Source organism: Moritella sp. 24, from assembly GCF_018219155.1.
Taxonomy (GTDB): Bacteria; Pseudomonadota; Gammaproteobacteria; order Enterobacterales; family Moritellaceae; genus Moritella.
Genome location: NZ_CP056123.1, coordinates 2,825,903 through 2,883,573, shown reverse-complemented (window position 1 = coordinate 2,883,573; position 57,671 = coordinate 2,825,903). Strand labels below are relative to the sequence as shown.

Below are 57,671 nucleotides of genomic sequence, written 5' to 3'. Positions count from 1 at the left end.
CTAATACTAATTCACGAATAGTACGACCTTCAGAGATACGCGCAATGAAGATTGCCATCATAGGTGCGAAACCAATGAACCAGCCCCAGAAGAACCACGTCCACCAAATATTCCAACCTGGATTATCATTAGTGACGCTCATCGCAGGCATGTCTTGCAGGTAAACAGCAAAGGCACGACCAAACTGTTCAAAAATGAACTGAGTAGGACCCAAGATTAGAATGGCCAATAATAATGCAAATGCACCGATAACGTTTAAGCGGCTCAGCCACTGTAAACCTTTATCCATGCCTGATGCTGCTGAAATTGCGCAAATAGCGACAACCACAGCAAGGATCATCAGTTGCGTGTTCATGTCATTTTTAAGGTCTGTTAGCACTTCAAGGCTATAGCCCATTTGTGATGCTAAGAAACCAATTGGACCGATAGTACCAGCGGCTACGGCAATGATCGAACAAGCGTCAATCACAGCACCAAACCAATGGTTTTCTAAACGATTACCAACGATAGGGAAAAATAACGCGCGTGGGCGTAATTTAATACCATGATGGTGATGCGCATGCATCAATACAATCGTTGCCAGTGTACCGAGTACAGACCAAGCTAAGAAACCCCAGTGTAGGAAAGTTTGACTTAGTGCTGGTACAACTGCTTCAACAGTAGAGCCTGTAATTTCAGGGTAACTTGCTGATGGCGTAATGAAATGGTAAATAGGCTCTGCTGCAGACCAGAAAACACCACCACCCGCTAATAGCGTACACATGATCATTGCTAACCAGCGGAACGTGCCTATGTCGGGTTTAGTTATCATGCCCATACGCGTTTTACCGTATCGGGTTGCCGCGATGCATAATGCAATTGCGAAGTTTGCAACCATTAACCATTGCCAGAAATAGCCAAATTGTCCGGCAGCTGCTGAGAATAATTCTTGAATTAATGTTGTGAAACGAGGGAGGTCAACGATCGCAGCTAATAAGAATAGGCTAATAAAGCCAATCGTTAATGCTGGAACCAATTTGTCGTTAAAACGACGTGTTGAGGTCTTCGATATTACGGGTACTTCTTCGCCAATTTGGCATGCATCTATTTGCATAAAATTCTCACTAAGGGTGTGAGGGGCGAAATATTACCAACATTTACGTGATTATCTAGTGCTATATTTCATTCGTAACAAGCTGTCTGGTTTGTTGTTCTGGTGTGAAATGTTTTTGCTATATTTAAAGTTTCTTCATTATCAGTGGCTTATGGTTACCGGTACCTCTCAATGAATAGTGTGATTCATATCACGCTTTTATTTTCATGAATTGACGTTTGATTACTTTGTGAACAGTTGGTTGGTTGTAAAGTAATACGGTCATTAAGGTTGATTAAGGACCGTATTTAAATTTAGTCTTTTACTTAAGAGTCAAAAAAGAACGTTCTTGGATCATTGATACTGAGATCGATATTATCAAGTTTCGAACTTAACCCTGCAATATTACTGAGATAGATACAGCTGCGTCCTAACTCTAACATCCCATCTTTTTCTAATTGTTTTATTGTCTCGTTAACTCGTTGACGCGCAATACCTGTAATACGACTGATCTGTTGTTGTGAAATCATTATTTTAGGTATTTCACCTTGAAATCTAGGCTTATTCGTTGCAATTTCAAGCAAGAGATAAATAACGCGAGATTGGATATTTGCGCTCATTATTATTTGAGCTTGCAGCCATTTCGCTTTTACATCAAAAGACATACCGTAAAGCCATTTATATACCTCTACATTGTTTTCGGATAAACGTTGTAGCTGGCTTTGTTTGAAATAGATTAAGGAAACAGTATCTATTTGGCTTAAGAAAAAGGGATCATAATCAGACTCATTTTCTTCTACACCACCAAACCAGTCACCCTTTCCCCTGATGACGTTGTTCACTGTTTTTAGATTCGGAGTCTGTAAACAAATAGCGACCGTGCCTTCGGTAATAAAACTGACGCCTCGGTGAGCGATATCTGAACCTTCAAGTTCACTGGTTTTTAAATTAGTTTTGACCTGCGCAATTGATATTAGTTGATCGATTAGCGTTTGAGAAAGCGTCGTCGTCCAGTTTATTTCTTTTGCTAATTCAGCATCAATCAAACGGTGTTTCCTTATATCATTGTTTTTCTAATAAGTGAGCATGTTTATATAAGGTATATTGGCATTTATATAAAGTATATTGGCTATTGTATAAATAATATTAGCGATTATATATAGCAAATGTCCTATATCGGACAGTGTGAGGTTAGCTCGGACTATATTATCTCAATTTAACAACGTACATGCGTATCGATTATTGATGTCGTATATCTAAAGGGAGAGTAATATAGTGCTAAATGTAAATGGTAAAGCAGAACAAAAAGGGAATGGAGTGATCATAGGTACCTTGTTGATGCTTTCTGCAACGGCTGTTTTTAGCAATAATGCAGTGGCGGGATTAGATGAGCGAATCGCTGCGTCGTTTGCCGCTAAATACCAAGTGTGTGCATTTAAATTAAAAGATACTTCAGGTTATCGTTTAAAAGCGATAGGGCTCAAAGCCAAGTCTGATCAAATCGGTCGTGATAAAGTTGGTGGCGGAGGCTATATTGAAACCTTCTTAAAAGAGAAAAAAAAAGCATGGTTATTACCACTTAAAAAATGTAAAAAATTCGCCGATAACCTTTAATTACGTTTATTATCAGCGAACATTTATATACTCACTACCCGAGATGATTAAACTGTAAAGCTAGGCAACATGTCGGCATTCACAAATTTATTGTGTGATGCTTCTAGAATGAGTTGGTTAGCTTTTGCAATATCGGGCGCGAAGTAACGGTCTTTATCATAAAAAGTGACTCGCTCACGTAACTCAGCTTTTGCTTGTTCGATGATTGCAGATGACTTTAGTGGCGCTCTGAAATCAAGCCCTTGCGCTGCAGATAACAATTCAACCGCTAAGATACCACGCGTATTTTCAGCCATGTCTTTTAAACGACGACCTGCAAAGGTAGCCATTGATACATGATCTTCTTGGTTTGCTGATGTTGGTAAACTATCAACCGATGCTGGGTGAGCAAGTGCTTTGTTCTCACTGGCTAATGCAGCGGATGTAACTTGCGCGATCATAAAACCTGAGTTAACACCACCATTGTCGACTAAGAATGGCGGTAATTTACTCAAGCTACTATCGATTAGTAGCGCCATACGACGTTCTGACAAACTGCCAATTTCGGCAATCGCAAGCGCAAGGTTATCACTGGCCATTGCAATCGGTTCGGCGTGGAAGTTACCTGCTGAGATAATGTCGCCATCGTCAGCAAATACTAACGGGTTATCTGATACTGAATTGGCTTCGACTTCAAATATTTCAGCGGCATTACGGATCTGCTGTAAACACGCGCCCATGACTTGTGGCTGACAACGTAATGAATAAGGGTCTTGAACCTTTTCACATGCGGTATGTGAATTACCTATTTCACTACTAAAACCGAGTATATGGCGGTACATAGTGGCGGAGTCCATCTGAGTTCGATGACCACGCACACGATGAACACGAGGATCAAACGGACGACGACTACCCAGTGCGGCTTCAACTGTCATTGATCCACATAGGGTTGCCGATGCGAATAAATCTTCAGAAGCAAATAACCCTTCAAGACCAAATGCTGTGGATGCTTGTGTACCGTTTAATAAGGCTAAGCCTTCTTTTGGTGCTAAGGTAATTTTCTGCATACCTGCGATAGCTAACGCTTCTTCACCCGAAATGATTTTGCCTTGATGTCGGGCTTCACCTTCACCTAATAATACCGTACTCATGTGGGCAAGCGGGGCAAGATCACCTGATGCACCTACTGAGCCTTTTTTAGGTACGCACGGGTAAACTTCGGCGTTAACTAATTGCATTAGCGCTTCAATAACCGATAAACGGATACCAGAGAAACCGCGTGCGAGACTATTGATTTTAAGCACCATCATCATGCGTACGGTTTCATCATTCATGAACTCGCCAATACCAGCGGCATGGGATAACACGATACTACGTTGCAGTGTTTCCAAATCTTCGGGGGCGATACGGGTGTTAGCCAATAGGCCGAAGCCAGTATTGATACCGTAAGCGACACGATCCTCGGCAATGACGTTATTAACGATTTGAGTGCTGGCATGAATATCGTCATAGCAGCTTGGATCAAGTGACACCTGTACGGGTGAACGACTAATTTGACGAAGTTGTGCCAGTGTCAGTAATCCTGGCTTAATTGTGAGTTGGTACATGTAGTTCTCCACGATTATTGATATCCATTATTTCAGCATTGGCAGGTCTAAATTTTGCTCTTTGGCACAGTCTTTTGCAATGTCATAACCAGCATCTGCGTGACGCATCACACCAGTTGCTGGGTCATTATGTAAAACACGACCAACACGTTCATAGGCATCATCTGTGCCGTCACATAATACGACCATGCCTGAATGTTGAGAGAAGCCCATACCAACACCGCCGCCATGGTGCAGTGATACCCAAGTCGCGCCACTTGCTGTATTAAGTAGGGCGTTTAACAGTGGCCAATCTGATACGGCATCTGAGCCATCCATCATGCCTTCCGTTTCACGGTTAGGGCTGGCAACTGAACCTGAGTCAAGATGATCACGACCAATCACAATCGGTGCTTTCAGTTCGCCATTTTTCACCATTTCATTGAAAGCTAAACCCAGACGCTGACGGTCTTTTAAACCAACCCAACAAATACGCGCTGGCAAACCTTGGAACTGAATACGTTCGCGCGCCATGTCTAGCCAGTTATGCAGTTGTGGGTTATCAGGGATCAGCTCTTTTACTTTTTGATCTGTTTTGTAGATATCTTCTGGATCGCCAGACAAGGCTGCCCAACGGAAAGGACCTATGCCTTCGCAGAATAAAGGACGTATATAAGCCGGAACAAAGCCCGGGAAATCAAACGCATTTTCTACGCCTTCTTCTAATGCCATTTGGCGAATGTTGTTACCGTAATCAACCGTGGCAGAGCCTGCTTTTTGTAGGTCTAACATAGCTTGAACTTGGATCGCCATTGACTGTTTTGCTGCTTTTACAACAGCTGCTTCATCTTCTTTACGCATTGCTGCTGCGTGTGCCATGGTCCAACCTTGTGGCAGATAGCCGTTAAGTGGATCATGGGCAGATGTTTGATCCGTAGTGCAATCGGGCACAATGCCGCGTTTCACTAATTCAGGGAATATATCGGCAGCATTACCGAGTAGACCAATCGAGGTTGGTTGTTTGTTTTCAATTGATTCAGCAAGCAGTGCTAAGGCATCATCTAGCGTTGTTGCCTTTTTATCGACATAACCTGTACGTAAGCGGTAATCGATACGTGATTCATCACATTCAACGGCAATCATAGAGAAGCCAGCCATAGTTGCGGCAAGTGGTTGTGCGCCACCCATACCACCTAAACCACCAGTGAGTACCCAGCGACCTTGTGCTTGACCATCAAAATGCTGTTTTGCCATAGCAACGAATGTTTCGTAAGTACCTTGCACAATACCTTGTGAGCCTATGTAGATCCAAGAACCTGCGGTCATTTGTCCGTACATCATCAAGCCTTCTTTATCTAGCTTGTTGAAGTGCTCCCAGTTTGCCCAATGTGGTACGAGATTGGAGTTGGCGATCAACACTCGCGGTGCATTGCTGTGGGTTTTGAATACGCCTACAGGTTTCCCTGATTGTACAAGCAGTGTTTCATCATCTTCTAAACGTTTAAGCACTTCGACTATTTTGTCATAACACTCCCAGTCACGTGCAGCGCGACCAATACCACCGTATACAACTAATGAGTGAGGATGCTCAGCAACGTCTGGGTGTAGATTGTTCATCAACATGCGTAATGGTGCTTCGGTCTGCCATGACTTAGTGTTGAGCTGTGTGCCATGAGGGGCAATGATAGTACGAGACGTATCTAAACGTTTATCAGTCATTATGATTTCCTTTTCACTTTGCTTACTTATTTGATTAAATTCGATTTCTATTTCGACTTGAACATGGCGCGGGAGATATCCCACGTTAGTCGTGCTGCAAGTCGCGCGGTTTGATTGTCTATATCAAAATTGGGATTGTATTCAGCTAAATCAGCTACTAATAACTTGCTGTGTCCTGCCGTATTTTTAGCATCAAAAATTGGTTGTAATAAAGCTTCGACACTTTCAAGGGATACGCCACGAGCAGCGGGTGCGCTAACGCCGGGAGCGGTGCTGGCAGAGAACACATCAATATCTATGGTGAGATAAAGGTAATCGACGTTTTCAATAAACTCGCTTAACTCAGCTATTCGATCAGCGAGATGATAAGAGGCCAGTTGGTGGTCTTCGCGATAATGCACGCCAAGTTGGTCGGCAAGGGTGAATAGCGCTTGGGTATTACTGGCACGGCTCACACCTAGGCAGGCATAATTAAAATCCCAGCCTAATTGTTGGCAGTGCTGCGAAATTTGATTAAATGGCGTGCCAGAGCTTGTTGGATATTGCTGATCATCAGGCGAGTAGGTGCGTAAATCAAAGTGTGCGTCGAAGTTGATAATACCGATTTTAGGTTTGTTAACGTCGGTACGTATATCACTTATATCACTACTCATGCCTACATTCTGCAAGTGCTGCGCTAACCCTTGGAATGTCCCCCAAGCTATCTCGTGTCCACCGCCGAGTACGATGACTTTATTTTGTTTGTTGAGCGCAACTTCGACATGATTGGCCAGTTCTTTTTGGCTGCTCGCTAAATCAGTATCACAACAGTAAATATTACCGCCATCAAATAAATGGGCTGGTCGTTCAAGGCAACCATGATGCCAAGCTGTATTTGCTAATGCTTTACGAATTAGGTCTGGTGCTTGTACTGCACCAACACGACCTTTATTACGCTTAACGCCTTCGTCACACGCAAAACCGAGTAGCACAACACCTGCTTGGTTTGTTAATTGCTCAGGTAATGGATTGTCTGTGTTTACTAAGGTTACTTTTTGATGAAATCGCATGCCTGCGTCACCATCTTCAGCGTCAATACGGCCTTGCCAAATATCAGGATTCGTCGCGACGTGCGTTTTTGTTTCATCTTCATGGAATTTAGTCATGACAAAGCACCCCGTTAACGATGCGAGCGTGTAATCTTGGTGTACCTACTTCATAAGCCAACTGTGCAGGGTGTTCGATATTCCAGATTGATAGATCTGCATCATAGCCAACACGTATTTGACCGCGAGAACCTTGTAATCCCAACGCCTTTGCTGCGTTACAGGTGACACCACGCAAGGCTTCTTCTGGGGTTAATCTAAATAGGGTACAGCCCATATTCATCATCATAGTTAAGGATGCGATAGGGGAGGTGCCGGGGTTGAAATCGGTTGCTAATGCCATTGGCACGTTATGCTGACGCAATAATTCAATGGGCGGACATTGAGTTTCTCTTAAAAAGTAAAATGCGCCGGGTAATAGCGTCGCGACAGTGCCATGTTCGGCAAGTGCTTTTACACCTTGTTCATCAAGGTATTCAATATGATCAACCGAGGTCGCGCCCATTTTGGCTGCCAGTTCACTACCGCCAAGATTACTTAATTGCTCGGTATGACCTTTAATGTTTAAACCGTAAGATAACGCAGTTTCGAACACGGCTTGTGTTTGCGCTAAATTAAAGCCTATGCCTTCACAAAATACATCAACCGCATCCACAAGCTTAGCGGTAACCGCAGCAGGAATGATTTCGTCACACACATAACGGATATAGCTATCAGCATTACCTTTATATTCTGGTGGAACAGCATGGGCGGCAAGTAGTGTTGTTGATACCTTGATGTTTGCATGCTGCTCTAATTGCTTTGCAGCGCGCAGCATTTTCAATTCATCTTCAAGTGTTAAGCCATAACCTGATTTGATTTCAACTGTGGTTACGCCATCTGCGGTGAGTGACGATAAACGTTTAAGTGCGAGTTCAACCAACTCTGATTCTGTTGCGATGCGTGTTGCGTTTACCGTTGATAGAATACCACCGCCTTGTTTGGCAATCGTTTCGTATGGTACACCTGTTAAGCGTTGCTCAAACTCTTTGGCACGATTACCTGCAAATACCAGATGGGTATGAGAGTCAATAAGACCCGGGGTAATAAGGCGATGTTGGCAATCAATGGTTTGTGTATCGCTTGCTGGTGGACACTGCTGCATAGAACCAATTTGAACGATCTTACCGTGCTCAATTGCAATATAACAATTCGGCTGTGCTTGGTAATCTGAATCACTTTGATCCATAGATACAATCGTTACATTTGTTAGCAGTAAACTCATCAGAATCTCACGTTTTTAGATTGAAATAGAAAGGTGATATAAACACCAAATTAAATGTATATACAAATAAATAGACAATTAAGACGTAGGAGGCAAGTTTTAAATTATTTTATTGTGACTAAGTGCTGGTTTTATGAGTAAAGTGTAGGCATTTTTTTGATAATGGTCGACTTTATAAAATCGACACATCATTTGGGGTAATTGTCTGAATGGAAGAGTTAAACTTCAGCTTTTAAGCTTAATTTGTATTTATCTGCTGGGTGGTAAAGTAGAGCAACACTGATGAGATCTTGTTTGCTCCATGTGCGACGGTTAAGCAGTAAACAAGGCTGTAATGCTGATAAATTCAGGTGTGCTTGAATATCTTCTGCTGCAATGACAGCCTCTACGGTATGTTCAATTGAACTCAATGGACAGTTTTTAGTGAGGTATTCATTGGGTGTCGCTAAGGTAAAATCTTGCTTTATGTAGTCAGGTGAAAACTGTGGGTTAACCCAACGCTGTTCAAGTTGTAGTGCTATATCGTCTTCAAAGTGAATGATTTCACTGAAGAAGACAGGCGTTTCAAGCTTAACGCCTAATCGCATCGCAATTTCGTCATCAGCTCGAATGGTTAACTGACTTAATATTTTGTTGCTGTAGGTTTTACCGCGCTGGCTTATTTCATCGGCAATATTACGAATGTGATTAAGTGATGATTCCGCTTTTTTGTGGCAGACGAACGTGCCTAAGCGTGGTGTCCGTTCTAATAAACCTTTATTCACTAGGTCACGAATTGCTTTGTTCACTGTCATGCGGCTGACATCAAACTGTTTGGTTAATTCGAGTTCTGTGGGGATCTTACTGCCAGGCATCCAAACGTGCGTATTGATTTTGTCTTCAATGAATTGCTGAATTTGAATATAGCGTGGCGAACTGTTCATAACGTTTAACCTTAATAACTTCGAACTTTAATTGACTATACAAATGATCTATTAGTTAGTAATTAAATGCAAGTTATTATGTGTTGTTGGGGAAGGGGGAGGATTTGCATTTTAGATAAGCTCTAAGCCATTACTGGACAGAAACGGCTTAGGGCTAATGCTTTAAAGGATATAGTTCGCATTACAGAAAGTATGGCTAGATTGAGATTAACGCTGCGTTAAGTAGTGAGCAATAACCTAAACTATTACGCCTTAAACGCCTTATTATAAGGCGGATTTTACGGTTAATTCTTTCTCTAACCACATAGAACTAATGTACTTACCATTTTTCTTGGCGTACTCATTGAACACACCAATTTCTCTGAAGCCAAAATGCTTATGCAGTACAATTGATGCTTCGTTTGGTAGGGCAACACCAGACAATACTCGATGAACACCGTGAGTAAAAATACATGAAAACAACTGAGAGTACAGTTTAGAACCTAAACCTTTCCCTTGAGCTTCTGAGGTTAAATAAACCGTTACTTCAACAGTATCACCAAATGCGGAAATATCTCTGTATGGTTGAGAACATGCAAACCCAAGCAGTTTTCTATTTGCAACGGCGACATAGAGTTGATGTTTGGGATTTCCAGAAAACTGAGAAAACCAATTTTGGCGATTTTCCAACGTAAATGGAGATTCTTCAAAGCGAGCATTGGTATGCTCGATATAGTAGTTAAAGATATCCGTAATACCTTCTACATCTGTTAATTTTCCTAGCCTAATTTCCACGTAATGTCCTTTTTCGTTCGAGCCTTATAACGCCGTACTAATCGGCACTGACGATTAACTTTGCTAAGCTCACGTAACTTCAAACCAAAACCACTGAACGTTACGCGTCCGCTTGAGTAAGTTGTTAAGATAACGGTAGCTTATACTCAACAGCATCTTTGACTTCACCATTAAGCTTCGAATAATTTGCAATGTCCTTAATCTTGCTGAAACCATTACGTTCAAGTACTTTTTGTGAACCTAAGTTGGTGCATAGAACCACTGCTGTCAAATAATTCAACTTAGTCTCCGAGATCAAATATGCGACCAACTTATCGACCGCTTTTGACGCAATACCTTTGGAGGTAAATAGCTCTCCTATGCGATAACCTAGCTCACCAGAAAATGTGTCAGTTTCAACTCGATGAACGTTTATCCGGCCACAAATTTCATTAGAATCACTACGGATAAGCATTGGATACATCTCACCTTTGGTATGCAGTGATAAATACTCGGAAATCTGCTCTCTCACACCTTGCGGAGTGTAGAAGGATTCATTACGCGGCGGAACATGTTGTTCAAACCAAGAGCGATTAGTCAATTCAAAAGCTAAAAGCGAATCAACGTCTTCTAAGGAAATTGACTCAATTGATATATTCATTTTAGTTACCTTAAGATCTGTATAGTAGGACGTCTCGAATCACCAAATCAGTTAACCATTGAAAATAATCATTATATCAGCATTTTTTATTGTCTGTTTCTAACAAATCGAGACTGCTTTCACCAACATACCAATAATACGGTATAAAACCAGCCTGTCTAACCATTTCTTTGTGCATAAATATGATCAACTAAGTGGGTAAATTTTGCATGATAAAATGTATGGTAAACCGATATGAATATATTGTGGCTGAGCAGTCACTCTAAGCCACTTTGGGGCAAGAACTTGTCAGAATAGCGGTTAATTGGAACCCTACAAAATAGGGTTCCTTTCGACTAACAATCAGTGCCTTCTGAAAGTAACAATACGTTTCTAATTCAACTCCAAGGTAGCGATAGTACGAATAGTTAATCGCTTTCTGATCCCGCCTTTGGCTTGGAAAAAGAACATCACCGCTGGTCAGTGCAGCAATAAAAATCCATTTCATTAGGCTTTGTTGAGTTCTTGCCGTTATCTCTACTACATTCTTCCCTAATAGTGATAAAATCTCCGCACCAAAATAACCGAGAAACCCTATGTTTATCCATCATGTTAACGGCATCGACTGGCTGGTGATTACAGCTTTTGAAGAACTGAAAACTATATTTATCGAAGAAGCTGGTGCGATCCCCTTTTGCTTATCTACCGCCAGCGAATTAAACCTGATTGATCAAACCAAGCGCACTTATGGATATTTGCCTACACTCAGCGGCGTAATCACCGATACCGGCACTTTTCAAAGTCAGGATAACGAAGAAGATTTGAACCCACAGCTTGCCTGCGTAGTTGAGGGGCGTGGTCGGGTATTTATCTATCACGGCGGCTTTGTGGCTTTTGTAGATGACGAGCAAACCTTTATTACCCGAATTGACTGAACATTACTTCTAGCATTACAATCATTTAGCTAGCCTATATGTGGCTAGCTAAATCCTCTCATTCACTACACCCTAAGTTAGAAACTAAACGACTTTTATCAAAGCAAAATGAAAAGCCTGACCGTATTCGCTGTATTACCTCTATTTTTCACGCATTGATGTTAGTTCATTTTTGATACTGCGTGCTGCTCTACCATGAACGTAATCACTTCATCACTTAAGCAAGATTTACTGACGTATTGGCGCTGTTTTCCCATATGAAGGATAAACCCTAAATCGGTTTGTTGAAGTTGGTCGATTTCAGTCCATGCGATATTGTGGGTTTTTTTACGGTTTTTATAACTCACACCGTTAGCGTCCCCCTGAAATACTACTTTGCTGCCTGAGTTTAAGCTGAACTTTTGTCGCCATAACCACCAGCTTCTTTTAAAATAAATACTGAACATCTCAATGATACTCAAAACAATAAAGAACCAACCAACGTAACCGCTGGGTAATAGCTCAAACTTCACTAAAACCACACCAAAAATAAGAAAAAGTATTCCTTTAAAATAGGCCTTTGGAAATTTAGCAGGGCGGTTAGTTTGATCATAACACTCAGCAAAAAAGGGCTTGTCGAGGGTGTATTCTGTGATGAAATCAAAATCTTTAGACATATGTGACTACTTTGAAGTTTTCTGTGAATGAATATCTCATGCTGCGATCTCGCAACTCGAGTATTGTATCGCTTTTCCGTGCTTTTCTTTAGCTGTTTTGATCCTCTTTTGTAAATGGCAAGGTCGACTCTCGCCATAGCCAATTATATCGAATACGACAGGACCACACGTGAGAGAGTGACTACTCTAAGCCATTTAGGGGGATAAATACAAATACACCACGGTAAAGGCGAAGGTATAAGTTGCTAATGCCACCTCATAGGTTTAACGACCGACACCTGACCTCTTATATCCGGAAAATAAAACGTGACTCATAGCAAATTAAGTCTAGCAACTATCTAATTTTCATTGATTTTTTATGAAGAATTGATGTTTGTAATCTAAACTTCTAGCTAAGTTACTCTTTGGGCAAGCATTTATGCAGTATTTAATTGTATTTTTGAGTCTCTCACTACTCGTTGGCTGCCCTAATAGCAGTGATAGTAATGTTGAGCGAAATAGTTATCCTGGCACTGGAGGAGGGGAGTTTTCGTCTGATTATACGATACGGTTTAATTTAAACCCTGCAGGACTAAGCTTAAATGAGAATTTTACTCGCCAAGAGCAATCATTAGACTTTACAAAAATTGGAACACAGGGCTCTGCGATTACCTCTGATGCCACGGAGTGGTCTTGCATCTTAGATAATCACACCGAACTGATGTGGGAAGTTAAGTCTGCGGTAGGTAAGGGCAGCATTAACGATGCAGATTATAATTACTCTTGGTTTAGGTCGAGTGATGAAAGCTTTGAGGGGCATGGCGTTTCTGAGAATGGGGGAATTTGTATTGATAGCAATCATTGTGATACTGAGAAATTCACGCTTGTTATGAATCAATTAAACTGGTGTGGTTACAATGATTGGCGCTTACCAACACGCGTAGAACTACAAAGTATTGTTAACTACTCGCAGGATGTGCCTGCAACTGAAACTGCATTTTTTCCCTATACTCAAAATGACTATTATTGGACTGCGGATATTGATATTGACGACTTGGACTCAGCTTGGGTAGTTAATTTCTTATATGGCAATATTCAAGGTAACTTGACTAGCATACCAAGGGCTGTTCGATTAGTGCGTAATAATCGCGTGGAATAAAAATAGTCGTAATCATAAAAAGGATGTAATGATGGATACCCGCCTAATTTCTCATACACTTTACCTTGTTAGTACAATATTATTATTAACTACATCGATATCAGTTAAAGGATTAGAGCAACGCTGTAATGATAATGCCGAAAATTCGACACCTACTGGACGTTACATCCGAAATAGTGATGGCACTGTATTTGATAAAGCAACACGGTTAGAGTGGCAAGTTTGTGTTCGTGGACTCGCCGGTTCGCGTTGTAATATCGGGAACTTGCAGTATTTCACTTGGTGGGAGGCATTAGCTGAAGTCGAGGTATTTAATAAGGAAAGTAGTAATCATACCGATTGGCGATTACCTGATATAAAAGAACTTTATAGTATTATTGAAACGGCTTGTGAAGAACCTAGCTTAAATAAATCAGTTTTCATAAACCATCCGTTATTACCTGCTGTGTCTAAGTCTTGGTCTAGTACACCGAGTAGTAGTAATGCAGGGAAAGCGTGGCAAATTGAATTTCAAAATGGATTATTATATACCCTATTAAATAACGAGAAGTTAACGGTTCGTTTAGTCAGAACATGTGATGAAACATGTCAGCAAGCTTATTGATTGGTACTTATTGCTGAGTAAATTGTTCTCCTAACTAGTTTGGCCTTCAACTACCGCAGTTGCAGGCCAATATTAAGTTTAACTATCCATTTTCTAAAATACCGTTGAGGTAATGGATCTGTTGTATTTTAATATCTTATAAATGCGCTTTGATAAAGCGGTGGTTGCTCTAGTCATCGACTGTCTTATTATGTTTCAAGGTAAACAATTAATAAATCAGTGTCGACGGTGTCTGCAATTTTTCGTATTGAAGATAATAAACGGCTCCAGAAGTCATGATGGTGTCCACAAACTAATAGATCGGCACCTAATTGATGGATCGCTGTTGTTAATTCTACTTCCAGATCACCGATTAAAACCAGCGTGTTTTCAACGGGGTAATCAAGCTGTTCGGCAAATGCGCTGAGCTCTGTTTGTAATTGCTCCTTCTCTTTTTCGTTATTGTCCGTGTCTTCAAGTTCTGGCGATGCTAACCATGGGATGTCCCCCGGACCTGAAACTTTCAAATGATGAGCACTAACATAAATAAGTGAAAGCTTAGCATTAGCCTCTTTTGCTAATGAGATAGCTTTATTTATCACTATTTCACTGGGGTTAGTTAAATCGACAGCAACTAATATATGGTTATAACTCATTGAGTTTCCCCTCTACAAAATCTCTTGTTAATAGTAGCAGAGTTATCGTGGTTCAGTATATTTAGCCTTATTGTTGGTCTTTTTATCTCGCGGTAAAATGTCCAAACAAGAGCGATTAACCATAAAAGGTAATTGAGGGATAGATAGGTAGACACATAAAATCGAGGTATCGATAAAGCCTGCCACTTTATGATACCCCGATGCTTATTTTGTATTATTTACACTGCGATGATTAGCTCAGTGCTACAGCTATATCTTCTTCAACTGTACTTGAGCAGGCTAATACAAACCCTTGCTCAATTTCTGCTGCGGTGAGTGTTTCAGTACTGGTTGATGTCACCTTGCCTTTAGTGACTTTACATTTACACGAACCGCAAACACCGGCGCGACATGCACCAATAATAGGCACGCCATTATTCTCCAGTAGTTCTAATAGTGATGAACCTTGGGCGACTTTTTTCTCGACAGAAAAATCGGGTACGAACAACATCACACTGGCTGTTGATGCACCTGATGTTATCTTATCTTGTTGTTTGTTATCTGCTGCTGGTGTAAAGCTTTCTTGGAAGAAGTTCGCCATATCAAAATTACTTTCTTGCGCTATATTTTCTACTGCTTTCATAAAACCAACAGGGCCACACAGGAAGATAGTACGTTCTTTTAAATCGGGATACAGTTGTTGAATAACGTCTGAGCTCACCATGCCGGTTTGATGTGGTAGGGCGCTAGGGTTTGTCTTCTTATCTGAACTGTTATTGATACTGAAATCGGTAAAACCATCGCTATTTTCTAACAGTAATTGCACTTTGAAGTTACTGTGCTGAGCGACTAATGTTTGCATTTCGGCATGGAAGATGACGTTGTCTTTGTCTCTTGCGCAATGTAAAAATTCAATGTTGGCTTCGCTATCTTGCGCTAATAATGTCTTTGCTATCGACATAACAGGGGTGATACCACAACCTGCGCTAATGAGCAGTAGTTTAGACTTGTGCTGGCAGTCGCTGCTGTTGAATTGGCCTGCAATGTTTAATGCAGACAAGTGATCACCGATACTTAAATTATCAGCTAACCAATTCGATACTAAACCGTCAGGTACACGCTTAATGGTTAAGCGTAATTGCTTTTGTTGTGGTTCCGAGCTAATTGAATACGCGCGGTAGTGAGTTTTGTCTTCAATTTTAACCGCTAAAGTGACGAATTGACCGGGCTTAAAATCAAAGAGTGTTTGATCTGCTGCGGCAAAGGTAAAACTCATGGAATCGTGGGTTTCATTTTCTCGTTTTACCAGTACTAATGAGGTTGTAGTTGGCGACCAGATTGTTGGTTTTACGCTTGGTTTTACAGTTGTTTCACCCAGTGAGAAACTCAGTTTCGGAGTTGATAGCTTAGGAGTTGATAGCTTAGGAGTTGATAGCTTTGATGATGGTTTTGCTGCGATTTTTGAATTGTTGTTATCAGAACCACCAAGCGCAAAACTAAGTTTAGGTGGTGTTAGTTTAGATGCAGCTGGTTTCGCTGTATTTTTTGAATTGTTGTTATCGGAACCACCCAGCGTAAAGCTAAGTTTAGGTGGTGTTAATTTAGGTGCTTGTAGTTTACTGCTTACAGGCGCAGGTTGTTCTTTGCTCGCCGCTGATTGACCCAAGCCTGTGCTGTTTAATTTTAGGGGCTTAAGTGTTGGAGGCGTAAGCGTAGATGAAGGCGTTTTTGAAGAAGACATGAGTTGCACCTATGGCTGTAATAATTAAATGTTTGAATAGGGTGATGGGGTTATGGTGTGTAGAGCGCTTTTAATCAATGCGGTATATCGGAATATGACCGCATTGATCAACGAGTGTTATTTACTCGCTAACTGACTTATCTGCCAATGTTATTGACCTGAAAGCATCGTCGCTAAATCAGTTTCTACGTCACCAACACTGCGCATATCAAAGTTATCTTGTAACGCTTTGATCAAGTTGTCAGTTAAGAATGCAGGGGCAGTAGGACCGGTATAAATACCTTTGATGCCTAAAGCGAATAGCGTTAATAACACCACAATTGCTTTTTGCTCGAACCAAGATAGAACGATGCTTAGCGGCAGTTCATTCACGCCACAGTCAAACTCTTCTGCTAGTGCTAACACTAATTGAATTGCAGAGTAAGTATCGTTACATTGACCCACATCTAATAGACGCGGAATGCCATTGATGTCGCCAAATTCTTTCTTGTTGAAACGGTATTTACCACAAGCGAGTGTGAGTACAACTGAATCCTCTGGCGTGTTTACTGCAATGTCAGTGAAGTAACTACGTTCTTCTTTATCGCCATCACAACCACCGATAAGGAAGAAGTGCTTGATGTTGCCAGCTTTCACTTCATTGATCACAGCAGGTGCAGCTTCCATCAATGCGTTACGACCGAAACCAACGGTGATCAGGTGCTCAATTTCTGTGTGGGCAATACCAGGTTGTGCTAATGCACATTCGATTACTTGTGAGAAATCATCACCTTCAATATGCACAACACCCGGCCAACCAACAATGCTACGAGTGAATAGACGATCTGCGTATTGGCCTACGTTTGGATTGATGAGACAGTTAGATGTCATCACAATAGCGCCAGGGAAGTTAGCAAATTCTTTCTGCTGATTCTGCCAAGCACTACCGAAGTTACCTACTAAGTGAGGGTATTTCTTTAGTTCTGGGTAACCGTGCGCAGGTAACATTTCACCATTGGTGTAAACGTTGATGCCTTTACCTTCGGTCTGTTGCAGGATTTTTTCTAAATCATGTAAGTCATGACCCGAAACAAGAATACATTTACCCGCTACAGGTTTTACGTTTACTTGTGTTGGTTGTGGGTGGCCAAATGTATCTGTTTCACCTTTGTCTAGTATCGCCATGATGCGGTAGTTGAGTAAACCAATTTGCATTGATGTTTCAAGTAGGGCATTGGCATCTGTTGGTTCTGTGCCTAAGAATGCCATGATTTGATGGTATTCAGCGCAGATAGATTCTTCACTTTGACCAAGTACATGGGCATGTTCCATGTATGCAGCTGCGCCTTTAAGGCCGTAAAGGCATAATAAACGCAGACCAATAATGTCTTCGTGTAATTCTTCATGGCCACGGTTTACAGCGGCTTCTGGTGCGAAGTTCATGATTTCTTCAGCGGTAGCTGGTAACACAAATTGTGCTGCTGGTGATAATTCAGGTAATGCTTCGCCCGTTGCTGATGCTGCTGCCATTACTTGTGTGCGTAATTGGATCTTATAGCGTTCGGCAATTTCAGTGTATTCAGTAATACGCTCTGGCACAAAGTTGACGTTAGTTAAAGTAGAGAAGAATGCGCGTGGTGCCCAAGCGTCGATTTCAGTATCGATGATGTCGTATTTACGCGCAAGCTCTGCCCAGAAAGAAACGCCTTGGAGATTAAATACAAGTATGTCTTGCAGGTCTGACACATCAGCCGTTTTGCCACACATACCTTGAGAATAAGAACAGCCTTTAGCCGTTGGTGTTTGAACCGTTTGCTCACATTGAATACAGAACATTTAAAACTCCATTATAATTATATGATTGATATCGAATTAACGATGATCTCATAAACTATATTGCAGCTAATGTGCCAACTTTTATCTTGTTGATATTTAAGGGTATTGTGTTTTGTTGAACTTGATTTTGATGTGGTTATTACAACACGCTTGATGTGATTAGTACATCAAGCGTGTTCGGTAGGGCTAGACTAACTCAGCTGCGCGTAATGCTTTGGGTTCAATGCCGAGTTTTTTGCCCATCTTGTATAAATTACCGCGATCCATCTGTAAAAACTCGGCTGCTTGTGCCCACACAAAGTTTGATTGCTGTAGGGCATGAGTAATGAGCTTAGTTTGATAGGTTTCAACGGCATCGCGTAGCTCAAATGATGCTGTGGGAAGCGTATTTGATTCTGTTTCTGCATTGTATGAATAGGTATGGCTGACTTCATCAGATAAGTGTTGTTGTTGGATCAGACTTTCCTGTGCTTGAATTGCCCGCAAACCTGCACGCATTAAAGTATGTTCTAACTCTCGGACGTTACCCGGCCAGCTGTAGTGGTTGAGTGCTGTCAAAGCTTTTGGGTGTAATTGTAATTTAGCCACATTGAACTGGGTGCGAACGCGGTCGAGTATGTGACCGGATAATACTGCGATATCACCTTGTCGCTGACGCAGTGGCGGTACGTTAATTGGGAACACATTTAAGCGATGAAACAAGTCACTTCGAAAACGACCCGCTGCGACTTCTTCGGTTAACTCTCGGTTAGTTGCTGCGATAATGCGGACATTAATCATTAAGTTCTTATCAGCACCGACACGTTGCACTTCACCTTGTTGAATCACTCGTAGCAGTTTTGCTTGCATTAACAGCGGTAATTCACCAATTTCATCTAAGAATATGGTACCGCCATCAGCCAGTTCAAATTTACCCGCGCGACTGTTATTTGCCCCGGTAAAAGCGCCTTTTACATGACCAAATAGTTCACTTTCAGCCAGAGATTCGGGCAGTGCTGCGCAGTTTACGTAAATCATCGGTTGTGTGGCGCGTGATGAATTGGAGTGCACGGCATGGGCGACGAGTTCTTTGCCTGTACCTGTTTCACCGCTGATGAGTACGGCATAATCGGAGTAAGCAACCATGCTTATATTGTCACGTAAGCTTTGTATTTCTGGGCTGACACCGACTAATTCTCCGCCTTTATTACGTGCTTCTTGGATCAATACCTGATTCATGTTTTGTTGCTGGCGATGACTTTTACGTAAGGCTTCAACCTGATTTACATTGCGAATTGTTGCAGCGGCTAAGGCTGCAAAGGTCGCCACGGTAATATCATCAATACGGTTAAATGCCCCGACTTGCATGGCATCAAGGGTGATAAGGCCAACCAAATGATCTTCAACATACAAGCTACAGCCCATGCAATCATGTACATCGATAGATCGGTTTGGGTCGTTTTTTAATAAACCATCAAACGGATCTGGCAGGGTAGAACTGGCAGGAAATCGCACGGGTTCACGACTGGCTAGAATCGCACTTAGGCGAGGGTGTTGTAGGGGATCAAACTTCTGCCCTAATACTTCATCGGACAAACCATTTACGGCCGCAGCAGACAATAAACCGGCGTCATCAAGAATAAACAAAGCACTCGCATCGCAGGGTAATACTGATTGTAGAGACTGCATTAAGCGTTGGTAGTGGTGACCCGAAGGCAAGTTTAAATTGAGATCGAGTGCAATTTGTAACATAGCTTGGTCGAGAGTCGTTTGCATGATGAAGCCCTAATATCGAGAGTGATGTGATTTTTACATCGTGGTGTCATGGCTGTAAATACAGGAATGCTGAAACGTGGATATAACGAAAGTTTTATTGATCTTGATTAATTTTATAAAGGATTATTTTATTCGTTATGATTTTTAAAATGGGTTTTAGTTTGATGCATTTAACGAAGTAATGTAATGATGAATGTACTGACTCAATGATTGAGTTAGCACTGAGGTAATTATAAACAACTTGGTATAACGTGGAGTGTTATTGCGATGAGTAGGTCAGGGAATAGGTTTAAGAGTCGCTCAGGAAACAAAAGTATTGCTGTGCTTTCTTTTCAAATATTGGTTGATTTGGGAGAGTTAGCACTTGATAAAAAGTATATCAATTTATGGTTTTCATGGTTGTGGTGGTTAGGCACAACAAGCCTATTATTTGTCATCTATGACAAAACTAGTCACTTTATACCACTCGTTATCGGCATTGTATCTGCAACGAGTTTATTTTTTATTGCATTGGCAATGATGCAAAAAGTGTTTAACTATTTAGTCGGTAAATACCGTGATAATGGATTAGCGATATCAATTTCATTCATTTTTCTGGTGATAAATTTGGTGCTCTCTATTGGTTTTATTTTATCAATGACAAAAGCCTTTGGTGTATCAATCTTAGGTTAAACAAAGTGTTTTTTAAGTTATTCATAAGCCATGTATAATACGGCTTTGTTTAATGAACGATTTTGTTTAATGATAGAAATAGGCGTAGGGTGTGATGATAAATAGAGGTTTTGGCTGTTCTAAATTTACCTTTGCTGTGTATTTAGCAAATACGCCAAACATGTTGGAGTATCAAGGTATACAGAGTGTTAACTCCCTCGTGACAGGAGAAATTAATGCGATAGGTCAAGCGTGCGGGAATGGTTGGCGTAAAGTCTTTAACGTCTATGCGAAATTGTTGTATGCGTTAAATCCAGCTGATTTTTCATTTGCACAGCGAGCCCCAACGTGGCAGAAATATCGTGATGAATACTTGCTACAAGCAGGCAGTGAAACTGCGTTGTTATTTAGTCCACCTTTATGTGATAAACAAGCTACAACGATACATATTATATGCGGGCGTACTTACGCAAAGACCTTGCTTTCATCTGGTCAGTTACAGGCTAATTTAGTGTGGTTAGACGATGAATTTGCGGTTGATGTAACAAACCGTTTAATTGTCTGTCCTTATTTTGATTATCGACAGTTATCCAATATTAAAATTGAGCGTTTGTCTGTGATGCTCAGCGAGTTAGTTAATCGCGTTAACACACGATGAAATGACGAATAAACCTACCTTAGTATTCTCAAGTAGGTTTATTCGTTGTGCTTCGCTTATATTATATCGCTTTAGATACGCTAATACGTTGGTCGCGATAATCTCCAGTAATAATCACTTCTTTTACATCTGCAACAGACGTAGCGCTACTTGGACGCCATAGCAGGTCAATATCACTAAACTGCTGAGTAACTTCATCCTTCTCACCAATATCGCGTAATAATTCGGCCAGTGTGATACCTGTTAATGAACGACCTGAGGCCACAGACCAGCGTGTTAGCAAGTCTTTTGATAACATCTGTTTTGCTACTTTAATGGCTGAACCAGTTAAATTATCGAATTGAATATAATCAATAGCCCCCGAACGACTAATAATAATACGGTTACTCAGCATGCTCATGCCATACACATTACGGTGTGAATACGCTTGTGAGTAGATAACCTCTTTTGAGGCATTATCGATGAGATATATGTTTTTATCTGTGAGTGCGGCGCTTAGCTTACCGCTTGGATCTGAGGCGAGTTTCGTTACATTTTCACCCAGTACCAAGGTGGCATCTGCTGAGTTTGGTTGAGCAATGTCAAACCAGCTTAGCGTCTTGGTTTTATCACTGACAATCAAATATTCATCATTGTTCACGAAAGCGGCATGATCGATGTTATTTTTCATTATTCGGCTACGGCTTTGAAGAGTTTCAGCGTTGATAACAACTGCTTCAGGTGCCGATGTTTGTAATACCAATAATGATTTTTGTTCTTTACTTAATGTGAGTTTTGGCTGGGTTGAAGATAACATATAACGCTTGCCTGTTGGTGCTAATGTTGAACTTGATAATTGTTGTAATTCTTTTGTATTTCCAGCAAACACTGCGGTCACCAAGTCCTGATTGTGAGATACAATTAAGTCTTTGATATGGTTGTTTTTACAGTCGGCAGATGAATCAGGTAATGTCGGTTCGACAGGTGTTGGTGTTCCGCCTGATGCGCGGCTTAATGTATCAAGATGCACTTCGGATGATAGTCGAGATGACTTGCTATTTTTACCTAGTTCAGTGAGATAAATACCGTTAGTACCTGTGCTATTACAGCTGTCGGTTGCGGTATAATCACCCCATATGGTGGGCTGATAAATCAAGTAAGCATTCTGGTTGTGATTACCTTGTGCTGCGTATGTCATTGTAGATGTTGGCTGTGTACCACCGCCGTCACAATCATCGCTATAACTATAATCATCATCGTCGTCATCACAATCGTCGTGATCGCGAGCGTCATACTTCGATATGCTTGGTAATAGCGGTTTATCACTTGTGGTTGAAAATGTAGAACTCGACCCTGTCGTAGTATCCACTTGCAATAATTTATCACCGTAAACAAGCGCGAGTAGCATCCCTGTATTTTCATTTATGGTGATAGAACGAGGTGAAAATAATGTATTCACTGGATAAGTACCGGAGATGAGGTACTGGTTATTTAAGTTTACATAACGGTTGTCCAGATCCGCTTGTGACAAGCTTTGGGTAATATCAAAATTAGCAGTGCTGATCATTTTATCAACCGCTGCTGATATTTTCAGTACCTTTGAATCTCCCTGTAAAGAAAGAGCATGTTCAAATGAAGCAAGTAATAATTCGGTTGGTTCTTTTGGCCCATGCTCGTAATTTAGCTTGTTAAAATCAATACCATACTGGTCGCCAAATAACTGTTGTAAATATGCTTTGGCTTGCAGCGCACTCCCTGATATTTGTGGGTTGAACAGTACTTCATTTTGAATCAAGGTGGTAAACGGGCTGATGACTTCTGCACTCGCTGGTGCGGTGAGTAAATAATTCACATCATCGATGAGATAGGGCAAGTTATTACTGCTAGGCACTGTCGCTACGTTTGCCACTTTTTTTTCCTGTGAACCACACGCATTATTTCGGTCTGCATCCAAGCAAGTAGATAATTTACTGTAGGCATAAATATCAGCGGTTGTTTTGCTCGTTTGCTCACCGCCACAGCTAATGATGAGACTACAGCTTGCCAAAATTGTCGCTATTTTTGACAGTTTATACTTTCCATTCATAATATTAGCACTTCATTTGTTGAAATTTCATACCAGATGTTGTTCGTTTTCTGGCCACCATTAGTCTATTAAGCTCAATTATCAACACTTATCGATCAAACACAATTGATAATCACTCTCATTACCGTTAGTATATGCGAAAAATTATGTTTGACTATAGTTTTCATAAAGTTATTTAAACTAACATTAAAAGGGATAGGGAAGATGTTGTTAGGAGCAAACAAATCACTGCTCGCATTAACAGTGATTGCAGGAACTGTATTGACGGGTTGTAATGAAACGGGTGCAGATCCAAAGTCGACAACGCCTACAAAACCGGTCGTAAAACCAGACGCGCCAACTGTGCCAATCGCTAACGATGACTTAGATCAGTTTGGTTGGACTTGGAGTAATAACTTCAGCGGCAAGCAGTTTTACGAAATCAAAATACAAAATCAGCCATGGAAAACGGTGAATGGTAATCCTCACCAATTACCGATCGATGCAGTATACGCTGCGGGTGATGTTCAACTCCGTGTAAAAGCTGATTCGACACAAAATAGAGTGGCGAGTGAAGCACTTATTAGCACGTCCCCTTATACCGCAAGCGCTGTTATTGTTAGACCTAAAGCACCGACAAACCCTGCTCAAGATGATAATTTAAATACCTTTGATTGGGATATCGTTACTGGTTTTGATAACGATAGCGAGTATGAATACTCACTGACAGGCGGTGTAGATTGGACGACTGTTGCGGTCAAACCCTTAGAAGTCGGTGATGTTGATATTGATGCTGGACATGTACAAGTGCGTGTTAAAGCAAACGCAGCAACGGACACATTAGCGGGCGCTATCCTTATTAGCTCTAAAGCATTTACAGCGGGTGTGCCCGTTGTTATTGCTGCACCCACATCACCTGATATTGTAAACAAAAATATTGGTAGTACGGGTTACCCAAGTGAAGTTAAAACCAATGGTTTCAGCTGGGATTGGGTGACGAATTCGAATACGAAGGTTACTTATGATCAACCCGAACATTACGAATTTACCAATGATGGCGGAACTACTTGGCAGGCTGTAACGTATAAGCCTCAACACGTTGGCCCTAAAGCGTATGATAAAACCAACGTTGGTGTACGTGTTAAGAAAAACGCAATCGCGAATCAAGTGAATCCTGCTGGCGAAACCTTATTTGCAACCGCAGCGAGTGCTGATTTTTATGTAATACGTGTTGTATCAATGAATAAGTGGAATCAGTCACGAGATTTAACATCATCAGGTAGCTGGTCTAAAGCTGGTAGTGATGGCTGTTATATTGAATACGATACTAAAGGCGAAAACCCACAATTTTGGGCTTATGCTGGTGGTAACTCTAGCGCAGATAGCGTACCTGAATTGTCAGGGAAATCGTTCTGTGACATATCAAATTGGTCGTTACTTAGTACGGTAGACATGACGGCTAAAACGCTCATTGATTCAAGCTATATTACGAGTACTTTTAATGACTACCTCGTGAGTAATGACAAATACGATGCACACTGGGCATCTGAAACTGTCAATGATACTGAGACGTTTAAAAAAATAAGTGCGGGCAAAGAAATTACTAGTTCGTATACGAATGCGAAAGTAATTTTAAACTGGGCATTACCAGACACAGCTAAGATAGTCACTGATATGACTGCTGCAGATACGGATATTAAGGCATTAGTGTCGCTACAAAATGGTCATTGGCAAACAACCTCGACTAACTTAATTGCTGTTATCAATAAACTCGAAGCGTTAGCTGGTCAACCTTTGACGCCATTATTATCTGATGTGACAACTGCGGAAGGTGAAGCGAAAGCAATATTTGATGTATTGACGTTAGCCCTCGTTGAATATCAAGAAAAGCTCGATTTATTCACACTTTACTCAACTATGCTCGAAAGTGATAGCAGCGTTGATGATGCTTTGAAAGCAACAATTAATACCAATATAGCATCGATTAAAGTGGCGTTTATCAATTTAACCGCACTGCATACCTCATTCAATTCGGCATTAAACGTGACGCCAGCGTTAACAGCCCTTATAAAATTGACGGATGAAAATACAGCAGCAAATACCACCAAAGATGCATTATTAGCGGCAACAAATGGCGCAGATATCCATGCGAAGAGTTTAGACCTATTTGCTGCAACAGCCGCAATCAATGATTTTATTAAGGCGAACATCAAGATCACCGCTGACCTGCAAGCGGCGACTGATGAATTACCAGCTGCGAATAACTCTGGCCTAATTTCGGCACTTAATAAGTTACTTATTATGTTTAGTCATTTACCAACATCAGCGGATGCGGACGCGTTGACTGAATATGCTGTTAAAGGGTTAGAACGTGCGTCAAGTGCGGGTTATAGCGTTGCAGCTGCCGATGCTGTTATTGGTACTCACTTTGCTAAGTTAGATATCAACGGTGATTATTTACCAAGTGCGACATCGTATGCACAAGGTTGGCGTTGTGTGATGGATAACCGTGATCCTATTCGTAAACGTATTTGGACATTACTGAAAGATGGGCTGCCAAAGGGTGCTGATGATTTAGCGTTTGATGCGTCAGGTGCTGGTATTGCAAGTGTGATGGGTGTTGGTGGCTTAGTTGAGTCAACAAAATTAGCGCAATTATGCGGACGTAGTAACTGGGTCTTACCAACTCAAGATCAGCTAATTTCGCTTGAAACTGGCTTTGTTAAAAATAACGCAACAATTGATGTTGAAGTATTCCCCAATCATCTTGCTTTTAAGCCTGAATATGACATCAATGATTGGCTATCCGGTGCTTTACCTGCAACAAAATTTTGGTATTGGACTGCTGAAGAACGCAGTAGTGATGAACAGAAAACTTATCATTATCGAACCGTTAATAATTCTTCATCAGGCGGCTCTGAATCAAAACAAGGAGATGAAGATGAAGTGGTACTTGGACGTTTAGTGAGTGAAATTAAATTGTCTTATCAACTGCTTGATAGTGTAGGTGCTGTGACGAGTAATATTAATGATGCTGTATGTGCTTATCAGCCGGAAACAAAGAAAACGTGGCAGCTATTTGATTCTGCTGATTCAACGACAAGAGCGAAGGAATATGGCAACACTAGCTCGGATGCTGATTCAGTATTAGCTGAGGTGTCTCGTATTAATAGTGACGGTCTGTGTAATAAAAATAATTGGCGCGTGCCAAGCTTAGCTGAATTAGCGTTATTAGCACCTGTTGATAGCGCGGTATTCCGTAACAACAATGTGGAAAAATCGAGTTCAACGCTTTGTTATGTGACTGCCGACGGCGCACAGAATGGCCGTCAAAAGTGCTACAACATGAACACTAATAAGGTTTCTGATGTTGATAAAATCATGTATGGCTGGAGTACAGCGTATGTTTATCGTTTAACAGCATCTGATTAATCAGGTATTTACCTGCTTTTTTATAAGGCAGTTAGCGAATGTTAACTGCCTTATCACATTATAAAAACAATAGAGATAAAAAATGAAAAACAACAAACAAAAACAACGTGGTGCAGCAGCCATTGAATATGCCATTTTAGCGGCTGCGATGTCACTTATTATGCTGCAATTTTTAGGCAGTAACGGTGACCTGACTGAAGCTATTAATGGTACGTATGAGTCTGTTATTCAGAAGCTTCAAACGATTCAAGACGATAAGTAATACTTTTAATTCAGCTCATTACGGTATAGACCGTATTAATAGAAGCAATAATTATGAATGCAAAACGTTTAGTTTATCTGTCTGTTTGTATCTCGCTATTGGGATTAGTATGGTTGTTTTTTGGCTTGTCTGCACCAGCAAAAAGCACCCCTAAACAGACGACTGTTAAAACTTATGAAGTACTTGTAACGACACAACATATCACCATTGGTCGCCCCTATAGCGCCTCGTTATTCGCTTGGAAAAAAGTAGATGAAAGTGATGTAGATGATCGTATCGACTTTATTGATAAAGCGACTTTCTCTATTACTCGTTTGGAAAATACGGTCGCAGCCAGTGATTTTTCTGCGGGACAAATATTAAGTCCATCAGACTTTTTGAAACCGGAACAAGGTGGATTTTTATCCGTGATGTTACGTCCAAACTACCGTGCGGTTTCAGTGCCTGTTGATGAAGTCACTGCGAATTCGGGTTTAATTGGTCCCGGTGATCATGTTGACGTGTTATTGCTTGCATCAAAAGCGCAAGAGTTACGCTCACGCGGTAATGAAACCCAGAGTTTATACGTTAAAACCATCGCTCAAAATGTCCGAGTATTGGCATTTAACGACGCCTTACAATTGACGCGTTATATGGAAAAACAAAAGAGTAACAAAGGTGTTATTCCAGATAATAGTACCGTGACGTTAGAGGTTTCGCCAATACAAGCGAACCAAATTACGTTAGCAAATCAACTTGGTACGTTATCAATGGTACTGCGCAGTAAAAACAACGATGAAACAGGTATCGCAGCTATTCCTGCGATTAATGTCGACGATATTTTACCTGCCATCAAGCAGGTTCAACCTGATATTGGTTTAGTTGAATTTCGCGCGAAGGATAAACGAGTGATGAGCAATGCAGGAAACGAAAAATGATTAAACAATTAGTGAGTGCATTGTCGCTATTATTACTTAGCGCTGCGTTACAAGCGCAAACCTTAGATGTGGTATTAAACAAAGCCCGATTAGTGGTGTTACCAAAAACTGCGAAATCTATTTTTATTGCCAGTAGTGGTATTGCCGATTATCAAACATTAACCAACACCAAGATAATGGTATTTGGTAAGAAAACAGGCAGTACATCATTGTATGTACTCGATGCAAAAGAAAATGTTATTTACTCTGCAACAGTGAAGGTTAACCATAATGTCACCGAACTTAATGACCTGATTCATAGTGAGTTTCCTGACGCGATATTTAATGCTGAGTCGACAGCGGGTAAGTTGTTCTTAAAAGGGCAAGTACCAACACCAAGCATGGCAGAGAAAATTGTTCGTTTGTCTGAAGGTTATGTTTCTTCACTTGCCGTTTCTGAGTCGAGTGAGGGTCAGCAAGGGGATAATGAGAAAGGTGCGACTGCCGCACCTGCTCCAGCCACTAAAACGGATGATGATGAGCTAATAAACCAATTGCAAGTCACCATGCCTAATCAAGTTAACTTGCGTATTCGCATTGCTGAAGTGTCCCGTAAAGTATCAAATAAATTAGGTATTAAGTGGGGCTCACAGGGTTTTGGTACCGGTACGTTTGCATTTTTAGAAAACTACGGTGGCAAACTTGGCGGTGTTAATCCTGCGGGTTGGGCTGATCTATCGGTGATCGTTGATGCATTAGCGACTAATGGCATGATGTCGGTATTAGCTGAACCAAACCTGACCGCAATGAGTGGTGAAGAAGCATCCTTCTTAGTGGGTGGCGAGATCCCACTGCCGTTAGTTTACAGTGATACGGCCTCGGTTGAATATAAGCAATTTGGTGTGAAATTAGATTTTAAACCTGTCGTATTAAGTGCTAATCAAATTAGTCTAAAAGTATCTTCTGAGGTCAGTACTGTGTCATCGGAAACCAGTGTGCAAATTGGTGGCCAGCAAGGCAGTTCTTCATTCCCGACCTTTGTAACGCGCCGTGCATCAACGACGGTTGAATTGGCTAGTGGTCAAAGCTTTGCGTTAGGGGGCTTGTTGCAATCAAAAGATATTGAGCAGTTACAAAAGATGCCATTGCTGGGTGATATTCCGGTACTTGGTGCGCTATTTCGTTCAACAGAATTTCAGCGTGAAGAAACCGAACTCATTATTATTGCGACTGCTTATTTAGTGCAACCAACACGTTCTGACTCGTTACCGCTACCGACGGATGGTTTGATCCCGATGAGCGATGTTGAACGTTTATTAGCGTGGCCAATATCAACACAAGCAACAAATTCAACAGACAATGTAGATCGTACCGACAATCGCCAACCGCGACTGCTTGGCGATAACGGATTTTATTACTGAGGTAGTTATGCGGATATTTTCGATATTAATAATGTGTGGTTTGTTGAATGCGTGTGCCATTGATTCTGTACAGCGACAACCACAGGTTCAAGTAGAAGCCGTGACACATAAAATTGCGTTGAAACTTGATTCAACAAGACTAACAAAAAGTGATAAAGCAGCGATTAATACCTTTATTTATCAACGTGGCGAGCAGTCTGCACTGAGGGTTAAAATTGACAGTTATAGTGATAAAGGTACAAACGTCGTACCTGCATTAATCACTTTATTGAAAGAGGCTGGCGTGTATCCATCTCAGGTGGCAAGCCAAGTTAAAGAGACGTCATCAACAATCGATGTTGTTTTGATCGTTGAGTCATACCGTAGCCTTGTTCCTCATTGCCAAGCTGGTAAAGAGGGGCATATGGTGCTGAATGAATTCAACTCTAGTCCTAATTTTGGGTGTGCAAATGTCAGTGCGTTAGCGCAAATGGTCGCGACACCAAGAGATCTGATTGTTGGGCGCACCCTTGATGCAACAGAAGGGCGTAAAGCGGTTTCAAGGGTTGATGCTTATTACCAACCGAGTGCAAATAGTAATACGAAAACAGACTCTAATGCGGATAAGACTATTGCCGCTAGTTTAGGGGGACAATAATCATGAATATGTCTCAGCCAATAGCGAATGAATATAGTGTCGGTGATGTTGTGAATAATCCGATTAATACGAATAAAATTGCGATAGTCAGTGCCAAAGGTGGCGCGGGTACAACGTCTTTATTAGCGAATATTGCTTGGGGTTTATCACAACAGCAGAATACAAGCGTTGCTTGTGCAGACCTTGACTTTGTCACCGGTGATTTAGATCTGCAATTTAGCGTACAAGCGAACAATGCATTATTAGAAATGCTGCAATTTCCTGATCGTCTAGAACCTGTTATCTACCAACGTAGTGGCATCAAGGTGAATGATGACTTATATGTGTTTACTGGCTATGCGTCAGGTTTTGAGCAGCACTTCTGGCCTGATGTAACAAGTATGGCGAAAGTATCGGCATTCTGTTTACAACAAGCAACGCATTTACTTTGGGATATTCCCGCGTTTTGTTTACGCGATAAAGTGGGTTTTGACACATTAAATAGTAGCGATATTCGTGTTGTGATCGTTGAACCAACACTGGCGTCTATTCGCAGTACTAATCAATTACTGACGAAGTTAGAAACGTCATCAACAACACGCACATTAGTGGTGTTGAATCATACAACACCTGAGTCTCTATCGTTAATTACAGCGAAAGATGTGGCCGCGACATTAGATCGAAAACTGGACGCTGAAATACCATATTCACCAGGTTATATGCGCACGAGTAGTGCATTAGGCGTATTAGCGATAACGCAAAAAAGCCGTAATGCGAAAGCGCTTAAAAAATTAGTTGCACTGATTAGTGGTGATACTGAAGCATCGAAGCGACGTTTATTTCGCTGGCGTAAGGGGGCGTAATGTTTGGAACGCGTATAACAACATCGACACCAGAGACTGAATCAGCGTCAACATTGTCAGTACTAACGTCTGTTGCAGAGGTAACACCGAATCATCATATTGAAGAACAGCGTTTTCGTGTTATTCAAAAAGAAATCATGGCGATTATCGCCCCAGCGGTTGTTGTCACACTTAGCCCCGAAGAGCTTGAAGTCCGCACGTTTGAAGCAGTAGGGGATATAGCTGCACGTCAACAATTTCCGATTGGCGGTATTGAACAGCGTGCAATTAGTCAACGCCTTGTTGATGAAATGCTGGGGCTTGGGCCGTTACAAGTGTTGATGGATGATCCAGAGATCACCGACATTATGGTTAATGGACATCGTGAAGTTTTTGTTGAGTATCGCGGTAAGATAAAACGTGCAGACGTGAGTTTTCGCGATGAAGAACACGTATTGAACTTAGCGAGAAGAATCGTGAGTCGTATTGGCCGCCGTGTTGATGAAACAACACCTATGGTCGATGCTCGTTTACCAAACGGTAGCCGAGTGAATGTGCTCATTCCACCATTAGCATTAAATGGTACGTGTATTTCGATTCGTAAATTTAATGAACAGAAGCACAGTTTAGAACAGCTTGCTGCATTAGGTGCAATGTCGAGCGAGATGGCGAGTGTATTGAATATTATTGCTCGTTCACGTGTAAATGTATTGATCTCTGGTGGTACGGGTGCAGGTAAAACAACATTATTGAATGCGCTGTCATTTGGTATTTCACCCGACGAACGTATTATCACGATTGAAGATGCTGCGGAATTAAAATTACAGCAACCACATGTTGTCAGCATTGAAACTCGCCCTGCGAATGCAGAAGGGTCTACCGCCATTGGACAACGTGAATTATTACGTAATGCTCTGCGAATGCGCCCAGACCGTATTATTTTGGGTGAAGTTCGTGGCGCTGAAGCATTTGATATGATGCAGGCGATGAATACCGGTCATGATGGTTCAATGTCAACGCTTCACGCTAACTCCCCACATGATGCGCTTATTCGCTTAGAAAATATGTTACAGATGGCAGAAGTCAATTTGCCTGTATCAGCATTACGCCGTCAAATTGCCAGTACTTTAGACGTGATTGTACAAGTAGAACGTATGCGAGATGGTAAACGTCGTATTGTGAATATCACTGAGGTTGTGGGCCTTGAAGGCGATCAATATCTGACTCATGATTTATTCCATTTTGATTATCAATACATGGATGTAAATGGCGATCTTGTGGGGCAATTCTTGTCAAATAAGATACTCCCGCGCTTTACTGAAAAGGCCCGTTACTATCAACTTGAATCACAGTTAAAACAAGCATTGGGAGTGCGATGATGCTGGTGATGATTACAGGTTTGCTATTATCGATTGTGTTCTTGTTTAGCACTTTGAAAGTACTGCAATATCAGCAGCAAAGACGGGTGTTAAAGCGTCGACTCATGTTAGCGACAGTTGTTGGTACATCTACACATAAAGCTTCCACACTCTTTCATTGGACGCAAAGAACCAATCCATTAGTACAGTATGGGTTGCAGTTACAATCTCGTATCGATGCGTTATTTGATCGCCAAGCTAAGCGTTGGTTGCTTATCTCATTAGCGGTTATGACACTTGCAGGTTGGTTTACGCTGTCTTTTTTTGCCCCGTTAATAAGAATGATGATTATTGCGATTACTATTGTGCTAGTTTCTGGTGTGAGTTATTGGTTCATGAGTACACGTCAGCATAGTGAGTTTGAGGCGGCTTTCACACAAGTACTTGGCCAAATGTCACGTGCTGTATCAGCTGGTATTTCGGTACCGCAAGCCATTGCGCAGATAGCTGATTATCAACAAGGAATGTTGGGGCGTGAATTTGCCTTGATCCGCGATAAGTTAGAAATTGGAATTGGCTTAAAGCAAGCATTGAGCCAAGCCAGTGTTCGCTTACCTTACGTCAGTTTTCACTTCTTTAGTGTTGCACTGATCTTAAATGAAGAGAATGGTGGTCAGCTTCGAGAGGTACTACATAGCTTAAGTCGTACAGTGCATGACAATGCGGCGATTAAGATGAAAATTAAAAGCTTAACGGCTGAACCGCGTATGACAGCTGCAATTTTAGCGAGTTTACCTGTACTGCTTATCGGTGTGATGTTTTTCAAAAATCCGAGTGCATTTATCACCTTAACCGAAAGTCCAAGTGGTCACTTAGTCTTGGGTTATGTCGTGACTAGTATGACAATTGGTCTGGCTATTATTCATTTGTTAACGAAGGTGAGAGCCTAATGTCTTTATCTCTATGGATTGCCGTTACTTTACTGATTAGTGGTGCTGTGATGGCGCTGATATTTAATGGCCCTGCACAACGTCGAGAATTGTTATTAAAACGACTTGCCTTGGTTTCAGCAACGCAGACTGGCGAATTATCTAATTCTTCTCGATACAAGTCGAACCTTTGGTTACGTTTGACCGTTGCGCCTGATATCGCTGCATTACTGGTTAAAGCTGGTTTTCATGACCCTCGAGCAGGCGCGATATTTATGCTCTGCAAAATTACCTTAATGTTAATCAGTGCGATGGCATGGCAGTGGTATATAGATTTTGATTTGGATAAATTTGAAATTGCTAAAACGTTAGTCTTTGCTATTTCTGGTGGTTTACTTGCTGAGCACTGGCTGAAATGGCGTGCTCGTACCGTCAATTATCGTATTGCCCTCGCGTTACCTGACGCGCTAGATCTGATGGTTATTTGTGTTGAATCCGGTTTGACGTTAGAAGCGGTATTTCAACGTGTGGGTCACGAAATGGCGACGATTACCCCTGAGTTATCCCGAGAATGGCTAATCACTGAAGCGGAATTACGTTTATTAAATTCTCGTGTTACCGCATTAGATAATTTAGCGCAGCGAACGGGTTTAGTGGAAGTTGAAAATATGGTTATCGCTTTATCTCAAGCTGAAAAATACGGCAGTAAAATTGCACCTACGATACGCTTAATTGCCAGTGATAGTCGTCAATATCAATACCTTCGTTTAGAAGAAAAGGTCGGTAAGATCCCCGCGAAAATGTCATTACCTGTGGTGGTGTTAATCATGCTACCTGTTGTGGTGCTTATTGTTGCACCGACGGTTATCGCCTTGTTAGATAGTCTTGGAGGCTTGTGATAATGACTCATTTATTCACGCTATGCACATTGAAAATCTCATTATCAAATATGCTGTTGATGTGCGGTTTGTTGATGCTAGTCGGGTGCAGTTCAAATCAGCTAAACCAAGTTGAAGAAATGCGTTCAGACCGTGAACTTGCGCAACTGGCTCTCGAAAGTGGACGACCGGATAGTGCGATCACCATTTACCGTAAACAACTTGAGTTGCAACCTAATGACACGGCGCTGCTATTGGCTGTTGGCATTGCTTATAATCAAATGTCTGAGTTTGATTTAGCGCTACATTATCTTAACCAAGCACAATCTGTACTGCGTAATGAAGCGGATGACTCAGAATCATCAGATCTTATTCATGGGCAAATCTTACGTGAAAAAGGCAATGCACAACAGGGTTTAGGGCAAGTTGAGGGTGCGCTTTCAGATCTCAAACAAGCAGTAATCTTATTACCAAATGACGCTAAAGCATTAAATAGCTTAGGCATTAATTTCGCATTATTTAAGGATTACCGCCAGGCAAGAACTGCGTTTACTGGCGCGTTAGCGAATGCACCAGAAAATTTGGAATATCGGAATAACTTAGCCTTGGCTTGGATCTTAGATGGTCAACCACAGCAAGGGATTGATGTACTTTATTCACATTATTTACGTGGTAGTTCAACATCTAAAAGTCGTCAGAATCTGGCATTAGCGTTTGCGATGAAAGGGGATGTTGAAGCGGCAGAAGTCATTGCAAAACAAGATCTAACCAAAGCGGAGTTAGAAAATAATCTCGCCTATTATCAACAGTTACAACAAGTACAAGAGTTACAACAAGTACAAGAGTTACAACAAGTACAAGAGCTACAAGCCGTTCAGAAACAACACCTGCAGCAATCACAATCACAACCACAACCACAACCACAACCACAACCACTACAGCAGGTGCAGCAATGAGTTTTTGTAAAGCCAAGCATCAGCAGCAGGGGAGTGTCAGTATTGAGTTTGCTGTCACGATCTTACCGTTTTTTGTGTTGTTGTTAGCGTTGATTGAAATATGCCGTTTTATGATGATGAGTAGTGTGATTGATGTGGCGCTTGCTGCTGCAACACGCGTGTTAGTGGTAGAAAGTGCGAGTGAAGACCTGACCAGTAAATTGCAATTAACCTTGTCGGAGCAAAACCTACCGTTATTGGATAGCAGTAAAATCACCATTCAGGCACGCTATTTTGACACGTTGAAATCACTGGCTAATGACATTGATGCTGAAGATTTTAACGGTCAGGATTTTGCTGAGTTTACGTTAGTGTATCCCTATCAAGCGCTCTTTATTTCGGGGCAGATTGACAGTTTTAGCCGCTTAACTGAGTTCCAACGCACGGTCTTAGTGACATTAGAGCGGAGTGCGAGTTATGCGAATAAGCCGTAATATGCGATCTTTGCAACGTGGCAGCAGCGTTATTGAATTACCCGTTATTACATTAATCATCGTGGTATTGGTTTTATTCATCGTGAAAATAAATCAGGGTATCAACCAAAAAAACCAGCTAAATAATCTTACTTATGCACTGACGTCAATTGCTGCTTGTGATGACTGCGACAATACCATGCAGGCATCAGCCCCAAAGACCAAGATCATCTCAAGTGAATTAGCTGACTCGTTACTGCTGGTGGCTCAGCGTCATTTCAACACCTTACTTATTGAGTCTTCTGCTGAGCTTGGACTTCATCTTGAACAAGTCACTTTTGATCCGATTACACAAAAACCGCAGTTATATGATGTAAATACTGGCGCAGAGTGCTTATCAAGGGAGTCATTATTGTCTTTAACTGATTTATCACCCTTGGGCACAACACAAGGTCTAAATGCTGGTAAACATGCTGACCTATTTCAAATCACACTTTGTCTTAAAAGCATTGATAGTTTTACAGGTGACTTTACTCCTTTGTTACTAAGCAATTTCAGTGAACGTTATTACCAAAGTTCCGCGTTACTCATAGGACGGACAATATGATTAGTCTATCCCATCAACGAGGCGCGATTGCGTTAACGTTTACCTTTATGTTGCCAGCGATAATGAGCTTGTTGGCTATTTCAGTGTTTTTCTCTATGTATAGTCAAGTTGTTATTCGAGCAGGGCAAGCGGTTGATTCTGCTGTACTTGCTTGTACGTATCAGCAAAGTGACAACCCCGTTGTTACCGATGGTATTTTAGATTATTACCGACCTAACTTTGTACTGCCTTTGCTCGGCAATAGCGTTGAGTTAAATAGTCGTAACGGTTGTCAAATTTCGGCGCAGTATCGTTTTGACCCCGTAATCGCGGGTTCACTTCCTATCGAGGTTGATGGCGACACTCAAATTAGCTCTAACGGTTTGTCACGCTCTAAATTAGTACAGAGTGTTATTCAAAATCCGGTTGATTTTTCACTTGTGTTGGATATTTCAGGGTCAATGACGTGGGACTTACCTGAGTTGAAAAAAATAATTACTGACGTGATTAATGATATCGACCCAAAGAGTAATCAGGTGCGTTTTTCTGTTGTGCCTTTTCAAACGGGTGTCGGTATAACGGACGCCCCTTGGCTAGCAAACTCTAGCGCAAGTCCTAAGTGTGTCGATAGTCTGGTCTATAGCGGCGGTAATCTAGATGCAAACAAAACGGTGCAGTCGTTAAATTATGCCTCTGACCGCCTGAATTTTAATGAAATAACGCCGGACCCTTGGCTCGACCGCTGTAGTGAAACTTCATTTATTTTACCGCTAACCAGCGATCTTGATCAGGTCATGCGTCATGTTGATTCGTTAGAAACAAGTGGCAGTAGCACAGCCTCTTATCAAGGATTTATCTGGGGGGTTAGAACACTCACCGAGCAATGGCAAAAAGAATGGAAAGTAGTGCCTGTTCAATCTAAAGCGCTGACTCAACGTCTGATTTTGTTTACAGACGGTGACGACAGCAGAAGAGATTATTTTAATGACTTAATGGCTGCAGGTTTGTGTGATGCGATTCAGCAGGATTTAAATATTGAAGTGAGTTTTATCGGTTTTGGGGTATCTGCAGATCGTATTCAGCAATTCAAACAATGCGCGGGCTCTCGTGGTGCTGTATTTGATGCCAGTAATAGCACTGACTTAGCGGCTTATTTCAAGGATGCTGTCAACGTTAAAACCACGGAAAGAATTGTGTTTGGGGAGTAGTTTGTCTCTCTTTTTTCATCAATTAGATTCATCAGTGATGATTTATAAACCCGTTTTATAAATTAATCGTATTAAAAGTAATAGAGGTAGTTATGTTTAAAAAGTGGCTTGTGGTGTTCACCTTATTGTTGTCTAGCCAAGCGCATGCTTATCAAGAAGGTGAAATGCTTTCTGCGTCAGCTCAAGCGCAACTTGGGTTGGATCCAAATCGAGTTTCGCTCATTGATTTCTTTGCCGAGTGGTGCGTGTCTTGTCGTGCCGAGCTACCTGAAGTTAATCAGATTGTACCTGCATTAAGTGCCTTAGGGGTTGATGTTGTTGGTGTTGATGTGGACGAGGATGCTGCGGCAGGTATTGCCTTTCAGCAATCATTGGGGATCAATTTCCGTGTTGTAAATGATGATAAGCAAACGCTCGTTGATGACTTTCAACCTATAGGTATGCCTGCCTTGTATTATGTTTATCAGGGACAAGTATTAAAGATCCGCTATGGTGCGATTAATCATATCGGTGATGTGATTACCAGCGATCTCGCAGCGATGGGGTTGAGTCAATGAAACACTATTCAAAATTAACATTATTAGCGTCTGCTTTGCTGAGTGTCGGATTACAAGCTGCAGTTGTTGAAACGGATCCAAGTGGTCGCTATCAAGTAACCGAATCTGTATCAAGTATCGTGTATAAAAGCCAACAAACTGTTGCAGAGCTAGCGCATCCATCTGTGCAGGCGAAACAAAAACCTGAACCTAAACCTGAAATTATCGCAGAGTCTCGCGTTGACGCAGAAGCTATTACGGCACCTGCTACGGAGTCTACTATGGCACCTACTACGGCACCTACTACGGCACCTACTACGGAGTCATCTATGGAAGCTAAAGTGGTTGCTGAACCTAAAACGTCTGCTGTTGCTGTTATTACTCCGGTACAAGTACAGCCTAAACCAGCTTCGAAAGCACCTGTGATACATCCCTTACCATTAAAAATAACGCCGACACTTGCACCTATTTCACCAGTCGCAGCAACGATGACTGAGGCTAAGCCTGTTGTTAATCAGGCAGTGAAACCGCAACTGCCATTAGCTGCGGTTGTGATACCAAAAACAGCAGTAGTGCTAAAGCCGCCAGTGATACCTACATCGACAGTGATGCCAACCTCGGTGCCTATTCATCCAATTTTAAATACGACAGCATTTGTTGCCCCTGAGCCTCGTGATGAGAGCGAAGAGCCATCGTTGTTCTCGGCGATTAGTGACTGGTTTAGTGTGAAACCTGTTAAACCTTGGCAAAAAGGGACGCTTGCGAAAAAGGCGATGAAGCCGGGTGGTGAAGTACCTGAATTTGATGTCTTTTCTGAAAAAGTCTTTGCCTACAAACAAGGCTCTATCGGTGGTAATGGCGTCGGTGGTGGCGGTTGTGGCTGTAACTAAAAACACATGATCCGCATTTAACATTATTAGCCTGTAAATAGATGCTAATTCTATCGTGAGTGATTTATAAGGAATAGCGGATAAATCACGGTTGTAACTAATTAAAGATGAATAACATAATGAATATAAAATTACCCTTAACCTTACTCGGTCTTGTTGCTGGTTCAGTATCAGCCGCTGATCATATTTCTATCCATCACATGAGTTTTGAAGAATACGGCGATAAAGTAAATGCTGGTGATAACCTCCTGTCTGTAGAGAAAAACATTGGATTGGATTGGACTATTACCGCAGAGTTGGGTTATGACACTGTATCTGGCGCGTCACCAGCTTGGGTTTCAACTACACCGCCATCTGGTTCTCATGATCAGATTACTCAAGATGCACAGAATATGACCTCGGAAGTTATCCGTGCCGGTTATGACCCTTACCGTGATAACTATGAAGTCCGCCCTGTAGAACTAGAAGATACGCGTTATTCTGCGTCAACCAATGTTACTTTTCGTGATAAAGACCGAGATGAATGGACTGTTGGTGTGAACTATTCGCAAGAAGAAGATTACAAAAGCATGGGTGCTAATGCGAAAGCGTTATTTTACACAGACAGCAGTAAAAATCGCTCATTTAGTCTTGGCGGTTCAATACTTGCGGATAAAACATTAGCATTTCAAGAATATAAAAATGGCGGTAATGCCCAGCAATGGGAAGATATTCTGACCTCTAGTGTGGAAGTCGGTGTATCACAAGTATTTACGCCGAATCTATATGCCATCTTTACGGCTTATGGCGGGCATAAAAGTGGCTATTTAAGTAACCATTATCTCACTGTATTACGTGAGGTTGATATTGATGGTGACGGTATTATTGGTGATGATGAAGTCTTTTTAGGGCAGGATTCTCGTCCGGATACACGCATGTCTGGCGGGATAAATGTACAGACATTTTATAGCGTGAGTGACAGTATTGTCGTACGCCCTCGTTATAAGTTTTTCGCTGATGACTGGGGGGTTATGTCGCATCAGCTCGGTGGTAAAATGAGTGTAAAAGTCACTGATTGGTTAACGTTCGCACCGGGTTATTTCTGGTATAACCAACAAGGCGCAAACTTCTTCATTGACCCGAAAGCGGCCGATCCTACATTTGCATCGACAGGTTATGCAACGTCAGATATTCGACTCGGTGATTTTAATGCGAATGCTTATGAACTTGGTGCCAGCATCAAACTATCAGCTAAATGGCGGATGAATGCACTTGCGGCCTATTATGAACAAAGTAATGGTTATGCGAGTAAATGGTGGGCCGTAGGAGTGACATATGACTATTAAAACACCTTACGTACATCGTTTTATGGCAATGACTGTACCGTGTGAAGTGACATTAATTGCGTCTAATGCGGCGCAATTAGCTCTTGATATTGAAGCGAATACACGACGTTTAGAAGAAAAGTTTAATTTTTATTCTGACACATCGATGTTAACAAAACTGATTAACCAACGCAGTTGTAAGCGTGTCGTTATTGATGCGGAAACCCGTGATATTTTACTTAAAGTGCGTGAATACAGTGCATTAACACAAGGTATCTTTGATATTACAGTGGGTACGGTCAAAGCACTGTTGCAAAATGGCACGTCCACGCGCGAGCAAGTCTATCAAGCTGCGGCTCCTTATATGGGGCTCGCGGTGTGGGACATTGAAGACAATACACTAGTCGTGAATTACCCCATTACACGATTAGATCTCGGTGGTGTGATCAAAGAAGTCGCTGTGGATCAAGCGTTAGCGATAGCGGAACAAACGAGTCGTGGTGTGTTGGTTAACTTTGGTGGTGATATTAGAGCGTCAGGCTGCAAAGTTGATGGCAGTGACTTTGTTGTTGGTGTTGTTAACCCTCATGAGCAAACACAGGCTTTATTTGCATTACCCCTGTGTAATCAAGCGCTCACCACATCTGCACATTATGCGCGTAGACAGCAATTTTCAGATGAAGAAAGTTCTCATATTTTAGCTTCGCAAGATACCCACAAACAAGTCATCTCCGTGACAGTCGTCGCTGATAGTGCCTTGCAAGCTGGGATCATGAGTACTGCATTAACGATTAACCCTCGTTTAGTCGTACCTGAAGAGATAGGTTTTGCATTAGTTGATGCTCAATTGAATGTACATCAAAATACGGATTTTTTATTATGAAGGCACTTTTGAAAGTATCGTTACAAGTAAATAAGGTTATTGCACAGTGTTGTATTTTCCTGATGTTATTAATGAGTACCAGCGTTTCTGCGTTAGCGCAAAGTAACAGTAATACAGAGTCCGTATTTTTGACGGTTAAGCAAGCTTTCCCATTTTCGTCTCAAATTGTACGTTCAAACGAGGGTGATAAGTTGGTATTAAGCTTCGCGACTGAGCCGGGCTATTATCTCTACCACAAGCGTTTTTCGTTTAAAGTTGTCGATGGTAATATTAGCTTAGCTAAGCCGCAATATTCAGTGGAAGCAGAACAGAAGCAAGATCCTAATTTTGGTTTGGTTAAGGTTTATCATCAAGCACTAACCGTTACTTTACCTTTCACTGGCAGTGGCAGCGTGAAAGTGAATTACCAAGGCTGTGCAGACAGTGGATTGTGTTATCTACCACAACGTAAGACGATTGATATAAATTCGATAGATAGAAGTGCGATAGATAGAAATGCGATAGAGATGAGTGATGTTGCACTTTCTACTGCTGTAAAAGGACAGGCTATAGCACCAACAAATAAGTTGATGGATACGGTGACAGAGACAGCAAATGACAGCCAAGGATTAGCGAGTATGTTAGCTGGTGCAGGTCGTTCACAAGCGTTGCTATTGTTCTTTATATTAGGGTTAGGGCTTGCTTTTACCCCTTGCGTATTACCGATGATCCCAATTTTGTCGAGTATTATTGGTGGTCAAGGTGCGGGGATGACGGGTTGGAAAGGATTTTATATCTCGTTGGCGTATGTGCTGGGTATGGCATCGAGTTATGCTCTTATTGGTGTACTCATGGCGACCGTTGGGCAAGGCATTAATATACAGGCTGCAATGCAACAGACTTGGTTGTTAGTGATCTTTGCTGGATTATTCGTGTTGTTAGCTTTAGCCATGTTTGGGGTTTACGAACTGCAATTGCCATCACGTCTACAGGTTGCGTTAAATAATCAATCGCAGCGATTAACTGGCGGTAAAGTATTTACGGTATTCATGATGGGGGCTATTTCTGCTTTAGTGGTATCACCCTGTGTGTCAGCGCCATTAGCTGGGGCGTTATTGTATGTGTCGACCACTCAGGATTGGTTATTCGGTGGTGGTGTATTGTTTGTCATGGCGTTAGGTATGGGCGTACCATTAGTGATTATAGGGACATCAGGTGGGAAGTTCTTACCGCGCAGTGGTCCTTGGATGATCCGAGTGAAGCAAGGGTTTGGCGTGATGTTGCTGGCTATCGCGATATTATTGGTGAGCCGTTTTTCTGCACCCGCTGTGACATTAGGGTTATGGGCATTACTGATTATCTGTAGTGCAATGTACATCCATAGTATTGCGGATATACAGTCCAACCGTTTATGGTTACGTCATGTGGTGGTATTCATGTCGTTAGTTTATGGTGCGATGTTATTGGTTGGTATGATGACTGGCGCTGATGATCTCGCTGATCCACTACAGCATATTAGTCAGCGTAATACGCAAAATGTGAATGGTGGAAGTATCGCGCAAGCGAGGCAACCGTTATTTACTAAAACAGCATCAGTAGCAGTTATCGATAAGGCTATTGATAACTTAACTGCGCCTAAAGTCGTGACTATGGTTGACCTTTATGCGGACTGGTGTACGTCGTGTAAAGTGATGGATAAGCAAGTCTTTTCGGATATGAACGTCGCCGCTAAAATGAGATCTATTAATGCGTTGAAGTTTGATATTACCGACAATACTAATCTTCAATCAACATGGATGGCGAAAGCGCAGTTATTTGGCCCACCAAGTATGCTGTTTTTTGATGCTGACGGTGAAGAAATTAAACAGCTGCGTGTTGTGGGTGAGATGGACAAGCAACAGTTCTTAGCGCACCTTAAGTTGGTCGCTAAGGCGGTGCCACTGAGCTAATCGTGAGTATCTGCATATGACTTAATGAGTATCGATACAGCATATTGTATTACTTTAGGTATATTTAAATGTTGGGCAGTAAAGAAACTGTCCAACATTCGTTTTGACTGACTTGTCACAAATGCCCCCTTTCATAAACTCATTTCCGTAAACAATTTGTTAGAATATGACATAAATAGCGTGTAACTCATTCAAGATATTGGTTTCTATGCTTTAGTTAAAGAAGTTAAAGAAGTTAAAGAAGTTAAAGAAGTTAAAGAAGTTAAGAGTTAAAGAAACAATCGTTAAGAAACTAAGCCCTCTATTTATTGTCTTATTTTAGCGTCATCATTATTTCAGGTATGAAAGGAAAGTCTCCATGGTTGATAATCAAGCTTGTTTATCTCGTTCAGAACAAAATATCATTGATTTAAATAAGTGGCAGCAAATTACGGATTTGATTGCGGAGTTGTTCGGCTCTGCAAGTGGTACGATTGTGCAATTACGCGAAAATGAATTTAATGTGGTGGTGGCGAGCCAAAACAAGGATAACTTTCTTTCTCGTAATGATACATGGTCATGGGATATTCACAGCTTCTGTCGTAAGATTATTGAAACGAAGCAGCAACTTACTGTCGAGCATGCTGAAATGGATGCGTGCTGGAAACAGTCTCCGCTTGTTGCCGAAGGTCAAATCCGTTCTTATTGTGGCCTACCGATATTTTGGCCTTGTGGTGAGTTGTTCGGTACTCTCTGTATTATTGATACGAAAGAAACCGAACATTCTCCTGCGTTAATCAAATTACTCGAACAGTTCTGTCGTCTTATTACTGCTGATTTAAAAATGTTACGTGATTATCAAGAGATCCGAGACTTAGCATTAACAGATGAGTTAACGGGTATTCATAATCGTAGAGGACTCTCTTTTTTAGGTGAACAGCGTATTAAAGAAGCGCGACGAGCCAAACAAACTATTGGCATTGTTTATCTCGATATTGATCATCTAAAACGGATCAATGATAGGCATGGTCATCAGATTGGCGATCAATGTATTATAACCCTTGCCAATGTACTGACTGTGAATGGTCGAGAAAGTGATATTATTGCCCGTATGGGTGGTGATGAGTTTATTATTATGACGTCTTTTAGTGATGAATATGATTACGACCATCATTTAGAAAAACTGTCATTACGTATATTAGACTGTTATAAAACAGCAGTGTCAGAATATGATACGGATGAAATAACATCGATTAGTTATGGTCATCGGACATTTAATTATGCCTCCATGACATTTCTTGAGGAGATGATTGAAGAAACTGATCAGCTGATGTATCGAAATAAAAACAGTAAACGTTAAATTATCCCGTTAGTCTCTGCTTCGTGTTAGAATGCACGCCAATATCCAACTGTTACTTATTCCAATCTTAACAGTTATCTTATTTATCAAACACCTGAGATTATAAATGCCATTTTCTAAGTTTGGATTAAACAAATTAATTACCCAAGCAGTAGCCGAATTAGGCTACGAGCAACCGACTCCGATTCAACAAAAAGCAATTCCGGCTATTTTATCGGGTAAAAACTTGATTGCCGCTGCGCAAACGGGTACGGGTAAAACTGCAAGTTTTGTATTACCACTATTACAAAAGTTCAGCCATAAACACACATTACGTGCGAAACGTATTCGTGCGCTGATCTTAACTCCAACACGTGAATTGGCAGTTCAGGTAGCAGAAAACGTTGAACAATACGGTAAACATTTACACCTAACATCAATGGCGATGTACGGTGGTGTTGATATGGAACCACAGAAACAACGTCTAATTGAAGGTGTTGATATTCTGGTTGCGACGCCAGGTCGTTTATTAGATATGGCTCATCAACGTGCACTTCATTTTGACGAACTAGAAGTATTAGTTATCGATGAAGCAGACAGAATGTTAGACATGGGTTTTGTTAACGACATCAATAAAATCATTGAGCGTTTACCAGAAGACCGTCAAAACTTATTGTTCTCAGCAACCTTGTCTAGCCAAGTACGTTTCTTGGCAAAAACAGCAATTAACTATGCAATGGAAATCTCAATTGAACCAGAGCATACAACTGCACAAGAAATTGAACAGTGGTTAACTGTTGTTGATAAAGATGTGAAATCGGCATTGCTTAGTCACATGATTATTGAAAATGACTGGAAGCAAGCGTTAATCTTTATTGAAACAAAACGTGGTGCAGCTAAGTTAGTAAGCCAACTTGAAAAACGTGGTATTAAGGCTGAGTCTTTCCACAGTGGCCGTAGTCAAGCGATGCGAGAGCAGTTATTAGCAGAATTTAAAGCGGGTGATTTAGGCTTGCTTGTTGCTACAGGTGTTGCTTCTCGTGGTATTGATATTGATGATTTAGATCGTGTAGTAAACTACGATCTACCTGAAGAAGCGGCTGATTATGTTCACCGTATTGGTCGTACTGGCCGTGCTGGTGCAACGGGTGAAGCGATTTCATTTGTATCTCGTGATGATTTCCGTAACTTATGCGCTATCGAGCAACTGTTAGATCACGTTATCGAACGTAAAGAAGTTGAAGGTTTTGAAGCGAAAGTTGGTATTCCTGAGTCTATCTTAGGTTATGTACCAAAACGTTCACAACCACCACGTCGTCGCCGTCCAGCGAAGAAATAATGGTTAGGCTTTAGCCGTATAAAAATACCGCTCACTTCATTGTGCGCGGTATTTTTTTATTCAGTTCTGTACTTTTTATTCGTTCTGTATTGCGCCATTCTGCTACTTAGATATCGTAGTCAGTCCTTGCAAAATATCTTCATCTAAAATGCCTTCTTTAGTCACATTAAACGGCACAAAACCGTCTGGATCTATGGTTGTTTTAAGTTGGTACTCAATTCCTTCAGCGGATTGTTGGTTTAATGATTTAAGTACTTTGAATATATAAAATAGATTGACGCTTGCTTGTATTTCTATTGGTGTTTCACCGTAAGCGGTGAGAGCCGGAATCTGGTTAGATACACCTGACAAGACTTTTTGATCGGCCAAGTTAAGCTGTAAACTTATGCCTTCAATATTTAAATCTTGCGCGTTTGGGTTTGTCACTAATAAGTGCACGTTGAAACGAGGTGATAATCCGACAGGTTGTACTGGTTCTATCTTAACTAAACTCACCTCCAGATCGCGCAGTTGTTGTATGTTAGTACACCCGCTTAGCAATAAAATCCATACCACGACAAGATACTTCCATGTTGACATACAGCCCCCTTATTTAATTTGATAATGAATACGAGTATAGTGCGACTCTATTTATTATATTGGCGTATCTAAGGGGTTATGTAAACTATGAACACCAAAGCATCACTTGATGTATTACTTGCCGAGCTTAGTATTGAGCCGCTCCGTTACCAACACCCAGCTTTGGCCACGTGTGATGCCGCTGATAAGTTAAACTTACAACGCGAAGGCGCGCGGATAAAAAACCTATTTCTACGAGATAATCCGGGTCGTCGGCATTTTCTATTATTAACGACATCAGACAAGCAGGTTGATTTAAAACTGTTATCTAAGCAATTGACGGTATCACGTTTAGGTTTTGCTTCTTCAGAGCGGTTAAATAAGTATTTAGGTGTGATGCCTGGTTCGGTATCTTTATTGGCGCTGAATAATGATAAAGAGTGTCATGTGGAGTTGCTAATCGACGATGACATTTGGCAGCAAGAGGCATTTCAATGCCATCCCTTGATCAATACTGAAACATACGTATTGACCAAGGCACAAAGTAACTTATTCTTAGAGTCGACGGGTCATGACGTTCGCGTTATTGATAACATTTAGCACTCGCAGCAAGGCGCTGTTTGTGACGACTATGGGTGAGCACTAAAGCAATAGATGATCCAGTGATTAAATAGAACAAGCCTAGACTTAATTGGCTGTCGATAAAGTGTTTAATCAAGAACCCACCAACAACGCCTGAAAAACACATTTGCACTGAACCAGATAAGGCTGAAACTGAACCGACTTGCTTACTGTGCGGGGCAAGCAGCATGCTTATTGACAGTGGAAAGCTGATACCTTGTGCGATCGTTAACAGGGTAAAACCAAATATCAGATTGACTAACGACATCTCATTAAATACCAACCAGCAACCCGCCATCATCATAATGCTCGATGCTAAGTACATCAGTTGATTGGTGGTGAAGCGTTTATTTAATTTATTCAATATTAAGCTACCGATTAACAGGCCCGCAGAAGGAATGATCATCACTTCACCATAGTCTGCAGCACTGAGTTTCAACCCGTCTTGTAATAAGAAGGGGAGCAGCGACACGGATACCAGCGTCGATAAGTAACCAATCCAATTATAACTGGCTGATGAAATCACTTGGTAGTTTCTGGATAAGTGCCAATAGCCGCTTATTGTCTCTTTGATCTTAAACTTGCTGACTGGGTGAGGTAAGGTTTCAGGCAACACAAAATAACCTAAAGTGACAATAGCCAAGAGATAAACCAGTACAAGGCTAAACACTGACTGCCAGCCAAAATGCCATGCCGTCCAACCACCAACCACAGGGGCGACAATTGGCAGTATTGATGCGGTTATCGACATATAAGACAGTGCTTGTATTAATTGACTTCCGCTGTAACTATCGCGGATCACGCTACGAGCCAATACCGATGCACTGCCTGCGCCCAAACCTTGTAATAAGCGTCCTGCAATCAGTGCGTTATAGCTGTCTGGCAGTAATACGCACATGAGCGTACCCAGTAAATAAATACCTTGACCCAGAAAAAATACCGGACGACGACCAATTGCATCTGATAGCGGCCCATAGAAAAGTTGTGATAGTCCAAAACCCAGTAAGAAGAGGGTAACAAGTTGCTGGACGTCCGCTTGAGATACACCTAAGTCACGGCTTATTAATGGCAGTGAAGGCAGATAAATGCTGACACCTACTTGTCCTGTGGCAATGATCATCATGGCCAAGGCGAGCGGGATTTTGTTGAATTTTGTTTTATTTATTATCATGTAAACAGTCTATATTAAGGCGATATACATGATAATAAGGTTTATTGGAAACTGATTGGGTCCATTTGAGACTTAATTGGTGTTATTTTTGTGCAATTAAAATGATAAACCGAGCATGTTTATAGGCTAAAAAAAGTTCATAAGTGTTAAGTAATTAGCATCATAGTTTGAATGAGTCTTATTCTTACATACCCTTACACTATACCTAAAGTATTAGATCTATACTTGTTTTTTCATCTAACAAAGGAAAAGTTATGAAAAAAACGATGTTAGCACTCTTGCTATGTTCATCATCTGTTGCAGCAAGTGAGATTGAGGTAGATTTAAATAACCTATCGAATATCTCAAAAGCGGGAACCGAGCAGCTATCAATTATAAGTGAATTTAACGGTTATGAATTGTCCGGAGCTGGTCATCGAAAAGACATTGAGCTACAGGGGCTTGATTGGCAATTTTTTTATGATGTCGATACCTATGTTGAAAAACCGAATAGTGAAAAAATCGGTGCTATAACTGATGTGGGCTCTGTTCAACATTACCCGGGCGATAAACCGGTACATGCTAATCGCTATACGTGGAATAGTGGCAGTTCAGCGGATTATGCTGACAAGTTTAATAATGCCATGACATTGAGCAATAGCGGTTTTAGCTTTACTGTTTCTCCTGCTGCAGTAGGGCGTTTTAAGCTCGATCTTTATACGCATACATGGCTGTCTTCATCTGATGTAACTGCTTGTGTTAATCAGCAGTGTGTGGCCATTAAAAATGATCTTGCACTACATATGACGGGAACTCAAAACAGCATTTTATTTAACACTCAGTCAGTTGATGATCAATTAACGGTGAGCTATAAACACGTTCCGCGTCAGTGGGACTACTCGCAATCAGAAGGTTATCACAGTCTAGAAGCTATCAATTTAAGTGAGGTTAAATAATGAAAAAATTACTTATTGCCACAGCGGTATTAGCTTCTATTTCAGTAACAGCGACAGCTGGCGTTGGTCGTTATGATCGTTCTGTAACGCAACATAAAGCTTTTGCCTTACAGCCTAAGTTCGATTTTGCTTGTGGTATGAACGCAGGTTCTGCAACCTTAATCGACCCGTTTTGGGTAATTACTGCAAACCATGTATCGGGTTCAAAAGCAGATTCATATAAAAATACTGTTGCTTGTTATTCGTATGAAAAAGACGAAAATGGTAAATACTCAACGGTAAAATCAGTGTCTGCATCCACAGATCCAAACGGTGAATTTGGTGAGTATGAATTTAGAGACCCAAAGTATGATTTTGCTCTTGTTCGTTTAGATACGCCTATTCGAGGCATTAAACCGGCTAAGTTAGCAACAGAAGCGATGTTTCCTAAAGACAAACGCTATGAAGTAACCGAAGTTGGATTTGGTAATTACAATGGTCGTAATGGTGGCCAAAAATATGTTGAATACAATGAAGTGGATAAAAAGTGGTTAGCTGAATATTCATATAAACCAGATCATTTTAAACAAAGTGATTTACAGTGGTTGGCTATTCATGGTGATAGTGGTTCTGGTATCACGGTTGAAAAAGATGGTGAATTCTATCTACTCGGTGAGATTGGTCTGCAATATTACACTGAGTTTGGTTGGACGGATACATTTGAAGATGTGGCTATCAAACTACCGTGGATTGAAAAGGCAATGAAAGAACATGGCTTTAGTTATACCGAAGAGGTGGAGCTTGATAGCGTAATGTGGACTTCTGCGTCGCCAGAAAATACAGATGACTACCATGCGTACTTCAGTTATTGGAAAGCAGATAATATTGGTATGTCTGAGACCTTTTGGACTGATGACGGTGGTTTAAAAACCATGGCTTATGCGGATGCAGGTTCAAGCTACAGCATTGAATTTGTCGTACCAAAGGATAAAAACACACCTGCGTTTGACTTGTTCGTTAACGGTCGTGCTGTTGCGGTTAATATTGACGTCAATACAGCTAAAACCGATGCACTTTTCCTTAAAGTGAATACCTTCAAAATTGACACGGATAACATCAATGTTGAATTTAAACCGGTAGGTGATTTAACAGATAAAACTAAAATCATACTGGATTACTTTGCGGTAAAAGCAGCGAAATAATCTAACTCTATTATAAATAAAATCTTAATCTTAACGTCTGTTGTATGGGGGTTATCGGGTTAAGATTTTTTTCGCTATAAAACAATCATGCTAGATCAGTTTTCGTTCGGATTGACTGTTCATTTTGACCTTTATCTTCGTGCATATTAATACTTAATTTACCGTAATCATTTCATTGGGCTTTCAATTAGGTCTGGTGTGGACTTAATTGATTGGATTTCATACCGTATAAATCTGACCAATATCACCTTTATAGCAAGAATTAATATGAATTATGTTAAGGGTTTAGCACCATTGCACTAAGGGTTTATTTTCTTACAAAGACTTACAGTTCAACTAAATACTAGCTATAAACTTATCCCTTTCATCTAACAAAGGAAAAGTTATGAAAAAATCAATGCTAGTAATCTTACTATGTTCTTCATCTGTCGTGGCGAGTGAGATCGAGGTAGATTTAAACAATCTGTCTAATATTTCCAAAGCGGGTAGCGATAATCTATCAATAGTCAGTGAGTTTTATGGTTATGAATTATCGGGGGCTGGTCTTCGTAAAGATATCGAGTTGAAAGGTCTTGATTGGCAGTTTTTCTACGGTGTAGATACATTTGTTGAAAAGCCAAATAGCGATAAAATTGGTTCGTTAACGGATGTTGGTTCAATTAAACATATACCAGGGGATGAACCCGTTCACGCGAATCGCTATAGTTGGGACGGCGGTAGTTATGCCGATTATGCCGATCAGTTTAATCATGCCATGGTGTTGAATGATGGTGGCTTTAGTTTTAACGTTAAAGCAGAAGGCATTGGGCGTTACAAGCTTGATCTTTATACCCATAACTGGCTGTCTTCATCGGATGTTACGGCGTGTATTAGCCTGCAGTGCGTCACGATCAAGAATGATTTTGCGACACACTTAACTGGTACTCAAAACACTATCGTCTTTAATACCACTTCGATTGATGATCAATTAACTGTGACTTACAAACGTGTTGCTCGACAATGGGATTTCTCGCAGTCAGAAGGCTATCACAGCTTGGAAGCTATCAATTTAAGTGAGGTTAAATAATGAAAAAATTACTTATTGCTACTGCGATATTGGCTTCTATTTCGATGACGGCTAACGCAGGTGTTGGACGTTATGACCGTTCAGTATCTCAATTCAAAGCTTTTTCTTTACAGAACAAATTTGATTTTGCATGTGCGATGAATGCTGGTTCTGCAACATTAATTGACCCGTATTGGGTTATTACGGCGAATCATGTGTCTGGTTCAAAAGCAGATGGGTATGAAAACAGAGTAAGTTGTGGAACGTATAAAAAAGACAAAAATGGTAAATATATAACGGACAAATATGTGTACGCGATAACAGATCCCGATGCTGATTTTGGTGAGTACGCGTTTAGAGATCCCAAAGGGTCTGATTTTTCACTCGTTCGTTTAGATACGCCTATTCGTGGGATTAAACCTGCTAAGTTAGCAACAAATTCAATGTTCCCTAAGGATGCATTTTATGAAGTGACTAACATCGGATTTGGTAATTATAATAACCGTAATGGTGGTCAAAAATTTGTTCAATATAGCCAAGTTGAAAAGGCATGGGTGGCTGAATATAGCTTTAAGCCAACATATCTTGAACAGAGCGACCTGCAATGGTTAGTTATTCATGGTGATAGTGGTTCTGGTATTACGTTTGAAAAAAATGGTGAGTCTTATCTGTTTGGTGAAATTGGCGTGCAATATAATACCGAGTTTGGTTGGGCGGACACTTTTGAAGATGTAGCTGATAAGGTACCTTGGATTGACAAAATGATGAAAGAACATGGCTTTAGTTATACCGAAGAGGTGGAGCTTGATAGCGTAATGTGGACTTCTGCGTCGCCAGAGAATGTAGATGACTACCATGCGTATTTCAGTTATTGGAAAGCAGATAATATTGGTATGTCTGAGACCTTTTGGACTGATGACGGTGGTTTAAAAACCATGGCTTATGCGGATGCAGGTTCAAGCTACAGTATCGAATTTGTAGTACCAAAGGATAAAAATACACCTGCGTTTGATCTGTTTGTTAATGGTCGTGCTGTTGCGGTCAATATTGACGTTAATACAGCTAAAACCGATGCACTTTTCCTTAAAGTGAATACCTTCAAAATTGACACGGATAACATCAATGTTGAGTTTAAACCGGTTGGTGATTTGACTGATAAAACTAAAATCGTATTGGATTACTTTGCGGTAAAAGCAGCGAAATAATTTGACGTTTTTATAATCTAAGCCTTAATCTTGATGCCCTGTAAAAGTAGGGGGATTATCAGATTAAGGCTTTTTTATATTTGTAAAATAACTATCTATGCTAGATTAGGTCTTATTAGGATTGAATGTTTACTTCAATCGCGATATTGCGAAAAGGTAGGTAGTGATGGATTGGATTGTGTGCGTGCGAAGTTATATCAAAGTGGTTGAGGAAGGTAGCTTTAACGGCGCCGCTTACCAGCTTAATACGACTGGCTCAGCAATCAGTAAGCGGATTAACTGGTTAGAAGATAAGGTCGGGGTGCAATTACTCAAGCGAACTACGCGTTCATTAGACCAAACTGAAGCGGGTCAGTTATTTTATCAGCGTTCACGACTGCAACTTGATCAATGGATGGCGCTGGTGGATGAAGCACGCTCGGTGAATCAAACTCCAACAGGATTATTGAAAATTGGAGCGACAACCGCAGTTGGTTCTAAATTTATCATTAAGTATTTAAATGATTTTTTACTGATGTATCCTAAAATTCAAATTCAATTGTTAACTACCTCACCAGGACAAATGCCTGAAGATTACGTTGATGTGTTTATTAGCCGTGATTTAGAACAGTTGAATTCTCACAGTTATAAAGCGATTGAATTATTTAAAAATGATGCCAAATTTTTTGCTTCACCTGAGTATATTGAAAAATACGGTAAGCCTGAAACGATTGATGATCTTGAATCTCATAATATGCTGATTTGGGGTGAAAAACCGATACGAGAAGTGAAACTATCGACGGGTAACCGCATTACGTTACGAGGTAATTTTGCCACCACGAACCCCGAGGCTTTATATTACGGAGCAAAGTGCGGTATGGGGATCTTACTTGCAAGTCAAAAGATGCTTGAAGATTTAACTGAAGTAGGTGAGTTGGTGCCTGTTTTACCTGAACTTACTGTTGATCATGGCTCGGTGTGTGCGTATTACCCAACGCTTGATTATGAACATACTCGCACTCAACTTTTTATTAAGTATTTGAAAGAGCGATTACGTTATGAGTGAGAAAAGCTGCGTACGCATGTTTGCTGCTGCCAGTTAATACGTACGCGTTGTGAGAAGTTATGGACTTACAAGAATTTCTCTAGCTGTTAAGGCTTCTTTTTTCTCATCACTAATAGTGCCGCCAAACTTATCATTACCCCAGACAATGAATTGACCATCGGCTCTACGTGCAACAAACGCATAGCCATTAGTATCGATATTTTCGATGTTAATTAGTTCATCGCTAACAGTACTACTATCGCCACCATGGTCGGGATCACCCCAGGTTATAACTGACCCATCATTCTTTAGAGCTGCAAATGCATAATTGGTAGGTATAATCGTTTTAATATCGATGAGTTTATCACTCACATGGCTGCTGTCAGCGCCATTGTGATATTGCCCCCAAGTGACGACTGAACCGTCTTTTTTGAGGGCTGCAAAAGCACCCTTATTGGCATAAATAGCAGTATAATTGTCCGTATCATTAGGTACTATTAGCGGGATATACATATCACTTGTGCCCCAACTGATGATTTCTCCTGAGTTTGTCAATGCAGTAAAAGCAAAATCTGTCGATACAACGGACTTAATATTTTTAAGCTTAGCTGTGACATGACTGCTGTCACCTCCATATTGAGCTTGACCCCAGGTTGTTAGCGTACCATCTTGTTTCAATGCAGTAAAAGCACTTCCTGCAGTGTAAATTGTGGTGACATTGTGCAAGTCTGTTGGTGAATTGATCGCATTACCTAAGATATCAAAGCCCCAAGAATATACGTCGCCAGTTTCTGTTAGCGCTGAAAAAGCATAGCTTGATGCATATATGGTTTTAATATTCGTTAAATCACTGGTGACAGTTGTGCTATCGCCTCCTTTTTTGGGATTACCCCAAGTGATAACCGTTTTGTCTTTTTTCAGTGCTGCGAAGGCTGAGTCTGAAGCATAAATACGGTTAATGTTAGTGAGAGGGCTATGGATAGAATCTTTATCCCCACCTTGTGTTTTGTCTCCCCAAACGACCACTGAACCATCCGATTTTAATGCAGCAAAGGCACCATTTGTCGCCGTTATGGTTTCAACATTTATTAAGTCAGCTTGTACAGCACTACTATCACCTCCCAAGGTTTTATTGCCCCAGGTTAATACAGAACCGTCTTTTTTTATTGCAGCAAATGCTAAAAAACTACCGCTAATTGATTTGATATCAGTTAACTCATTATCAATGGCTGTGGTATCTCCGCCACCGTATTTAAAGCCCCAAACGGTAGCGCTACCATCATTTTTGATTGCGGCAAAAGCACTGGCGTTCACGGCAATTTTACTTACACTAATTGGCTGCCATGTTTTACAGACTTGCGTGCCAGTAACGGATTGCTTCGATATCGGTGTCGCACATAATTTAAAATTATGTCCATAATCATCTGATACAGGTGTATATGCATTTGTTGTTACATTGACATCAGGAATTAGCTGGCCATCGATAATGATTTCATCACCAAAAACACCGTTGTTATTACGGTCTACGAACCATTGGTATTGAGTTTTACTGTCATCACAATCTACACAAACTGTTTGTAATGTTAGTGATTTACCTATAATAAATAGATCGCTTTTATCTAGGTGTGTAATCGCGGGAACAGGTACTGTTGGTGTTGGTACTGGTTTTGTCGGAGTGGTTGAAGCCGTGTTTTTGTTGTCACTATTACAAGCGGTTAATAGTAATGCTGTAGCAAGGGATGTCGCTAATTTTGTTCTCATATTACACCTAATATATTTGTTCATGTAGCAGGGCTATAATGTTGCGAGTGACAAAGATATTACTATAATTTTTTAGCGTATAAGGTAAGGGCGTGTAAGAGTTAGGATGACGATATTGAAAGTTAAAGTGAGGGCCGGTTTCTATTATTAAAAATAAAAACCGACTTATTTATTATTCCGTGGTTCTAACAATCACTACCATAACGCTGAGTAATATAAGTCTCGAAGTTATCGCATAACTGACCATCAGAAATAGTATTGTCAGCGATAACATCAGCACCATCCACAATACTGATTTTAGCATTCAGTGCGGCAGGGTTAGCGCGAACTCGGGCTTGCGCTGCGACAATCTTAGCTTGCTCCTGTTGCCAAGCTTGGTCACTGGTTTTATTACAGGTATCTGCAAGGTAAGCCGCAGAGAAACCTTCATCCGTTAGACTACGCAAGGTTGCATCATGGCTAATACTGTTACCTGGTTTCCAGTAATGCTCAGCAAGCAGTGGACCGATTGCAGGGTTATCGGTTAGATAACCGAATTTCTCAGTAAAGTAAGCGCGTGTTTGATAAACCGCCATGTGTGCAAGTAGGTAACCTTGGTACGAACAAGCGGCTTCTTGTGATAGCAAGTGCGGAACCGCGAGTAGTGGGCGTGGGCTTGCTGCTAATCCAAGGATACGTTGCTCTGTTTCTCGAGCTAACGAAGTTAAGTATTCGGGTGTTAATAAATCTTCATCCGCACTGTAAACAGCCCATTCAAAGTAAGGTACGACTAAAATACTGCGCTCTTCGTAAGCTTTAAAGGGTTGTTTTGCTGCGATTAACGCTTGAATAACTTCATCGGGTACCACTTCACCATCAGCGTTATAGGCATATTGTTTCAACCAATCGCCGTCGGTTAATAAGCTATCGCAAAACATAGATTGGGTTTCTGCGTAGGCCATTGATGTGGGTGCAAATTCTTGTGAAAAACAGGGTGAGTTTAATTTAATGTTGGCAAAATGCGCGGCATGACCCCCTTCATGGAATAAGGTGTTAATACCATCGTAGCCACTGCCTATTTGATCGGGTTTCGCATTACTGGTGAAATTGATTTTACCTGCTTGCCATTGATCTTCAGCATAAAACGATGGAATCGGGCCATGGCAGAAACCATTTTGGTATTTACCCGGACGGTCTAATAAATCGAGGGTCATGTCGGCTTGTGAATAATCGATATTCAAGCGGCCGAATGATTCAATCCAGCGACGCAATGACTTTGAGAATGGTACGTAAGGGTTAAGTTGACGTGCTGCATCACCTGCATACATAAAGCTAAAGTTATGACCTTGAACCGCGCTATCACCTTTGCTTTGTGCTAGTTGCTTAATACTGCTTTGATTTTGTTCGCGAGTTCGAGATTCAAAATCATCTAAAATAGTGAACAGTTGTTCAGGTGTCATCTGCTCAGTTTTATTTACTTTGTAATCAAAGAAATTACGGAAGCCTTGTTGACGGGCAAAGTCGTTACGTTGTTTAACCAGTTCGATATAACCGTTATTCAGCACCCACTGCTCAAGGTCTAACAATGCTTGATGCGCTGATTGGCGTACACTCTCATTGTTACTGGTGCGAATATTAGCTGCCAGTACGGTTAAAGAAGCTTGCTGCTTGTCGCCATTCTCATCATTACAATACATGAGGTAATCTTGACGTTTAGCAAATAGCGCTGACTCACTGCGAATCAGTGCCGCCATTTTATCGCGGCCTTCTGCACTTTCAATGGCGTTGGCATCGAAAAAGGCTAACCAACCTTTAAGGCCCTGTACCAGTTCATCGTCTTCATCAGTTAATTGTAATAGCACATCAAGGTTACTGCGTGTTTCTTGTATATGAGCTGGGTCTGAGATAAATGCACTGAGAGCCTCTTCTGCCGCGGCAAAACCGTCATGGTCATCACTGGTGCCCATGTAGGTTTGCCAGAATAGGTCTTCTTTACGGCGGTGAAGTGTTAAATAGTCATCATTGAGTTGGTTAAAGTAATCTTGTGGGTTCACAACGTCTCCTTGTTAAAACAGCGTATAACTGTGGTCGTGCTGGTAATAGTGCATGTGGGCACTGGGTGAATGTATACGCTAATTTAATTTTTATTAAAAAAAGTTATTCGGTTCGAGAAAGGCTCAATTACATATAGTAGAAAAACAAAGTAGAAAATACGACTTAATGAATATCCTGTGGCATGCTACACGTCACATTTTAACTAAAACAGGTCATGGTGTGCTGTATTTTTGATTGGTTTACTTGTTTTTTTAGAATTATTGACCACTTCTCTTGTCCCATATAAGCAAAGTTAATACACTTTAGTGCTTTGCTTATAATATGTATTATTAATAACACTTTTAGGACCACTATGTATACAGATGAAGACCTTAACAGTGCAGTAGATAAAGGTATTTTTACTGCTTCGTCCGTTGATGAGTTTCGACGTGACCAATTGTTATCAAAGAAAGTGACGATAGCTGACGAAGAAAATATTCGCTTAATAGGCGGGTTTAACGATATCTTTATCGTGATTGCTTGTGCGTTATTACTGTTTTCATCACTCTGGGCTGTTAGAACCGTTGATCCTCGCTTAGGACTTGCGACGTTTGCTGCATTGTCATGGGCACTTGCCGAATTTTTTGTACTTAAAAGAAAAATGGCGTTTCCTGCTATTATGTTATTACTTGCCTTTATTGGTGGTGTGTTTAAGTTATCAATGGAAGTATTTTCAGCGCTTGATGAACAAACGATTATAGCTGCGACTGGTGCATCGGTTATTGCCGCTTTCTGTCACTGGCGTCGTTTCAATGTGCCAATTACGATTGCAGCAGGTACCGCTGCAACGATAGGTTTTATTGTTTCTTCTTTCATA

General features: G+C 41.1%; 52 protein-coding genes (2 of these 52 running past the window's edge). 33 read left to right on the top strand and 19 right to left on the bottom strand.

Annotated elements, in window-relative coordinates; genetic code table 11:
- Both HWV00_RS12790 and HWV00_RS12785 read right to left on the bottom strand, forming a co-directional pair.
- On the bottom strand, positions 1-1,093 hold the 5' portion of the coding sequence (locus tag HWV00_RS12790; protein WP_211681810.1) for a BCCT family transporter. 500 nt of this gene lie to the left of the window's left edge; the window shows 1,093 of its 1,593 coding nt (coding positions 1-1,093); the start codon lies at positions 1,091-1,093; the stop codon falls past the left edge of the window.
- A gap of 305 nt (positions 1,094-1,398) precedes the next feature.
- Entirely contained in the window at positions 1,399-2,118 is a 720-nt protein-coding gene (locus HWV00_RS12785) for a Crp/Fnr family transcriptional regulator (protein WP_211681808.1), read from the bottom strand.
- A gap of 229 nt (positions 2,119-2,347) precedes the next feature.
- Here HWV00_RS12785 and HWV00_RS12780 point away from each other — a divergent pair, with 229 nt between their 5' ends.
- The gene (locus HWV00_RS12780) at positions 2,348-2,686 is read left to right on the top strand and encodes a hypothetical protein (protein ID WP_255554536.1); all 339 of its coding nucleotides are present in this window, start codon (positions 2,348-2,350) and stop codon (positions 2,684-2,686) included.
- A gap of 47 nt (positions 2,687-2,733) precedes the next feature.
- Here the strand turns inward: HWV00_RS12780 and hutH are convergent, their stop codons facing one another.
- The 7 genes from hutH to HWV00_RS12745 all read right to left on the bottom strand — a co-directional run bounded on the left by hutH (position 2,734) and on the right by HWV00_RS12745 (position 10,656).
- On the bottom strand, positions 2,734-4,272 hold the full coding sequence (hutH, locus tag HWV00_RS12775) for a histidine ammonia-lyase (protein WP_211681806.1): 1,539 nt from the start codon (positions 4,270-4,272) through the stop codon (positions 2,734-2,736).
- Positions 4,273-4,299: 27 nt separating this feature from the next.
- Positions 4,300-5,970 carry a urocanate hydratase gene (gene hutU / locus HWV00_RS12770; RefSeq protein WP_211681804.1) on the bottom strand — a complete coding sequence of 557 codons (1,671 nt, stop codon included), beginning with the start codon at positions 5,968-5,970 and terminating at the stop codon, positions 4,300-4,302.
- A 47-nt stretch (positions 5,971-6,017) separates the two neighbouring features.
- On the bottom strand, positions 6,018-7,115 hold the full coding sequence (gene hutG / locus HWV00_RS12765) for a formimidoylglutamase (protein ID WP_211681802.1): 1,098 nt from the start codon (positions 7,113-7,115) through the stop codon (positions 6,018-6,020).
- Positions 7,108-8,319, bottom strand: coding sequence for an imidazolonepropionase (hutI, locus tag HWV00_RS12760; RefSeq protein ID WP_211681800.1), 1,212 nt, complete (start codon positions 8,317-8,319; stop codon positions 7,108-7,110). The genes hutG and hutI overlap by 8 nt, the downstream gene beginning before the upstream one ends.
- Before the next feature lie 218 nt (positions 8,320-8,537).
- Complete coding sequence (gene hutC / locus HWV00_RS12755; protein ID WP_211681798.1) at positions 8,538-9,242, bottom strand: histidine utilization repressor; 705 nt, start codon at positions 9,240-9,242, stop codon at positions 8,538-8,540.
- Between the two features lie 264 nt (positions 9,243-9,506).
- Complete coding sequence (locus HWV00_RS12750) at positions 9,507-10,016, bottom strand: GNAT family N-acetyltransferase (protein WP_211681796.1); 510 nt, start codon at positions 10,014-10,016, stop codon at positions 9,507-9,509.
- A gap of 124 nt (positions 10,017-10,140) precedes the next feature.
- Complete coding sequence (locus HWV00_RS12745; protein ID WP_211681794.1) at positions 10,141-10,656, bottom strand: GNAT family N-acetyltransferase; 516 nt, start codon at positions 10,654-10,656, stop codon at positions 10,141-10,143.
- A 575-nt stretch (positions 10,657-11,231) separates the two neighbouring features.
- On the opposite strand from HWV00_RS12745, the gene HWV00_RS12740 reads away from it, so the two are divergent.
- Positions 11,232-11,570, top strand: a complete 339-nt coding sequence (locus HWV00_RS12740) for a cytosolic protein (protein WP_211681792.1) — start codon at positions 11,232-11,234, stop codon at positions 11,568-11,570.
- Between the two features lie 161 nt (positions 11,571-11,731).
- On the opposite strand, the gene HWV00_RS12735 is transcribed toward HWV00_RS12740, so the two are convergent.
- Complete coding sequence (locus tag HWV00_RS12735) at positions 11,732-12,226, bottom strand: DUF308 domain-containing protein (protein WP_211681790.1); 495 nt, start codon at positions 12,224-12,226, stop codon at positions 11,732-11,734.
- Positions 12,227-12,644: 418 nt separating this feature from the next.
- Between HWV00_RS12735 and HWV00_RS12730 the strand changes: the two genes are divergently transcribed.
- Positions 12,645-13,364 carry a DUF1566 domain-containing protein gene (locus tag HWV00_RS12730; RefSeq protein ID WP_211681788.1) on the top strand — a complete coding sequence of 240 codons (720 nt, stop codon included), beginning with the start codon at positions 12,645-12,647 and terminating at the stop codon, positions 13,362-13,364.
- 28 nt (positions 13,365-13,392) lie between these two features.
- Positions 13,393-13,968 (top strand): DUF1566 domain-containing protein, encoded by a 576-nt coding sequence (locus tag HWV00_RS12725; RefSeq protein WP_211681786.1) that lies wholly within the window; start codon positions 13,393-13,395, stop codon positions 13,966-13,968.
- A 188-nt stretch (positions 13,969-14,156) separates the two neighbouring features.
- On the opposite strand, the gene HWV00_RS12720 is transcribed toward HWV00_RS12725, so the two are convergent.
- From HWV00_RS12720 to norR, 4 genes are all read right to left on the bottom strand, one after another.
- Positions 14,157-14,603, bottom strand: a complete 447-nt coding sequence (locus tag HWV00_RS12720; protein WP_211681784.1) for a universal stress protein — start codon at positions 14,601-14,603, stop codon at positions 14,157-14,159.
- Between the two features lie 232 nt (positions 14,604-14,835).
- Positions 14,836-16,323, bottom strand: a complete 1,488-nt coding sequence (locus HWV00_RS12715) for a hybrid-cluster NAD(P)-dependent oxidoreductase (RefSeq protein ID WP_211681782.1) — start codon at positions 16,321-16,323, stop codon at positions 14,836-14,838.
- Positions 16,324-16,473: 150 nt separating this feature from the next.
- Complete coding sequence (gene hcp / locus HWV00_RS12710) at positions 16,474-18,138, bottom strand: hydroxylamine reductase (RefSeq protein WP_211681780.1); 1,665 nt, start codon at positions 18,136-18,138, stop codon at positions 16,474-16,476.
- Between the two features lie 186 nt (positions 18,139-18,324).
- Positions 18,325-19,893: a nitric oxide reductase transcriptional regulator NorR gene (norR, locus tag HWV00_RS12705; RefSeq protein ID WP_211681778.1), complete on the bottom strand. Its 1,569-nt coding sequence runs from the start codon at positions 19,891-19,893 to the stop codon at positions 18,325-18,327.
- Positions 19,894-20,214: 321 nt separating this feature from the next.
- On the opposite strand from norR, the gene HWV00_RS12700 reads away from it, so the two are divergent.
- Together HWV00_RS12700 and HWV00_RS12695 are read left to right on the top strand one after the other, a co-directional pair.
- Complete coding sequence (locus tag HWV00_RS12700) at positions 20,215-20,565, top strand: hypothetical protein (RefSeq protein ID WP_211681775.1); 351 nt, start codon at positions 20,215-20,217, stop codon at positions 20,563-20,565.
- Positions 20,566-20,659: 94 nt separating this feature from the next.
- Entirely contained in the window at positions 20,660-21,202 is a 543-nt protein-coding gene (locus HWV00_RS12695; protein WP_211686555.1) for a hypothetical protein, read from the top strand.
- 61 nt (positions 21,203-21,263) lie between these two features.
- Here HWV00_RS12695 and HWV00_RS12690 read toward each other — a convergent pair whose 3' ends face one another.
- The gene (locus HWV00_RS12690; protein WP_211681773.1) at positions 21,264-23,267 is read right to left on the bottom strand and encodes a hypothetical protein; all 2,004 of its coding nucleotides are present in this window, start codon (positions 23,265-23,267) and stop codon (positions 21,264-21,266) included.
- Between the two features lie 204 nt (positions 23,268-23,471).
- Here HWV00_RS12690 and HWV00_RS12685 point away from each other — a divergent pair, with 204 nt between their 5' ends.
- The 20 genes from HWV00_RS12685 (at position 23,472) to HWV00_RS12590 (ending at position 45,280) form a co-directional block, all read left to right on the top strand.
- Positions 23,472-26,678, top strand: a complete 3,207-nt coding sequence (locus tag HWV00_RS12685; protein ID WP_211681772.1) for a hypothetical protein — start codon at positions 23,472-23,474, stop codon at positions 26,676-26,678.
- A gap of 82 nt (positions 26,679-26,760) precedes the next feature.
- Positions 26,761-26,940 (top strand): Flp family type IVb pilin, encoded by a 180-nt coding sequence (locus HWV00_RS12680; protein ID WP_211681770.1) that lies wholly within the window; start codon positions 26,761-26,763, stop codon positions 26,938-26,940.
- Positions 26,941-26,993: 53 nt separating this feature from the next.
- Positions 26,994-27,857 (top strand): Flp pilus assembly protein CpaB, encoded by an 864-nt coding sequence (gene cpaB, locus HWV00_RS12675; RefSeq protein ID WP_211681768.1) that lies wholly within the window; start codon positions 26,994-26,996, stop codon positions 27,855-27,857.
- A complete protein-coding gene (locus HWV00_RS12670; RefSeq protein WP_211681766.1) occupies positions 27,854-29,257 on the top strand; it encodes a type II and III secretion system protein family protein in 1,404 nt (467 codons plus the stop codon). The genes cpaB and HWV00_RS12670 overlap by 4 nt, the downstream gene beginning before the upstream one ends.
- Before the next feature lie 7 nt (positions 29,258-29,264).
- Entirely contained in the window at positions 29,265-29,894 is a 630-nt protein-coding gene (locus HWV00_RS12665; RefSeq protein WP_255554534.1) for a CpaD family pilus assembly lipoprotein, read from the top strand.
- 2 nt (positions 29,895-29,896) lie between these two features.
- Positions 29,897-30,736 carry a hypothetical protein gene (locus HWV00_RS12660; RefSeq protein WP_211681764.1) on the top strand — a complete coding sequence of 280 codons (840 nt, stop codon included), beginning with the start codon at positions 29,897-29,899 and terminating at the stop codon, positions 30,734-30,736.
- Positions 30,736-32,094 (top strand): CpaF family protein, encoded by a 1,359-nt coding sequence (locus tag HWV00_RS12655; RefSeq protein WP_211681762.1) that lies wholly within the window; start codon positions 30,736-30,738, stop codon positions 32,092-32,094. The genes HWV00_RS12660 and HWV00_RS12655 overlap by 1 nt, the downstream gene beginning before the upstream one ends.
- Entirely contained in the window at positions 32,091-33,023 is a 933-nt protein-coding gene (locus tag HWV00_RS12650) for a type II secretion system F family protein (RefSeq protein WP_255554533.1), read from the top strand. Before HWV00_RS12655 ends, HWV00_RS12650 begins: the two co-directional genes overlap by 4 nt.
- Entirely contained in the window at positions 33,023-33,901 is an 879-nt protein-coding gene (locus tag HWV00_RS12645) for a type II secretion system F family protein (RefSeq protein WP_211681760.1), read from the top strand. Before HWV00_RS12650 ends, HWV00_RS12645 begins: the two co-directional genes overlap by 1 nt.
- Positions 33,902-33,903: 2 nt before the next feature.
- A complete protein-coding gene (locus HWV00_RS12640) occupies positions 33,904-34,836 on the top strand; it encodes a tetratricopeptide repeat protein (protein WP_255554532.1) in 933 nt (310 codons plus the stop codon).
- On the top strand, positions 34,833-35,309 hold the full coding sequence (locus tag HWV00_RS12635; RefSeq protein WP_211681759.1) for a TadE/TadG family type IV pilus assembly protein: 477 nt from the start codon (positions 34,833-34,835) through the stop codon (positions 35,307-35,309). Before HWV00_RS12640 ends, HWV00_RS12635 begins: the two co-directional genes overlap by 4 nt.
- A complete protein-coding gene (gene tadF / locus HWV00_RS12630; RefSeq protein ID WP_211681756.1) occupies positions 35,293-35,895 on the top strand; it encodes a tight adherence pilus pseudopilin TadF in 603 nt (200 codons plus the stop codon). The genes HWV00_RS12635 and tadF overlap by 17 nt, the downstream gene beginning before the upstream one ends.
- Complete coding sequence (locus tag HWV00_RS12625; protein WP_211681754.1) at positions 35,892-37,082, top strand: VWA domain-containing protein; 1,191 nt, start codon at positions 35,892-35,894, stop codon at positions 37,080-37,082. The genes tadF and HWV00_RS12625 overlap by 4 nt, the downstream gene beginning before the upstream one ends.
- A 92-nt stretch (positions 37,083-37,174) precedes the next feature.
- The gene (locus HWV00_RS12620) at positions 37,175-37,639 is read left to right on the top strand and encodes a TlpA disulfide reductase family protein (RefSeq protein ID WP_211681752.1); all 465 of its coding nucleotides are present in this window, start codon (positions 37,175-37,177) and stop codon (positions 37,637-37,639) included.
- A complete protein-coding gene (locus HWV00_RS12615; protein ID WP_211681750.1) occupies positions 37,636-38,508 on the top strand; it encodes a DUF4266 domain-containing protein in 873 nt (290 codons plus the stop codon). The genes HWV00_RS12620 and HWV00_RS12615 overlap by 4 nt, the downstream gene beginning before the upstream one ends.
- Positions 38,509-38,627: 119 nt before the next feature.
- A complete protein-coding gene (locus tag HWV00_RS12610; protein WP_211681747.1) occupies positions 38,628-39,833 on the top strand; it encodes a DUF3570 domain-containing protein in 1,206 nt (401 codons plus the stop codon).
- Complete coding sequence (locus tag HWV00_RS12605) at positions 39,823-40,695, top strand: FAD:protein FMN transferase (protein WP_211681745.1); 873 nt, start codon at positions 39,823-39,825, stop codon at positions 40,693-40,695. Before HWV00_RS12610 ends, HWV00_RS12605 begins: the two co-directional genes overlap by 11 nt.
- A complete protein-coding gene (gene dsbD / locus HWV00_RS12600; RefSeq protein WP_211681743.1) occupies positions 40,692-42,623 on the top strand; it encodes a protein-disulfide reductase DsbD in 1,932 nt (643 codons plus the stop codon). The genes HWV00_RS12605 and dsbD overlap by 4 nt, the downstream gene beginning before the upstream one ends.
- 358 nt (positions 42,624-42,981) lie before the next feature.
- Positions 42,982-43,962, top strand: coding sequence for a sensor domain-containing diguanylate cyclase (locus HWV00_RS12595; protein WP_211681741.1), 981 nt, complete (start codon positions 42,982-42,984; stop codon positions 43,960-43,962).
- 106 nt (positions 43,963-44,068) lie between these two features.
- A complete protein-coding gene (locus HWV00_RS12590; protein WP_211681740.1) occupies positions 44,069-45,280 on the top strand; it encodes a DEAD/DEAH box helicase in 1,212 nt (403 codons plus the stop codon).
- A 102-nt stretch (positions 45,281-45,382) separates the two neighbouring features.
- On the opposite strand, the gene HWV00_RS12585 is transcribed toward HWV00_RS12590, so the two are convergent.
- A complete protein-coding gene (locus tag HWV00_RS12585) occupies positions 45,383-45,859 on the bottom strand; it encodes an LEA type 2 family protein (RefSeq protein WP_211681738.1) in 477 nt (158 codons plus the stop codon).
- An 87-nt stretch (positions 45,860-45,946) separates the two neighbouring features.
- Between HWV00_RS12585 and HWV00_RS12580 the strand changes: the two genes are divergently transcribed.
- The gene (locus HWV00_RS12580; protein WP_211681736.1) at positions 45,947-46,438 is read left to right on the top strand and encodes a prolyl-tRNA synthetase associated domain-containing protein; all 492 of its coding nucleotides are present in this window, start codon (positions 45,947-45,949) and stop codon (positions 46,436-46,438) included.
- Here the strand turns inward: HWV00_RS12580 and HWV00_RS12575 are convergent.
- Complete coding sequence (locus tag HWV00_RS12575; protein WP_211681733.1) at positions 46,422-47,630, bottom strand: multidrug effflux MFS transporter; 1,209 nt, start codon at positions 47,628-47,630, stop codon at positions 46,422-46,424. The two genes, HWV00_RS12580 and HWV00_RS12575, sit on opposite strands and share 17 nt — an antisense overlap.
- Before the next feature lie 254 nt (positions 47,631-47,884).
- On the opposite strand from HWV00_RS12575, the gene HWV00_RS12570 reads away from it, so the two are divergent.
- The 5 genes from HWV00_RS12570 (at position 47,885) to HWV00_RS12550 (ending at position 53,041) form a co-directional block, all read left to right on the top strand.
- Complete coding sequence (locus HWV00_RS12570) at positions 47,885-48,565, top strand: hypothetical protein (RefSeq protein WP_211681731.1); 681 nt, start codon at positions 47,885-47,887, stop codon at positions 48,563-48,565.
- On the top strand, positions 48,565-49,746 hold the full coding sequence (locus tag HWV00_RS12565) for a trypsin-like serine protease (protein WP_211681728.1): 1,182 nt from the start codon (positions 48,565-48,567) through the stop codon (positions 49,744-49,746). The genes HWV00_RS12570 and HWV00_RS12565 overlap by 1 nt, the downstream gene beginning before the upstream one ends.
- Before the next feature lie 385 nt (positions 49,747-50,131).
- Positions 50,132-50,812 carry a hypothetical protein gene (locus HWV00_RS12560; RefSeq protein WP_211681726.1) on the top strand — a complete coding sequence of 227 codons (681 nt, stop codon included), beginning with the start codon at positions 50,132-50,134 and terminating at the stop codon, positions 50,810-50,812.
- Positions 50,812-51,996: a trypsin-like serine protease gene (locus HWV00_RS12555; RefSeq protein WP_211681723.1), complete on the top strand. Its 1,185-nt coding sequence runs from the start codon at positions 50,812-50,814 to the stop codon at positions 51,994-51,996. Before HWV00_RS12560 ends, HWV00_RS12555 begins: the two co-directional genes overlap by 1 nt.
- 166 nt (positions 51,997-52,162) lie before the next feature.
- Positions 52,163-53,041: a LysR family transcriptional regulator gene (locus HWV00_RS12550; protein ID WP_211681721.1), complete on the top strand. Its 879-nt coding sequence runs from the start codon at positions 52,163-52,165 to the stop codon at positions 53,039-53,041.
- A gap of 57 nt (positions 53,042-53,098) precedes the next feature.
- On the opposite strand, the gene HWV00_RS12545 is transcribed toward HWV00_RS12550, so the two are convergent.
- Both HWV00_RS12545 and HWV00_RS12540 read right to left on the bottom strand, forming a co-directional pair.
- Positions 53,099-54,781 (bottom strand): hypothetical protein, encoded by a 1,683-nt coding sequence (locus HWV00_RS12545; protein ID WP_211681719.1) that lies wholly within the window; start codon positions 54,779-54,781, stop codon positions 53,099-53,101.
- A 185-nt stretch (positions 54,782-54,966) separates the two neighbouring features.
- Entirely contained in the window at positions 54,967-56,814 is a 1,848-nt protein-coding gene (locus tag HWV00_RS12540) for a M3 family metallopeptidase (protein ID WP_211681717.1), read from the bottom strand.
- A 353-nt stretch (positions 56,815-57,167) separates the two neighbouring features.
- On the opposite strand from HWV00_RS12540, the gene HWV00_RS12535 reads away from it, so the two are divergent.
- Positions 57,168-57,671, top strand: the 5' portion of a protein-coding gene (locus HWV00_RS12535) for a hypothetical protein (protein ID WP_211681715.1). Its footprint extends 510 nt past the window's final position; the window shows 504 of its 1,014 coding nt (coding positions 1-504); the start codon lies at positions 57,168-57,170; its stop codon lies beyond the right edge, outside the window.

Coding starts and splice junctions, on each gene's coding strand:
- HWV00_RS12745 (WP_211681794.1), bottom strand. CDS start 10,656: ATGAATATATCAATTGAGTCAATTTCCTTAGAAGACGTTGATTCGCTT.
- HWV00_RS12615 (WP_211681750.1), top strand. CDS start 37,636: ATGAAACACTATTCAAAATTAACATTATTAGCGTCTGCTTTGCTGAGT.
- HWV00_RS12605 (WP_211681745.1), top strand. CDS start 39,823: ATGACTATTAAAACACCTTACGTACATCGTTTTATGGCAATGACTGTA.
- HWV00_RS12570 (WP_211681731.1), top strand. CDS start 47,885: ATGAAAAAAACGATGTTAGCACTCTTGCTATGTTCATCATCTGTTGCA.
- hutC (WP_211681798.1), bottom strand. CDS start 9,242: ATGAACAGTTCGCCACGCTATATTCAAATTCAGCAATTCATTGAAGAC.
- HWV00_RS12545 (WP_211681719.1), bottom strand. CDS start 54,781: ATGAGAACAAAATTAGCGACATCCCTTGCTACAGCATTACTATTAACC.
- HWV00_RS12620 (WP_211681752.1), top strand. CDS start 37,175: ATGTTTAAAAAGTGGCTTGTGGTGTTCACCTTATTGTTGTCTAGCCAA.
- HWV00_RS12610 (WP_211681747.1), top strand. CDS start 38,628: ATGAATATAAAATTACCCTTAACCTTACTCGGTCTTGTTGCTGGTTCA.
- hutI (WP_211681800.1), bottom strand. CDS start 8,319: ATGAGTTTACTGCTAACAAATGTAACGATTGTATCTATGGATCAAAGT.
- HWV00_RS12640 (WP_255554532.1), top strand. CDS start 33,904: ATGACTCATTTATTCACGCTATGCACATTGAAAATCTCATTATCAAAT.
- HWV00_RS12725 (WP_211681786.1), top strand. CDS start 13,393: ATGATGGATACCCGCCTAATTTCTCATACACTTTACCTTGTTAGTACA.
- hutH (WP_211681806.1), bottom strand. CDS start 4,272: ATGTACCAACTCACAATTAAGCCAGGATTACTGACACTGGCACAACTT.
- hutU (WP_211681804.1), bottom strand. CDS start 5,970: ATGACTGATAAACGTTTAGATACGTCTCGTACTATCATTGCCCCTCAT.
- HWV00_RS12665 (WP_255554534.1), top strand. CDS start 29,265: ATGCGGATATTTTCGATATTAATAATGTGTGGTTTGTTGAATGCGTGT.
- HWV00_RS12735 (WP_211681790.1), bottom strand. CDS start 12,226: ATGTCTAAAGATTTTGATTTCATCACAGAATACACCCTCGACAAGCCC.
- cpaB (WP_211681768.1), top strand. CDS start 26,994: ATGAATGCAAAACGTTTAGTTTATCTGTCTGTTTGTATCTCGCTATTG.
- HWV00_RS12715 (WP_211681782.1), bottom strand. CDS start 16,323: ATGTCTTCTTCAAAAACGCCTTCATCTACGCTTACGCCTCCAACACTT.
- HWV00_RS12565 (WP_211681728.1), top strand. CDS start 48,565: ATGAAAAAATTACTTATTGCCACAGCGGTATTAGCTTCTATTTCAGTA.
- HWV00_RS12740 (WP_211681792.1), top strand. CDS start 11,232: ATGTTTATCCATCATGTTAACGGCATCGACTGGCTGGTGATTACAGCT.
- HWV00_RS12670 (WP_211681766.1), top strand. CDS start 27,854: ATGATTAAACAATTAGTGAGTGCATTGTCGCTATTATTACTTAGCGCT.
- HWV00_RS12590 (WP_211681740.1), top strand. CDS start 44,069: ATGCCATTTTCTAAGTTTGGATTAAACAAATTAATTACCCAAGCAGTA.
- HWV00_RS12680 (WP_211681770.1), top strand. CDS start 26,761: ATGAAAAACAACAAACAAAAACAACGTGGTGCAGCAGCCATTGAATAT.
- hcp (WP_211681780.1), bottom strand. CDS start 18,138: ATGTTCTGTATTCAATGTGAGCAAACGGTTCAAACACCAACGGCTAAA.
- HWV00_RS12635 (WP_211681759.1), top strand. CDS start 34,833: ATGAGTTTTTGTAAAGCCAAGCATCAGCAGCAGGGGAGTGTCAGTATT.
- tadF (WP_211681756.1), top strand. CDS start 35,293: ATGCGAATAAGCCGTAATATGCGATCTTTGCAACGTGGCAGCAGCGTT.
- HWV00_RS12655 (WP_211681762.1), top strand. CDS start 30,736: ATGTTTGGAACGCGTATAACAACATCGACACCAGAGACTGAATCAGCG.
- HWV00_RS12685 (WP_211681772.1), top strand. CDS start 23,472: ATGTTGTTAGGAGCAAACAAATCACTGCTCGCATTAACAGTGATTGCA.
- HWV00_RS12625 (WP_211681754.1), top strand. CDS start 35,892: ATGATTAGTCTATCCCATCAACGAGGCGCGATTGCGTTAACGTTTACC.
- HWV00_RS12645 (WP_211681760.1), top strand. CDS start 33,023: ATGTCTTTATCTCTATGGATTGCCGTTACTTTACTGATTAGTGGTGCT.
- HWV00_RS12595 (WP_211681741.1), top strand. CDS start 42,982: ATGGTTGATAATCAAGCTTGTTTATCTCGTTCAGAACAAAATATCATT.
- HWV00_RS12575 (WP_211681733.1), bottom strand. CDS start 47,630: ATGATAATAAATAAAACAAAATTCAACAAAATCCCGCTCGCCTTGGCC.
- HWV00_RS12695 (WP_211686555.1), top strand. CDS start 20,660: ATGATAAATAGAGGTTTTGGCTGTTCTAAATTTACCTTTGCTGTGTAT.
- dsbD (WP_211681743.1), top strand. CDS start 40,692: ATGAAGGCACTTTTGAAAGTATCGTTACAAGTAAATAAGGTTATTGCA.
- hutG (WP_211681802.1), bottom strand. CDS start 7,115: ATGACTAAATTCCATGAAGATGAAACAAAAACGCACGTCGCGACGAAT.
- norR (WP_211681778.1), bottom strand. CDS start 19,893: ATGCAAACGACTCTCGACCAAGCTATGTTACAAATTGCACTCGATCTC.
- HWV00_RS12580 (WP_211681736.1), top strand. CDS start 45,947: ATGAACACCAAAGCATCACTTGATGTATTACTTGCCGAGCTTAGTATT.
- HWV00_RS12660 (WP_211681764.1), top strand. CDS start 29,897: ATGAATATGTCTCAGCCAATAGCGAATGAATATAGTGTCGGTGATGTT.
- HWV00_RS12585 (WP_211681738.1), bottom strand. CDS start 45,859: ATGTCAACATGGAAGTATCTTGTCGTGGTATGGATTTTATTGCTAAGC.
- HWV00_RS12650 (WP_255554533.1), top strand. CDS start 32,091: ATGATGCTGGTGATGATTACAGGTTTGCTATTATCGATTGTGTTCTTG.
- HWV00_RS12690 (WP_211681773.1), bottom strand. CDS start 23,267: ATGAATGGAAAGTATAAACTGTCAAAAATAGCGACAATTTTGGCAAGC.
- HWV00_RS12720 (WP_211681784.1), bottom strand. CDS start 14,603: ATGAGTTATAACCATATATTAGTTGCTGTCGATTTAACTAACCCCAGT.
- HWV00_RS12550 (WP_211681721.1), top strand. CDS start 52,163: ATGGATTGGATTGTGTGCGTGCGAAGTTATATCAAAGTGGTTGAGGAA.
- HWV00_RS12730 (WP_211681788.1), top strand. CDS start 12,645: ATGCAGTATTTAATTGTATTTTTGAGTCTCTCACTACTCGTTGGCTGC.
- HWV00_RS12560 (WP_211681726.1), top strand. CDS start 50,132: ATGAAAAAATCAATGCTAGTAATCTTACTATGTTCTTCATCTGTCGTG.
- HWV00_RS12555 (WP_211681723.1), top strand. CDS start 50,812: ATGAAAAAATTACTTATTGCTACTGCGATATTGGCTTCTATTTCGATG.